Source organism: Cryobacterium sp. Y11, from assembly GCF_002929535.1.
Classification (GTDB): domain Bacteria; phylum Actinomycetota; class Actinomycetes; order Actinomycetales; family Microbacteriaceae; genus Cryobacterium.
The window spans coordinates 285,321-342,991 of sequence record NZ_PJJO01000060.1; the positions used below are offsets into that span (position 1 = coordinate 285,321).

The 57,671-nt window shown below is 64.3% G+C and carries 50 protein-coding genes and 1 pseudogene (1 of these 51 only partly in view); 16 read left to right on the forward strand and 35 right to left on the reverse strand.

The window, feature by feature from the left end; all coding sequences use genetic code 11:
* The 9 genes from CXY75_RS16190 to CXY75_RS16230 all read right to left on the reverse strand — a co-directional run.
* Nucleotides 1-4,733, reverse strand: the 5' portion of a protein-coding gene (locus CXY75_RS16190) for an Ig-like domain-containing protein (protein WP_146069508.1). 1,327 nt of this gene lie to the left of the window's left edge; only the first 4,733 of its 6,060 coding nucleotides appear in the window; the start codon lies at nt 4,731-4,733; its stop codon lies off the left edge, out of view.
* The gene (locus tag CXY75_RS16195) at nt 4,733-5,863 is read right to left on the reverse strand and encodes a serine/threonine-protein kinase (protein WP_104083815.1); all 1,131 of its coding nucleotides are present in this window, start codon (nt 5,861-5,863) and stop codon (nt 4,733-4,735) included. Before CXY75_RS16195 ends, CXY75_RS16190 begins: the two co-directional genes overlap by 1 nt.
* Nucleotides 5,864-5,992: 129 nt before the next feature.
* Nucleotides 5,993-6,574, reverse strand: a complete 582-nt coding sequence (locus tag CXY75_RS16200; protein ID WP_104083816.1) for a hypothetical protein — start codon at nt 6,572-6,574, stop codon at nt 5,993-5,995.
* Nucleotides 6,571-7,197, reverse strand: a complete 627-nt coding sequence (locus tag CXY75_RS16205; RefSeq protein ID WP_104083817.1) for a hypothetical protein — start codon at nt 7,195-7,197, stop codon at nt 6,571-6,573. The genes CXY75_RS16200 and CXY75_RS16205 overlap by 4 nt, the downstream gene beginning before the upstream one ends.
* Nucleotides 7,190-7,744, reverse strand: a complete 555-nt coding sequence (locus CXY75_RS16210) for a hypothetical protein (RefSeq protein WP_146069509.1) — start codon at nt 7,742-7,744, stop codon at nt 7,190-7,192. Before CXY75_RS16210 ends, CXY75_RS16205 begins: the two co-directional genes overlap by 8 nt.
* A complete protein-coding gene (locus CXY75_RS16215; protein WP_104083819.1) occupies nt 7,741-9,021 on the reverse strand; it encodes a hypothetical protein in 1,281 nt (426 codons plus the stop codon). Before CXY75_RS16215 ends, CXY75_RS16210 begins: the two co-directional genes overlap by 4 nt.
* Complete coding sequence (locus CXY75_RS16220) at nt 9,018-9,332, reverse strand: hypothetical protein (protein ID WP_104083820.1); 315 nt, start codon at nt 9,330-9,332, stop codon at nt 9,018-9,020. The genes CXY75_RS16215 and CXY75_RS16220 overlap by 4 nt, the downstream gene beginning before the upstream one ends.
* Nucleotides 9,333-9,365: 33 nt before the next feature.
* Nucleotides 9,366-9,662 carry a WXG100 family type VII secretion target gene (locus CXY75_RS16225; protein ID WP_104083821.1) on the reverse strand — a complete coding sequence of 99 codons (297 nt, stop codon included), beginning with the start codon at nt 9,660-9,662 and terminating at the stop codon, nt 9,366-9,368.
* 22 nt (nt 9,663-9,684) lie between these two features.
* Nucleotides 9,685-10,032, reverse strand: a complete 348-nt coding sequence (locus CXY75_RS16230) for a hypothetical protein (RefSeq protein WP_104083822.1) — start codon at nt 10,030-10,032, stop codon at nt 9,685-9,687.
* A gap of 119 nt (nt 10,033-10,151) precedes the next feature.
* Here CXY75_RS16230 and CXY75_RS16235 point away from each other — a divergent pair, with 119 nt between their 5' ends.
* Nucleotides 10,152-11,921 (forward strand): HNH endonuclease signature motif containing protein, encoded by a 1,770-nt coding sequence (locus CXY75_RS16235; RefSeq protein ID WP_104083823.1) that lies wholly within the window; start codon nt 10,152-10,154, stop codon nt 11,919-11,921.
* Between the two features lie 146 nt (nt 11,922-12,067).
* Here the strand turns inward: CXY75_RS16235 and CXY75_RS20600 are convergent, their stop codons facing one another.
* From CXY75_RS20600 to rpoB, 14 genes are all read right to left on the reverse strand, one after another.
* Nucleotides 12,068-14,110, reverse strand: a complete 2,043-nt coding sequence (locus tag CXY75_RS20600) for an FtsK/SpoIIIE domain-containing protein (protein WP_233201960.1) — start codon at nt 14,108-14,110, stop codon at nt 12,068-12,070.
* On the reverse strand, nt 14,077-15,255 hold the full coding sequence (locus tag CXY75_RS20605) for an FtsK/SpoIIIE domain-containing protein (protein ID WP_233201961.1): 1,179 nt from the start codon (nt 15,253-15,255) through the stop codon (nt 14,077-14,079). The genes CXY75_RS20600 and CXY75_RS20605 overlap by 34 nt, the downstream gene beginning before the upstream one ends.
* Nucleotides 15,256-15,632: 377 nt before the next feature.
* A complete protein-coding gene (locus CXY75_RS16245; RefSeq protein ID WP_146069510.1) occupies nt 15,633-16,364 on the reverse strand; it encodes a hypothetical protein in 732 nt (243 codons plus the stop codon).
* Nucleotides 16,365-16,366: 2 nt separating this feature from the next.
* Entirely contained in the window at nt 16,367-17,032 is a 666-nt protein-coding gene (locus CXY75_RS16250) for a hypothetical protein (RefSeq protein WP_104083825.1), read from the reverse strand.
* Nucleotides 17,029-18,075: a type IV pilus assembly protein PilM gene (gene pilM, locus CXY75_RS16255; RefSeq protein WP_104083826.1), complete on the reverse strand. Its 1,047-nt coding sequence runs from the start codon at nt 18,073-18,075 to the stop codon at nt 17,029-17,031. The genes CXY75_RS16250 and pilM overlap by 4 nt, the downstream gene beginning before the upstream one ends.
* Nucleotides 18,076-18,109: 34 nt before the next feature.
* A complete protein-coding gene (locus CXY75_RS16260) occupies nt 18,110-19,513 on the reverse strand; it encodes a hypothetical protein (protein ID WP_146069511.1) in 1,404 nt (467 codons plus the stop codon).
* Nucleotides 19,504-20,073: a prepilin-type N-terminal cleavage/methylation domain-containing protein gene (locus CXY75_RS16265; RefSeq protein WP_104083828.1), complete on the reverse strand. Its 570-nt coding sequence runs from the start codon at nt 20,071-20,073 to the stop codon at nt 19,504-19,506. Before CXY75_RS16265 ends, CXY75_RS16260 begins: the two co-directional genes overlap by 10 nt.
* Nucleotide 20,074: 1 nt before the next feature.
* Nucleotides 20,075-20,491 carry a hypothetical protein gene (locus tag CXY75_RS16270; RefSeq protein WP_104083829.1) on the reverse strand — a complete coding sequence of 139 codons (417 nt, stop codon included), beginning with the start codon at nt 20,489-20,491 and terminating at the stop codon, nt 20,075-20,077.
* 122 nt (nt 20,492-20,613) lie between these two features.
* Nucleotides 20,614-21,021 carry a type IV pilin protein gene (locus CXY75_RS16275; protein WP_104083830.1) on the reverse strand — a complete coding sequence of 136 codons (408 nt, stop codon included), beginning with the start codon at nt 21,019-21,021 and terminating at the stop codon, nt 20,614-20,616.
* A gap of 121 nt (nt 21,022-21,142) precedes the next feature.
* The gene (locus CXY75_RS16280) at nt 21,143-22,372 is read right to left on the reverse strand and encodes a type II secretion system F family protein (RefSeq protein WP_104083831.1); all 1,230 of its coding nucleotides are present in this window, start codon (nt 22,370-22,372) and stop codon (nt 21,143-21,145) included.
* A gap of 4 nt (nt 22,373-22,376) precedes the next feature.
* The gene (locus CXY75_RS16285) at nt 22,377-23,714 is read right to left on the reverse strand and encodes a type IV pilus twitching motility protein PilT (RefSeq protein WP_233201962.1); all 1,338 of its coding nucleotides are present in this window, start codon (nt 23,712-23,714) and stop codon (nt 22,377-22,379) included.
* Between the two features lie 19 nt (nt 23,715-23,733).
* Nucleotides 23,734-25,404 carry a GspE/PulE family protein gene (locus CXY75_RS16290; RefSeq protein ID WP_104083832.1) on the reverse strand — a complete coding sequence of 557 codons (1,671 nt, stop codon included), beginning with the start codon at nt 25,402-25,404 and terminating at the stop codon, nt 23,734-23,736.
* A 601-nt stretch (nt 25,405-26,005) separates the two neighbouring features.
* Nucleotides 26,006-29,929, reverse strand: coding sequence for a DNA-directed RNA polymerase subunit beta' (locus tag CXY75_RS16295; protein WP_104083833.1), 3,924 nt, complete (start codon nt 29,927-29,929; stop codon nt 26,006-26,008).
* A 42-nt stretch (nt 29,930-29,971) separates the two neighbouring features.
* On the reverse strand, nt 29,972-33,463 hold the full coding sequence (gene rpoB, locus CXY75_RS16300; protein WP_104083834.1) for a DNA-directed RNA polymerase subunit beta: 3,492 nt from the start codon (nt 33,461-33,463) through the stop codon (nt 29,972-29,974).
* A 341-nt stretch (nt 33,464-33,804) separates the two neighbouring features.
* On the opposite strand from rpoB, the gene CXY75_RS16305 reads away from it, so the two are divergent.
* The 4 genes from CXY75_RS16305 (at nt 33,805) to CXY75_RS16320 (ending at nt 37,168) form a co-directional block, all read left to right on the forward strand.
* The gene (locus CXY75_RS16305) at nt 33,805-34,689 is read left to right on the forward strand and encodes a spermidine synthase (RefSeq protein WP_104083835.1); all 885 of its coding nucleotides are present in this window, start codon (nt 33,805-33,807) and stop codon (nt 34,687-34,689) included.
* A gap of 322 nt (nt 34,690-35,011) precedes the next feature.
* Nucleotides 35,012-35,431 carry a hypothetical protein gene (locus CXY75_RS16310; protein WP_233201963.1) on the forward strand — a complete coding sequence of 140 codons (420 nt, stop codon included), beginning with the start codon at nt 35,012-35,014 and terminating at the stop codon, nt 35,429-35,431.
* A gap of 106 nt (nt 35,432-35,537) precedes the next feature.
* On the forward strand, nt 35,538-36,656 hold the full coding sequence (locus CXY75_RS16315; RefSeq protein WP_104083837.1) for a sorbosone dehydrogenase family protein: 1,119 nt from the start codon (nt 35,538-35,540) through the stop codon (nt 36,654-36,656).
* The gene (locus CXY75_RS16320) at nt 36,656-37,168 is read left to right on the forward strand and encodes a SprT-like domain-containing protein (protein WP_104083838.1); all 513 of its coding nucleotides are present in this window, start codon (nt 36,656-36,658) and stop codon (nt 37,166-37,168) included. Before CXY75_RS16315 ends, CXY75_RS16320 begins: the two co-directional genes overlap by 1 nt.
* Before the next feature lie 46 nt (nt 37,169-37,214).
* Here CXY75_RS16320 and CXY75_RS16325 read toward each other — a convergent pair whose 3' ends face one another.
* Together CXY75_RS16325 and CXY75_RS16330 are read right to left on the reverse strand one after the other, a co-directional pair.
* Entirely contained in the window at nt 37,215-38,486 is a 1,272-nt protein-coding gene (locus tag CXY75_RS16325) for a hypothetical protein (protein ID WP_104083839.1), read from the reverse strand.
* A 30-nt stretch (nt 38,487-38,516) separates the two neighbouring features.
* The gene (locus tag CXY75_RS16330; protein ID WP_233201964.1) at nt 38,517-38,957 is read right to left on the reverse strand and encodes an EVE domain-containing protein; all 441 of its coding nucleotides are present in this window, start codon (nt 38,955-38,957) and stop codon (nt 38,517-38,519) included.
* A gap of 43 nt (nt 38,958-39,000) precedes the next feature.
* On the opposite strand from CXY75_RS16330, the gene CXY75_RS16335 reads away from it, so the two are divergent.
* The 5 genes from CXY75_RS16335 to CXY75_RS16355 all read left to right on the forward strand — a co-directional run bounded on the left by CXY75_RS16335 (nt 39,001) and on the right by CXY75_RS16355 (nt 43,892).
* A complete protein-coding gene (locus tag CXY75_RS16335; RefSeq protein ID WP_104083840.1) occupies nt 39,001-39,534 on the forward strand; it encodes a hypothetical protein in 534 nt (177 codons plus the stop codon).
* Nucleotides 39,535-39,616: 82 nt separating this feature from the next.
* On the forward strand, nt 39,617-40,255 hold the full coding sequence (locus CXY75_RS16340) for a DUF1684 domain-containing protein (protein ID WP_104083841.1): 639 nt from the start codon (nt 39,617-39,619) through the stop codon (nt 40,253-40,255).
* A 378-nt stretch (nt 40,256-40,633) separates the two neighbouring features.
* Nucleotides 40,634-42,220 carry a DEAD/DEAH box helicase gene (locus CXY75_RS16345; protein WP_233201965.1) on the forward strand — a complete coding sequence of 529 codons (1,587 nt, stop codon included), beginning with the start codon at nt 40,634-40,636 and terminating at the stop codon, nt 42,218-42,220.
* 104 nt (nt 42,221-42,324) lie between these two features.
* Nucleotides 42,325-42,816, forward strand: a complete 492-nt coding sequence (locus tag CXY75_RS16350) for a GNAT family N-acetyltransferase (protein ID WP_104083843.1) — start codon at nt 42,325-42,327, stop codon at nt 42,814-42,816.
* Between the two features lie 86 nt (nt 42,817-42,902).
* Nucleotides 42,903-43,892 carry a nucleoside hydrolase gene (locus tag CXY75_RS16355; protein WP_104083844.1) on the forward strand — a complete coding sequence of 330 codons (990 nt, stop codon included), beginning with the start codon at nt 42,903-42,905 and terminating at the stop codon, nt 43,890-43,892.
* Nucleotides 43,893-44,027: 135 nt separating this feature from the next.
* On the opposite strand, the gene CXY75_RS16360 is transcribed toward CXY75_RS16355, so the two are convergent.
* Complete coding sequence (locus CXY75_RS16360; protein ID WP_104083845.1) at nt 44,028-44,612, reverse strand: NUDIX hydrolase family protein; 585 nt, start codon at nt 44,610-44,612, stop codon at nt 44,028-44,030.
* 425 nt (nt 44,613-45,037) lie between these two features.
* Between CXY75_RS16360 and CXY75_RS16365 the strand changes: the two genes are divergently transcribed.
* Nucleotides 45,038-45,691: an alpha/beta hydrolase gene (locus CXY75_RS16365; RefSeq protein ID WP_104083846.1), complete on the forward strand. Its 654-nt coding sequence runs from the start codon at nt 45,038-45,040 to the stop codon at nt 45,689-45,691.
* 495 nt (nt 45,692-46,186) lie between these two features.
* Here CXY75_RS16365 and CXY75_RS16370 read toward each other — a convergent pair whose 3' ends face one another.
* Nucleotides 46,187-46,627: a DUF5997 family protein gene (locus tag CXY75_RS16370; RefSeq protein WP_104083847.1), complete on the reverse strand. Its 441-nt coding sequence runs from the start codon at nt 46,625-46,627 to the stop codon at nt 46,187-46,189.
* Between the two features lie 75 nt (nt 46,628-46,702).
* Here CXY75_RS16370 and CXY75_RS16375 point away from each other — a divergent pair, with 75 nt between their 5' ends.
* A complete protein-coding gene (locus CXY75_RS16375; protein ID WP_369826741.1) occupies nt 46,703-47,563 on the forward strand; it encodes a LysR substrate-binding domain-containing protein in 861 nt (286 codons plus the stop codon).
* 104 nt (nt 47,564-47,667) lie between these two features.
* Here the strand turns inward: CXY75_RS16375 and CXY75_RS16380 are convergent, their stop codons facing one another.
* The 6 genes from CXY75_RS16380 to CXY75_RS16405 form a co-directional block, all read right to left on the reverse strand.
* Nucleotides 47,668-48,060: a VOC family protein gene (locus tag CXY75_RS16380; RefSeq protein ID WP_104083848.1), complete on the reverse strand. Its 393-nt coding sequence runs from the start codon at nt 48,058-48,060 to the stop codon at nt 47,668-47,670.
* Between the two features lie 37 nt (nt 48,061-48,097).
* The gene (locus CXY75_RS16385; protein ID WP_233201966.1) at nt 48,098-49,096 is read right to left on the reverse strand and encodes an ABC transporter permease; all 999 of its coding nucleotides are present in this window, start codon (nt 49,094-49,096) and stop codon (nt 48,098-48,100) included.
* Nucleotides 49,093-50,151 (reverse strand): ATP-binding cassette domain-containing protein, encoded by a 1,059-nt coding sequence (locus CXY75_RS16390; RefSeq protein ID WP_233201967.1) that lies wholly within the window; start codon nt 50,149-50,151, stop codon nt 49,093-49,095. Before CXY75_RS16390 ends, CXY75_RS16385 begins: the two co-directional genes overlap by 4 nt.
* Before the next feature lie 161 nt (nt 50,152-50,312).
* Nucleotides 50,313-50,798 (reverse strand): hypothetical protein, encoded by a 486-nt coding sequence (locus CXY75_RS16395; protein ID WP_104083849.1) that lies wholly within the window; start codon nt 50,796-50,798, stop codon nt 50,313-50,315.
* The gene (locus CXY75_RS16400; protein ID WP_104083850.1) at nt 50,795-51,106 is read right to left on the reverse strand and encodes a hypothetical protein; all 312 of its coding nucleotides are present in this window, start codon (nt 51,104-51,106) and stop codon (nt 50,795-50,797) included. Before CXY75_RS16400 ends, CXY75_RS16395 begins: the two co-directional genes overlap by 4 nt.
* A complete protein-coding gene (locus CXY75_RS16405; protein WP_104083851.1) occupies nt 51,103-51,789 on the reverse strand; it encodes a hypothetical protein in 687 nt (228 codons plus the stop codon). The genes CXY75_RS16400 and CXY75_RS16405 overlap by 4 nt, the downstream gene beginning before the upstream one ends.
* A gap of 366 nt (nt 51,790-52,155) precedes the next feature.
* Here CXY75_RS16405 and CXY75_RS16410 point away from each other — a divergent pair, with 366 nt between their 5' ends.
* The 3 genes from CXY75_RS16410 (at nt 52,156) to CXY75_RS16420 (ending at nt 55,011) form a co-directional block, all read left to right on the forward strand.
* Complete coding sequence (locus CXY75_RS16410) at nt 52,156-53,727, forward strand: hypothetical protein (RefSeq protein ID WP_104083852.1); 1,572 nt, start codon at nt 52,156-52,158, stop codon at nt 53,725-53,727.
* A 9-nt stretch (nt 53,728-53,736) separates the two neighbouring features.
* Entirely contained in the window at nt 53,737-53,952 is a 216-nt protein-coding gene (locus CXY75_RS16415) for a hypothetical protein (protein ID WP_104083853.1), read from the forward strand.
* Nucleotides 53,953-54,198: 246 nt separating this feature from the next.
* On the forward strand, nt 54,199-55,011 hold the full coding sequence (locus CXY75_RS16420) for a helix-turn-helix transcriptional regulator (protein WP_158251235.1): 813 nt from the start codon (nt 54,199-54,201) through the stop codon (nt 55,009-55,011).
* Here CXY75_RS16420 and CXY75_RS16425 read toward each other — a convergent pair.
* Nucleotides 55,008-56,294, reverse strand: coding sequence for an ATP-binding protein (locus CXY75_RS16425; RefSeq protein WP_104083855.1), 1,287 nt, complete (start codon nt 56,292-56,294; stop codon nt 55,008-55,010). The two genes, CXY75_RS16420 and CXY75_RS16425, sit on opposite strands and share 4 nt — an antisense overlap.
* A gap of 394 nt (nt 56,295-56,688) precedes the next feature.
* On the opposite strand from CXY75_RS16425, the gene CXY75_RS16435 reads away from it, so the two are divergent.
* Nucleotides 56,689-57,129: a MarR family winged helix-turn-helix transcriptional regulator gene (locus CXY75_RS16435; protein WP_104083857.1), complete on the forward strand. Its 441-nt coding sequence runs from the start codon at nt 56,689-56,691 to the stop codon at nt 57,127-57,129.
* A gap of 52 nt (nt 57,130-57,181) precedes the next feature.
* Here the strand turns inward: CXY75_RS16435 and CXY75_RS16440 are convergent.
* Nucleotides 57,182-57,532: pseudogene (locus tag CXY75_RS16440) on the reverse strand (alanine dehydrogenase); the annotation flags it as partial.
* Nucleotides 57,533-57,671: the final 139 nt, after the last annotated feature.

Genomic DNA, 57,671 nt, shown 5'->3' on the forward strand with positions numbered 1-57,671 from the left:
AAGGTGAAGCCCGACAGGGCCGGGTAGGCCGCGTTCGCGCCGCCCGGACTGACCGACAACGTGATCGAACCGTTGCCGTAGCCGATCTGCTGCACGGCGTTGGGTGCTCGCGGGTAGCCCTGCAGATCGAGGGTGACCGAGCCGTTGCGGCTGCCGGCGCTGAGCTTGCCCTGGGCATCCCGCACCACAAAGCTCGCCTGGCAGACACCGCCGGCGGTGTCGCCAGACCAAGAGGCACGCACGCTTTTGGAATTCTCCACCGCGAACGACACCCCCGGGCAGTTGCTCGGCGCATTGACCGCCGCCAGCACGAGCGGGGTGTTGCGATACAGGTTGACCTCGCCGGCAGCGCCGACGACGGTAATCGAGCAGCTTGACCCGGAGGACTGCGAGCAGGTCATCGCGACCGCGCCGCCCTTGGGTAGTTCGCTCGGCGCCGGGCCCACCTTGAGCGCCAGCACGGCCGGCTCCGTGGCGCGGTGGCTCGCGAGGCTCACCGTCACGGCCGCTTCCCGCCCGGAAACGGCGTTGTCGGCGACCGTGATCATGAGAATCGCGCCATCCTGGGTCACCGTGAACTGGTCAGAGGCGACATCGATCGCAAACGTGAGGGCCGGAACGGCGCCCGTGCCCTGCCACTTCACCATGTGGCTCAGGTCGTAGCGCATCGGGTCGCTCCCCGGGCTGCCGGTGAGCGACGCCGGGCGCAGTTCCGGCTGCGGGTCGAGCGGCTCAATCACGATCGGAACCAGAAGCTGGGTGTACTCGTCCTGACCGTCGATGCGCACCGGTACCGTGCAGGAATCGGTCCAGGGTGCGTCAGACCCTGCCGTATATGTCACGGTAGTACCCGAGTCGAACGTGCAGCTGGCTGTGCTGCGTTCCCCCGATGAGCGGATGCCCTCGCGCGCCAATTGCAACGTCGATCCGGCAGGAATCGACACCAAACCCGCGAGGTCGAAGCTCACCCGGCCGTCTTCCAGCACGTTCTGGGTGACGTTTCCCGCGTTCAACGCGAGGATGATGGCATCCGCTGATGGAATGCGCAGAAACCCGTACGTGGTGACCGTGACGCCCTGAAAATTGGGCCCGGTCAAGGAAAATGGGGCGAGCAGGCCGTCGTCGGGTACCTCGCCGCTGATCTTCCACCCGGAAACCGCGAGTCCCGGGTGGCTGCCCCACAGGGTGAGGGTGAGACCAGCGACGCTGCCGGAGTTCCAGGAGACCCTGTCGGTGACGACGTCGACACCGCGCGCAAACGAGTCCCGTTCGTCGACGGCGACGGTCGTGTCGATCACGATCGGAAAGTCTGGAACCGACGCGCGCACGACCTTGACCACGATCAGGCCCTGGCCAACGTCGTCGTTGGCGTTGATGACCGAGTAAACGAAGGTGAGCAAGCCGGGCTCGGTTCCGGCCGTGAAGACCACCTGTTCGTCGGTGACGGATTCAATGCGCTGCTGCAGGGCGTCGTACTCGAGGGTTCCCGCGGCAGCATCCGGCGTGACTGCGGTCAGGGTGAGGCGGCCGCCGCCGGGTTCGATATCGTTGGCGGCAGGAACCACGACCACCTGGTTGTCTGCTCCGGCTTGCACCTCGACGTAGTCGCTAAAGGTGATTGGGCTGGGGTTGGACCGCGCATCAAGCACGCCGATGCGCACCAGGGCGATTCCAGTTGCGCCAGAGCTGTCGCGCACCCGGTATTCAAATTCGATAGCGCCACGGTAGTCGAGCGGGCTCGAATACACGATGGCGTCGCCGGTGGCATTAATTGACGCTGTTCCGCGCGCTGGCTGGGTCAGCACGCGGTCGAGCATCGCGGTATCGCCGTCTGGATCGATTCCAAAGCTGTCGAACGGAACCTCGATGCTCTCCCCCGACAGCACCCGGCCGTAGAGGGTGCGTGGTTGGGGCGCCGTGTTGTCACCGTCGGCGAGCACCGTGACCGATACCACCGCGGAGTCGATCAATTCGGGCGCGCCGGCGACGTACACGCTGTACGCAATCTCGTAACTGCCCGGCTCGCTCGGTGCGAGGTAGCGCAGCTCGGCGCCAGCGGCGAAGGCGAGGCCCCGCCCCTGACGGTTCTGCACCGATTCGGCGTTGAGTATCACGATGTTGCCGTCGGGCGCAACATCGTTGTCGAGCACCGGAATGTCGATCTGAGCGCCAACTCGCACGGTTACGCTGTCGTTCCCTGCGATCGGCACCTGGGGAACGGATGCCGCAAGCAGGTAGACGGTGGCCTCGCCGCGCACGGTGTACAGCGGGTTTTCGGTGCCGTCCGACACCGTGTAGCGCACGGTTCCGAGCTTGCCCGGCCGTTCGTCTGCGGTCGATCCGCGCACCCGCAGCACGTTCTGTCCGACCACGTCGACGCTGAGCGATGCCCCGAAAACGGTGTCGGGGATGGCTTCGCCGAGGAGCAACACCCGGCCGGCCGGGTTGGAGACGGCGCTGAAAACGTCGACGCTGGTGTCGGCCTGTGGTCGCACGAAGACCGTCACCGGGGAGGTCGTGAGGGCCTGGGCATCCGCGCTCAGCACCGAAATGCGCACCAGAGAGACCACCTCGCTGGCGTCGTCGGCGATGGTGAGGCTGACCGTGTAGTTGCCGGGCAGGGTGGCGACAAAGTCGACGGCGCTTTCGTTAGCTGTGATGCTAACCGTTGACCCTTCGGAGCCGGGCGGGGTGGTGGCCGACTCGATGCGGTACCGGCCGGCCGCGCCAGAGACATACTCGGCGGGGCTCACCGTGAGGCGTTCGTTCACCGAGGCGACCAGTGCGAACGGTTCAACGGCGAGGCGCGGGGTCGGAGTGACCGTGATCGTCAGCATCTTCTCGGTCGTTGCACCGTGAATATCGGAGACCCGCAGCAGAATCGCCACCGACGCGGCCTGGTCGGTGTTGTGCGGGTGTTTGTAGACCAGCACACCGGCCGGCGTGACACTGACGGCGCCACTGGCACTCGTGTTCAGAGCGGATGCGACGAAAATCGGGTCGCCGTCTGGGTCGACCCAGCCGGGCAGCACCGGCACCGTGACCGTGCCGCCCGGCTGCACCTCGGGGCTCGGCCACTCCTCGAGGCAGCCCTCGGCGCCGCACCAGACCGGAGCGGCGTTTGCGTCTGCCCCGTGCACGGTCAGGCTAATCGTGGTGGCGGGCGAATCGAGACCGTCGACGCGGGAGCCGTCGGTGATGGCGTAGCTGAAGGTGGCCGAGCCACGGGCGCCCGGCGCGACCTGCACGGCGAGCGACTGGTTCGAATCGGTGGTGCTGACCGTGCCGAAAGCTGGATCGAGCCCGGTGACCGAGGCGGGCAGCACGGTGAGGGCGTCGTCGTTGGCGTCGTAGTCGTTGAGCAGCACCGGCAGCAGCACGAGCTGGTTGACCCGCACGCCGAAGGCGTCGGCGACAGCCACGGGAGCCTTGGGCTCGACAACCTCTGAGGCGTCTTCGACATCATCCTGGCGTTGTGGTTCCTGGGCTTCGGCCAGGGTCCAGTCCTGGGAACTGGGCACGAGGGCGCCGCCGGGAACGGTCCACACCCATCCGCTCTGGGTGTCATTGAGGATCATCAACGACCCGTTGGAACGAAAAGCGGGGGAAGCTTCGCCGCCCGGCGTGCGGGCGCCGTAGCTCAGGGCCGATTCGCCCGCGCTCTCGCTGAACAGGGTTCCGCCGGTACCGGAGGCGGGGAGCCAGGCGGCGTAGCGCTCTCCTTTAAAAGGAATGGGCGCGGCGGGGGCGCCGAGCACCGCCACCGAGTCGCCGACCAGTTCGGTGCGGGCGCCGTCGGTCAGCGAAAAGGAGACCAGGCCGGTCTGATCGGCAATGAGCAGGTCATCGGCACCGCGCAGGTCGTCGGCACCGCGCAGGTCGTCGGGACCGCGCAGGTCGTCGGCACCGCCACTCGGGCGTTGCAGCACGGCGAGTTCGCTCATGTTGGTCGGCACCGGGTCGTTCTGGCCGGCCAGCCAGAGTTCGTCGCCGGCCACGCCGAGCAATGCCCAGCGCTCCCCGACGACGCTCAGCTGGGTGCCGGGCTCGGTCGGACCGTCGGTGACGGCGTCACTCCCGAGAATCTCGTCGTTCGCCATGGAATAACGCAGCACGCTCTCGCCCGCGCTGGAGTAGCTGTAGAGCACGCCGTCTGGGGTGATGGCGATGGCATCGGCGACATACTCGCGGGCCGTTTCGCCCGCGGCGACCTCATCATCGGCAGAAGGATTGACCGCACGCGGAGCCACGGCCCCGCCGACCGACCCGGCAAAGACCTCCCCCGTGCTGGTGAGATAGCCGACCCAGTCGCCCGAGGAGACGATCGTGCGAGTGCCGGCCGGGGTCGGGTCGTAGTCGGCGGTGTCGTCGCCGAGGTCGATCGGCGCCGCGAGGCTCACCGTGGCGACCTTTTCGTTGTTCTGGGCGTAGAGCAGCACGGTGGAATCGGTCTGCACCAGTCCGCTCGGCGCCGGCACGGTTTTCACCGTGTCGAGTTCGCCGAGGTCGGTGTTGATGCGGGCGTAGCGATTGCCCTCGCCGCTTTGCAGAGCCCAGATCGAACTCGTGTGTACCGGCGTGTCCTTCACGTCGAAGCCGTCGACGACGATGGCCACGGTGGCCAGCAGCGCGCCGATCGCGGCCACCGCGGCAATGCGAATGACGCTAAGTCGTGCCACCTGGATGACGGGGCGGCGCCGCCTGGCCCTGGTGCTCTTCCTCAGATCAGCCATTAGATCAGCCCGGCGAGCACCAGCACGCCGGCGGTTGCCGCGCCGCCAACGACGACCGCTGCGGCCAGAAGCAGCCACAACGCGCCGGGTCTACTCACGAATTGCCGGGCCCGTCCGTTGTCGGCCTGGGTGCGCTCACGGGTGTGCGCTATCGGTCGCCGGGCGGGCCGCCGGGTCGGCAGCACGACGTCGGAGATGACGGTGCCCCGCGCCTGATGATTGTTGAAATCAACCGGCACGCCAGCGGATGCCCACGCCGGCTCGGCCACGTCCAGCGCGGTTACCGGCAGACCCAGGTCGCGCTGCACGCGTTGTAGATCGTGGGCGCAGGCGAGCAGGCTCTCCTGGCGCGCGGCGGGGTCGCGACTCATCATGCGAGCGAGGGCGCTTTCGAGGGAGGCGGGAACATCCGCTCGCCCGATGCTGGTGTATTTCGCCCGGCTGATGCGCTGTTTTAGCTGCGCGCGCGAGAGCGGCGCGCCCTCGGCCGGTTCGAAGGGGGCACGGTCGGCCAGCAGCGAGTACAAGGTGGCGCCGAACGACCAGACCTCGGTGGCGACAGAACCGGTCGTGCGTTCGTCGATGACTTCGGGGGCGCTCCACGGCAACGACATGGCGAACAGTTCGCCCGTGCCGCCGCCGGCCAGGGAGGCTGCGATGCCGAAGTCACCAAGCACCGGGCCGCCGAATGTGGTGGTGAGAATGTTCGAGGGCTTGATATCGCGGTGCAGCACCTGGGAGCGGTGCGCGGTCTCGAGGGCGCAGGCGATTTTGATCGCGACGTTGAGCACGGTGGCCACCGGCAGCGTCTCCGCGCGCTCCCGCGAGGAATAGGAGCCGAGGCAGTATTCCATCACAAGGTAGGGGCGGCCATCGGCCGAGATGCTCGCGGTGTACACGGTGAGAATGGCTGGATGCGAGCTGAGCCGAGCCATGACATCCGCTTCGGCGTTGAACGAGCGCAGCACGTCGTCGTCGACGATGTCGTGCAGCAGTACCTTCACCGCCACGGAGCGGCGTGGCATATTTTGCTCGAACAGAAACACGTCGGCGAATCCGCCAGTGCCGAGCGGCCGCACATAGGTGTAACCCGACAAAACGGGCGGAGCAGAAGGAAGCCGCCTGCTCATTGCTCCCCCGACCTGCGTTGTTTCTGTGGTGCGTCCTTGTGCTGGTCTCGGTTTCAAGCCTAACGAAGGCGCCCGACCCCATCACCCACTGGGGGATATAGTACACCCCCATAATGGGGTGTCGAGGAGTCACGTGGAGTAGACGGTTGTGGCTAGCGCATCCACGTAGGGCAGCGTCTGCTCGAATTCGATCAAGTCGTAGCTTGCCGTGCGCAATCGTACGAGTGTTTCGTCGACTTCCCAGGCATATTCCACGGTCGCGATAATGCCCGGAACCGCGGGGTCGGGAACCACATGCCTCGTGCACCGCACACCGACCAATCCGCTGTCGGTCACAAAGGGCTCAACGAGGGGCGGGTCGATGGCGTCGGGGTCCGAGGCGCCCGCATAGTCCTCGATCGAAATTGTTCCCGCCGAGTGCCGTGACTCGACCCGCAGATCCACCAAAATCAGCGGGCCGTACCAGTCCGATAACCGAAGGTACGAACTGGACGCCTCGCGTTCCTCGACAGATTTGGCAAGCATGACAAAGATGTTCTCCACGATGCCGCGCTGTTCCTGAGAAACGCGGTTTCGTCGCGGCAAATTCTGGCCGACAACAATCTCTTCGATCAGCTCCCGCGCCCAGTCCTCGGGCCGTTCCCAACGGTCACCCTTATCGAAATACGGGATTCCGATCCAGTCAGTCGGATGCTCTACAAAGATACTCATGCCACTCCCCCAGTCGCGCTGGCTGCTGCTGCGGGCGCAAACCTGACGCTCAGCGCCATGGCATCAAACACCTGCTCGAGTGCGTCCAAGACTCGGTCAGCGTTCGCAGTCGGGATGCGAAGCATGCTCCCGGTCACGATGAGTAAGCGATCACCGGTCGGTGGCACGATCGCATAGCTGATGCGCCGCGATTCGGGGACTTTCAGTTGACCGTCGCCACCGACCACTGCGGGTGCTTCGCCGACCTGCCGCACGGCGAGTCGACCGCCGACCTCCACGGCTGTCGCGCCGCCGCGAGCAGCAAATGCGAGCAGCGCGTCTGCCGCCGAATTCTCGGATTCCGGAAGTTGGGGAGCCGACACGGCGATCGACAGCGCCAGCGGTGCGCCAGCGACGAGTTCGACCGGAAGGTACAGGTCGACTCCAGAAACCGATCGCGCGCCCTGAACGACCTCGCGCAGCTGGTTGCTCACGAATCGGCGCACCTGCGACCGAGACCCGATTGGGGAATTCTGCACCGCACGATTCACAATCGCACTGCTCGCGGCCGGTGCGCGTTCGTCCAGGGGAATCCTGGCCCAACCCGGCGGCAGCACGAGACGATGGTCAATCCGTTCAGACATTGCGCGACTTGCCTTTACTCACCCGACGCTTCTTCTTGCGCGGAATCCGCGCACCATGCCGAAACGCCACCACCGCAACAGCAGCATAAGCCACGACGTTGACCCACCACCACGAAAACGACCCGTCCAGGGGCTGATAAAAGGCCGCGCAGGTCGCCGACGCGAACGCGCCGATGATCGACAGGAGGGCGATGAACAGCGGCGATATCTGCAGCCGAACTTTGGCACCGGGAGCTGAAACGACCTGGTGCCGACTGGGACGCCAGCAAATCACCAGCAGTCCACCGAACGACAACGCGCAGAGCAGGCCAGCCCATGCTGGCACCGGATACGGCAATATTCCGGCGAGGCGATCGATGTTGGTCACACCGATACCGGGTTCTACCCTGCCGGGAATCTTGAGGATCAAGACCATGATCAGGTTGAAGGCAAACCCGAGCGGAACAAGCACAAGCATTGCGAAAGTGGTGATCATGAGGGCGAAAGCGCTGCGATAGGCGATCACGGCGTCACGAGCCTTCTCGCCGGTCGGCTTGGAAGTGTTCACCACTCCTCGTTCCGCTCGGTTCGCCGGTCGGGAAAGAATGGCGCAGTGGCTTCTTTTGTGGCAAACTCTCCGAGCGGTGAGCCTTCTTCATTGGCTGACCACGCGCCGCCAAAGGTCCACATACGACCAGGCTGCGACGCGGTGACGATCAGGTCGGAGACGCCGCCGCTCTGCAACTTCAGGCCAGACATCGCTTGCCACTCGGCGATCATGCGCGGCGTTGAACGCAATCCCACAACCGGGTTCGACACCAGCCACGGTGCGGCATCCGCCGCGACCTGGTTGATCTCGGCGCGTGCGACGGACCGCGTGTAGCCCGAGATGCCTTGGCCAGCCTTGCTCTTCATGATGGATTCTGCTGCGGCCTCCGAGGTTGCGCGATGAATAGCCGCGACCTGCTCGCCAACCAGTTTGCCGGCGACCTTGCCTAATCCGAACGGAAGCAGCGCAAAGGCGATTTCGATGACCCCCTCGGCAGCGGATTTGCGCCCCGTCATGGTCTGACCGACGGCATTCAAGACGCTGGCGGCCGTTACGGAGATGGCGACCGCTGCGACCACCCATCCCGCGATGGGGATGAAGAGGGCGACGACGACCAGTACGGCAGCCAACACGCCGTCGAACAAAATGATGGTGTCAATCAGTTGGGCATGTTCATCGAAGAACTGGTCGACGTTGTCCCAGAAGGTGTCGTTGAGGTCGCCGGAGTTTTCGACGTCAGAGATGGCCTCGGCGGCGACGTTCGCGGCAACGTCACGCTGGTCGATGGCAGTCTGCAGCAGCGCGATGGCGGCAACGAGCAGGCCGGCCGCGTCTGCGCAGTCATTCTCAGCGTTGTCCTGCTGTTTTTCGCAGTCGCGGCGGTCTTCCGCGCTGAGACTGGGATTAAAGAGCTGATTCTGATATTCAGCCCGAGCGGCATAGACCTCCGCTTGGGCCTGACCGGCCGTGTTCGCATTGCTCAGCGCCTGCACCGAGGTTGCCTGCGCTTCGCTGAGCGGAGTGACGTAACCAGTCAATGCCAGGCCGACGCCGGCGTAGCGTTCCTGGGCGCGCTCAATGCGTTCGGCGACGTCGTCGGCCTGCTCGGAGAGCGCCGATACGGCCTCGCTGACCATTCCCTCACAGCCCGAAAACCCGCGCAGGTTCGCCGCGGCACGCGTTATGGCCTCAGCGACGCTCGTGTACTCCACAGCCGCGGTCTGCACGGCACTCGGATCGCCCGGAATCGGGTCGCGGTAGACGCCGAGGGCCGACCAGTCGGTGGGGCGGCTCATCCGTTCGCCCCAGTGCTCGCGGGCTGGGCGGCCTCGGTGATGCACGCACCCAGCTCGGTATCGGTGTTCTCCAGGCCATCGGCCGCGGTGAGCAGATCTTCGCCCAGGGTCGCAAGTTGCTCGACTAATTCACTGCGACGGTGGTCCCAGTTGCTGGCGAAGGTGGTCCCGCGATCGGCGAGACCGGCGTGACCGACGGCATCCGCTAAATTCTGGCTCGTCGTCTTGGCCGAATCGAACTCGGTTCGAATCAGCGAGACGTCACTCGCCATATCTCGGAGCAGGGTTGTATCAACCAATAAATCAGACATCGTTCTCTTTCAACCCTGTGCTACCACGGATGCTTAGCCGCGGATTGCGTTACCGAGCTCGGTGTCCGCGTTGCCGAGGGCGTCGGCAGCAGCGGTGAGAAACTGGCTCATACCGTCGATGCCGTTCACCGCGAGGTTCGTGCCCTGCGTGAAGGAGTCATAGGCCGTCTGAAAGGCTCCCGAAGCGGAATCGGTCACGAAGCCGGAATCGACCAGGTTGTTCACGAGCGTCTGCAGCTCGGTCAGCTTGGTAATGAGATCTTCCTTGCCGGAGCTCAGACGACCGGCAGCATCCGTCATGTCGGAATAGGTCACGTTGAGATTAGTCATGGTGTCCCGTTAAATGTGAGCCCTAGCGGGCTGCATATGATTCCAACTTAGTAGCAATGCCCCAATTGGGGGTAATGGGGGTGAACTCTCGGTCTAGGCGCAGCGCCGGTTTGCTGGCGCCCTGGTCGAGGTCGCCGACACCCTGCCCGTTCCGCCAGTCGAGACCGCCGACACCCTGCCCGTTCCGCCAGTCGAGACCGCCGACACCCCGCCCGTTCCGCTGGTTGAGGCGCGATTGATCGAGACCGCCTGCCTCGATCTCGATCGCTCGCGAGCTCGCGCCTCGATCAACGAGCTCCGCTGGTCGAGGCGCGACGAAGGAGCGATCGACCTGCCCCTTGTCGTTGGTCGAGCTTGCCGAGACCGCCATCGACCCACGCGACCAGGTCTCGGAAATGTACCTGGCTGACCGAATATCTCTACGCACAAAAATTCAAATATAGGTGAGATTCGCTCGACTGTTTTGCCCAGGTTTGGTACAATAAAACCATGAGCCAGAGCGGCGACACCCCACGGCCGGGCCTCGCCGATCCCTTCTTCGACGGCATCCATGACGGGGAATTTCTGGAGTGGTCTTTCTCCGCTGAAGATCGAGCCTTCTTCGACGATTTCCGAGTACGGTGCAACTCCGACTGGCAGGCCGAAGCAGAAGCCGCGGCCGCCGCTCCAGCTTTTCCCTTCGCCGACGGCCCGACCATCCCGGCCGGCCTGAACCTGACCGAGGCGTTCACGGCGGTGCCACCAGAGCACGTGTTCGACGAGAACCTTCGTGAGGAATTCCTGTACGCCGAGTACCTCCGCGCCGAGGGCAGCACCGACGACAGCAGCCCGATCGACGACAGCCCGGTCGATGACAGCCCGGCGAACGGCAGTCCGGCCGACGGCAGTCCAGTCGACGGCGACCAGACGGAACCGTTGAGTCCGTTTCAACGGCAGCAGTCAAAGCTCGTCGACCGCGTCCTCTACCTCGAGAACGTCATCGGCTGGGCGCACGCCAGCATGGCCGAGGTCCTCACCGAGGCGTGGGATTACACCACCAACACCGCTGAAACCGGCCGCCCGCAGGCCGGTCCTGAGCACGAGCACGACTGGGACGCCACCTTCGCCGCCCAACAAGGACTGATCGCAGAGATGGCCTGCGCACTGCGCATCCCCTACGGCACCGCCTCCGGCCTGCTGCACGACAGCCGGGTACTGGTCGAGACCCGCCCCGACACCCTCAATGCGCTCCGCACCGGAAAGATCTCCCTGCGGCACGTGCGCCGGCTCCTCGACCAACTCGACTCCGTACCCCAACCCGCCCGCACCGAACTCGAAGCGGTACTACTGCCACACGCGCGCAAGCTCACCGCGGCCCAGTTCGACGGCAAGGCCCGCAAACTCCGCGAACACTTCCACCCCGACAGCATCACCACCCGGCGTGCCAAATGCCTCGCCGACCGCAGCGTCAAGTTCTTCTCCGACAAAGACGGCATGGCCACACTCTGGCTGCGAGCCGCCGGGGAAGACCTCACCGGCATCTACAACCGCGTAACCGAAACCGCTCTCAGCCTGCAGGGCCCGGGCGAACCACGCACCCTGGGCCAGCTGCGCGCGGACGTCGCCATCGACCTCCTCGCCCAAGGCGTCACCGAGACCGGCCTCGGCGCTGGCATCAGCGCCACCGTCAACATCACCGTCCCCGTCCTCACCCTGATGGGACGAGCTGCCGGCACGCGCGACGAGCCCGCCGAACTGGAAGGCTACGGACCCATCGCCCCGGAAGTCGCCCGCAAACTCGCCGGCACCGCCACAAGCTTCCTGCGCATCCTCACCCACCCACACACCGGCATCGTCCTCGACGTCAGCTCCACCCCCTTCCGGGTACCCGCCGCCTTGAAGAAATACCTGCAACTACGCGATGGAACCTGCCGGTTCCCCGGCTGCAACCGCGCCGCACAGCACAGCGACCTCGACCACACCCAAGACAAACAATTCGGCGGTGCCACCAACGCCACCAACCTGCACTTCCTCTCCCCCGCCCACCACAACCTGAAACACTTCAGCGACTGGAAAGTCACCGCCGACCCCGACGGCACCCTCCACTGGACCAGCCCCGCCGGCAAACACTACGCCACCGACCCCGCAACCCGAATCACCCCACCGCGTCAACACACCGCCACACCACCGGCGCCACCACCACCAACGGCGGATGCAACAGTGAACGACCCGTGGACATCCGTCTGGAACATCGACGACCCCAACCCCCAACCGTTCTAGGGTCCCCGGGCGACGTGATTAACCGCTCCAGAGCAACGCGGTGCTAGCCGTCCAATTCACGTCGCCAGAACATCAGTGCGGGCCAGTTCTGGCACGAGCTGATAGTCAATACCAAGGCCAGGAAAACGCCACGGTGCAAGTTGCAATTACTCCACGAGCGGAAGCTGCACCCGCACCACCTTGCCGCCGGACACCATCATGCCCCGTCCTGGCGGAAACTCGGCGCGGTTCAGCCGCGGCAGCGGGGTCTTCAGCAGAATGTCGCCCTCGATGGTGTCGGGCTGCAACAGCAAGCCGCGGCGAGTGTTCTTCATCTCCGCAAACCGCGGCCAGGACGAGTTCCACGACGCGGTCTCACCGTCGGCGACCAGAAAGTGGTCGCTGCGCTTGACCTGTTTGATGAGCTCGACCAGCACAGCATCGGCCGGGGTCTGCAGAAAGTTCGCGAGGTTTTCGATGACGATCGCGATGCGCGGGGTGGCCACGTCGGCGCTCACCGCCTCAGTCAGTTCCTTGGCCAGTTCGACGGCGCCAACGATAGTCGTCGCGCTGCCTACCCAGCCGGGCAGCCCGGCCAGGCCGGACCGCGCATTGCCGATGTAGTACCGCTTGACCGTGGGATCGAACCGCTCGAAAGCATGCATGAGCGCACGCAGTGCATTGCTGCGCCCACTGGCCGGCGGGCCCGACAACAGCAGCGTGCCGCGCGGCACGAAACCGACCGAGTCGAGCGTTTCATCGCTCAGGCCGAGCGCCGGCTGGGCCATGACCCGGTCGGGCAGCTCGGTGGCCGGATAGTCGCGGGACAGGCTGCCAATCGGCATAGCGGCCTGGATTCCCCGAGCTTGCAACGATTCGGCCAGCACGCGCACGGCGGCCGCCTGCTCTGCGGCCACGGCGGAACCGCCACAGACCGCGATCTGGGTTTCCAGGCCGTCAAAAATTGCCCGGCCGGGCGCCGACTTCGCATTCAGGATGTCGCCGGGCACGTCGAGCAGGGTGTAGCCGGTATCGTCGGCGAGCCGCAGCACCAGGCGGCGTTGCACGCTGGAGCGCACCGAACTCGGCACCGAGCCGGAGCGGTCGGCGGTGAACGCCACGTGAATGCCGAGCTGACGACCATCAGAGAGGACACTGCGGAACACGTCGTACCAGTTCGACCGGCCGCTCGCCACTTCCCACTCCTCGCGGAACGCGGCGAACCCGTCGATCAGCAGCAGGATGCGCGGCTCATTCGAGTGGTTCGCCAGCGTGCGGTATCCGGCGATGGTCGAGGCGTTGGCCTCGGCAAATCGGTTGCCCCGGGATTCGAGCTCGGCCTTGAGCAACCGGAATAGCCGAATGATGCGTTCGGTGTCGTCGCCGCCGATGACGCTACCCACGTGCGGCAGGGGCTCCAGCATGCGCAGGCTACCGGCGGCGAAATCGAGACCGTAGACCGCGACGGGCCCGCCGTCGCTCGTGCTGCCCGCCGCGATTGCGAGGGTGCGCAGCGCGACGCTCTTTCCGGATCCACCGGTGCCGTAGATGCCGATGTGCCCATCGACGTCGGGCAGAAAGCACACCGCGCGCTGCTGCTCGGTCGGCGCGTCGGCCAGACCGAGCGCGAGGGCGGCATCCGTTCGTTTCAGAATGGGCGCCAGGTCGCACAAAAACGGTAATTCGTCGAGCCAGGGCCGCTGCGGCGCCGGAATCTGCGCCGAACCGGCGGCACCGACCAGAGCGGCGACGAGCCGCTGCTGGTCGGTCGGGCCGAGCTCGCGCTCCTGCCCGGCGAGCGGGTCGCTCGGCGGCTCCCAGGCGCTTTCCCCGCCGAAGCGCAGCTCCGCGATGCCGATTTCAGCATTTTCAGGTTCGCGCGAGGTCCAGCCGCCGGCATAGCCGGATTGAAACTGCTGCAGCCGCCCCGGACCGGTCTTGGCGATGCCACGGCCGGGCAGGCCAGGGTCGAAATGTGCGGCATCCTTCACCCCGACGACGTCGTTGCTGTCGGATTCGTCAGCCATGCGCAGCGCGACACGCAGATTGGTGTTGGCCCGCAAGTTGTCTTTGATGACACCGGCTGGCCGCTGGGTGGCCATAATCAAATGGATCCCGAGCGAACGACCGCGCTGGGCGATGTCCACGACGCCGTCGACAAACTCCGGCACCTCGCTCACCAGCGCCGCAAACTCGTCGATAACGAGCACGAGGGCCGGGGGCTGTCCGGGTCGCCGCGCTTCTCCAGCTCGATCAGATCCTTCGCTTTCTTGGAATTGAGCAGGTGCTCCCGATAACGCAGTTCGGCGCGCAGGCTGGTGAGTGCCCGCCGCACCAGGTGCGGGCTCAGGTCGGTGACCAGGCCGACACAGTGCGGCAGCGAGACGCAGTCCGCAAAGGCCGACCCGCCCTTGTAGTCGACGAACAGAAAAGTCACCCGGTCCGGGCTGTACTCGGCGGCCATGCCCAGCACCCAAGCCTGCAAAAATTCGCTCTTGCCAGCGCCGGTGGTACCGCCGACCAGGGCGTGCGGGCCCTGCGTTCGCAGGTCAAGGTGCATGGCCTGCACGCCGGTTGAACCGACAATGGCCCGCAGGGTTCCGGCCCGTTTGGAATGCCGCACCGCACCAGGAGTGCGATCGTGCATGGAGGCGTTCTGCCGCCACCGGTCGATGACGGCCTCGTGTGCCTCCACCAGGTCGTGGCCGAGCAGGGTGACCATCGAGACCGAGCGCGGCAGGTCGCTCGAGTCGGCGATGAGGGCACCGGCATCAATGACCGGCGCCAGGCGGCGCGCGAAGTGCAGGGCGGTGGGCGAGTCGACCGACTCGACCGCGACATCCGTTATGGTCTCACCGAGCCGCACGAACGAGACCGTGCCGAGCCCGGTGTTCTCGTCGATGTCGACGGCGGTGCGGCAGACGGCGGGCAGGGCTGCCACGGTGCGAGCGATCCAGACTGGGTTGACGCCGGCGTCTGCACCGTTCTCGGCAAGCTGAACGAGCCTGGAGCGGTCAGCGGCCACATCGTCGGAGATGACCACGATGATCGCCGGAATGGGCGATTTTGTGCCCTCGCCGGTGTAGCTCGAGCCGACTTCTTCGCCGCGTTCGAGAGCTGCGCGCTCGTGTTCCATGGCGCCGCGTCGCGCCGCTCTCTTCGATTGCTGCCGCTGGGCAATGACCTCTTCCAGGGCAGCGAGAACGGATGCGGCCAGCGCCACGCTCGCGCCGGAGCCGACCCAGTCCTCACCGATCAGGGCGTCGGGCGGGAGCAGCAACCAGTCGGTGCCGCCGGGAGCGACGGTGCGCAGGGTGAGCGGCGGCGCCGGGGGTGAGCGGCGAGCGCGGATCAACGCGGGCGATGGTGCCGGCCACGTCGGAAATCGTCGCCGCGGCATCCGTTGTGACGACAATGTCGTCGTTTAGACCGTTGGACCGAGCCAACGTAAGTTTTAACCGCACGCGCGCGCCCCCAAAATCGAGTGCAGCCGCATCGGCGACAAACCCGTTGTTCGGGCGTACCCCGCCTCGCCTCCGCGCTGTCCGCGCTGGCCTTCCCCGCTGTCCCTCCCCCCTCCGCCTTGTCCACTCCCAGCCCGGGCCCGGACGGCGGGCCCACGATAGACCATGGGCCCGCGATCCGAAGGTGGGCTCGGCTACGGCGGATCAGCTTCAGCTTCAGCTTCCGCTCCGGGCAGGGCCACTTCTTCGCCCGACCGGTGCCGCCCGGTCACTGCAGTGGCGGTGCCGCCGTGTTCGAGTCGAGGACGTAGGCAAAGGCGGTGATCGTGCCGGTCACTGTGCCAGCGGCTGCGCCGTCGGCGGTCGACACCGTGGAGAGGGCGTTGATCAGTAGGAGCCGCCGGCCGTGCTGAATGCCCGAGACGAAATCAAGCACACGGTCGTATGGACCGGTGGCGGTGATACTGAGCGGGATGGCAATGAAATTCGCCGAAGTGAGGCGGGGGTCCGCCCCCGCGACTGGAACAACGCCGGCAGTCGCAGCCTCGGTGGCGGCATTGGCAGCGTTGCTCGGCGCCGGACTTGGCGTTGCCCCCGAGGTGGGCGCCGGGGTCGGCGCCCCGGCTGCGGGCGCGGTTACAACGAGCAGCGCCGGGTCGTATGCCTGCGCGTCATTTTGTGTGAACCCAGTGATCACGACCTGGCTGCTCGCTGCGATCGAATTGAGTTCGTCAATCAGCGCTGGAATCTCGCCGGAGCTGGGAACGGCCAGCTGGATTGCGGCCAGTTCGTCAGTGAGCTCGTCGATTTTCTCGAACTGCTTCTTCAAGGCAATCACCTGTAGCTCATAAGCGGAATTTTGCGCCAGCGTGGTGTCGCGATCGGCCTGAGCGAGCCGAACCTCGCTCAGCTTGGGCGAAATCCCCAAGAGCCACCCGAGCCCAACCACCGCGCCAATCACCAGCAAGATACCGATCACCCAAAGCCTGTTCTTGTCCACGATCACTCCCCCTCCGCAGCGGCGAAACGCCCCGAAAACGCGCCCTGATTGACGTGCAACACGAAGTCAACGGTGTACACCCCGGCTTCCGTTCGGGTGATCGCGACCGGCTGGGAATCCGCATAGCCCGGCAGTGTCGACATGCGCTCCAGCCACGCCGGCACGCTCGTGGCATCGGGGCTCGTGAACAGTATCCTGATCGTGGCCACCCGGGGGTTCAGCAGAGGAGACGTCGCCTGCTCGTACGGAACGAGGGGCGATGCTGAGTCGAGCGAGAGCGTGTCAACGGTCACTGTGCTCGGCACGAGTGCTAAAACCTGGGCCAGGTAGGCCTTCCAATCAATTTCAGTGGATGCGCCAAATTGCCGCGCAACCAGAGTGGTGTCCAGAGCGGCCTGCACCTTTTTGACCTCGGAATACTGGGATTGGCTAGTGAGCAGTTCCGTGGTGCGTTCCTGCGCAGCAGCCAGTTCGGCTTGGCTCTGCATGGCGTACCAGGTGGACGTACCGACCCCCGCCCCGACGAGTACCAGCACTGCCACCAGCATGCCGCCGAGGCGTCGCCGGGTGGCCTTCACCTTCTTGAGCGTACGAACTTCGGGCGGAAGGAGGTCCATGCGAGGTTCCGCCCCGAGAACGAGTTCATCCGTCGACTTCTTGCCGGTCATGCTGTGCTCCCCAGTGCGAGGCCGAGTGCCACGGTGTAAGCACCGTTCGTGAGCTGCAGGGCCGCTGCATCTATGCCTCTGGCGACGGAAACCGACGCGAAGGGATCCGCCACAAGGATCGGCAGTCGAGTCAGAGCACCGAGCGCCTCCGCGAATCCATCCAGCTGAGAGCCACCTCCCGAGAGCACGATTCCGGTCACCGGGATGTGCGGCCTCGTGTTCGAAAAATAGCTGACGGTATTGCGGAGACTGCCCAGCAGTTCGCTCGTGGCTTCGCTGATGATGGTCGCCTCGACGGCGTGGTTCGTCGTGGATAACGCTGCAAGTCCGTGCTCGCGTTTCACCGACTCCGCCGTAGGCGTATCGACGGACAAGCCCAGCACCAGTGCCTGGGTGAGGTCTCCCCCGCCCGCGGGGATGAGTCGCACAAACTGCGGAACTCCGGCGAGCGTGATCACAATGCTCGTGGTTGCTTGGCCGACATCGATGAGGGCAACCGCACCGTCGAATGTTGTGCCTCGACACACGGCTCGGCTGACCGCGAATGGAATGAGGTCGACCTCGACTGCGGTCAGGCCAGCAAGTTGCACGGCGGCGATATTGCCCTGCACCGCTTCCTTCACCGCAACGATCAATAGGCCGTTGATCTCGGATCCATTCTCACCCTCAACCTCGTTGATCGGGTAGAAATCGAGCAGGGCCTCTGCCGCGGGTACGGGCAGCATGTCTGCTACGAGAAAGGGCAGGGTTTCGCGGATGCGTTTCATGTTCATTTTGGGTACAGCGAGGTCCCGCGCGAGTGCGCGATGGTTACCGATTCCGAGCACCACCTTCTTGCTCGTGAAACCGCCAGCCGACCACAGGGTCTTCAGCGCGGCCGCTACGGTATTTGGCTCGGCCACCTCCCCGCGATTCACCGCTCCCGCTGGCAGCGCAATCTGGTGATAACGCATGAGCTCGGGACGGGGGGAGCCGGCGTCGCGCAGCTCCACCCCGCGCAGGCTGGACGTGCCGATGTCGATCCCGACGACGCGGTTAGTCATAGCTGCGCTCCTGTGTATTCAACTGCCGTGTTCATTAGTCGGTCACTTCCCGGTTCGACACGACCGATCCCGGTTGCGGACTCGTGATCCTGGGTGTCACGCTGCCGGTGTCGAGGTCCACACCCGGCAGGCCGATCGGCACGAAGGTGAAGATGGGGTTGTTCTTGGCCGAGCTGTAGTTTCCCGCGATCATCTGCCCGCGCCAAGTGAAGCCGTTGACCCCCGCGAAGGCGCACGGCGTGTAGACCAGCGCCTCGATCGGGCTGTTGATCGTGAAACCGTTCTTCACGGAGAAGTCGCCCTGGGTCGGTGCCGAACAGGTGGGTTGGGCGTCGGACAGCTGGTCGGGTGTGATGAACCAGAGCTTGTGCACGGCACCCGTCGACGACGAGAACTGCAGCGAGTTGACCCCGGAGAAATTGAACGTGTTCGCGAAAATCACCACATCACTCGTGAGCTTGACGGTGGTGTTGTTGGCCGCCGTCGGTCCCAGCGCACAGTCGAGCGCGTTGATGATGACCGGCTTGCCCGCACTGGTTCCGCCGAGGGTGCCGTTGGGCAGCGCACAGGCGCCCAGGGTTCTTACCTCGTAGGGTGCGCCGGTGGGATCCTGCCAGGCGGTGGGGGTGTACGCCACCTCTGTCCACGGCGGCACGGCGGGAATGATCGCCGAGTGAGTGTACGTGCCACCAACGCGAGTGCCGGGCGGGTTTGGGCTTACCGAACCGGCCGTCAGGTTGTCGCGGATCTTTCCCGAGCCGAGAGTCGCCGTGCCCGACACCCAGGCACTCCCGTTAACCGTGCAGGTTCCCGTGAACGTCAGGTTGCCCGTCACGAGAACACTCCCATTAATTACGGCGTTGTTCTTCGCGCAATCGAAATTGCCGTTTTTCACCATGAGACCGGCCCCCGGTGATTCCGTCAAATCGAAGCTCGAGTTGGACTCCACGGTGCCACCGCGATACAGGTAGAGCGCAATGCCACTCGGTTCGACTCCGGGCACGAGGTACTTGAGGATCGCTTCCACCTTCGTCGCGTTGCCTGCCGTGGCACCGTTGACGCCCGGAGTCTCGGCCGTTCCGAGCGAAGTAATCCGCACCTCGGTTGCCGTCACGGGCGGACACCCGGCATTCCAGGTGCTGCCCGCGAAGTATTCGACTTTCGCGCTGTACTTTGGAGCCACTGCAGACGCGTAGGTGCCCGGAACGGCTTGTGCTGCGCAGTTGCCGGCGACGTAAAGACCCTGTCGCGCCGCCGCAACGCCGGCATCCGCTGCAGCACCAGATTGGACCCCGGATCGAGTAGACGAACTGACTCCAAAGGCGCCCACAACGGCGGCTGTGATGAGCGAGGCGAAGAGCAAACCAACCGCCATTACACCGAGCACGGAGGCCAATGCTGCCCCGCGCTCCGTGCTGACGCCGCGATTTAAAAACATGTCAGGCTCCCCGATGCTCCGGCCCTACTGGTTGCGGAGCTGGAGATCACCACGGGCGGGTGGTCACCGGCGAGGCTCGTGAAATTCACGGTGAGCTGCTGTCCGCTGGCAGAAAAAATGTTTGTCCCCGACACCGGAGCAATCCCCTCCTGCACGAGCGTCCAACCCTGGAGTTCACTCACAGTGGGGGCGAGAATGGCAACATTTGATTGAGTGAAGTGGATGCTGCCCGTTCCGGCCGCCGAGTAGTACCAGGCAACGCACTGCCACGACAGGGTCGAATCTCGGTTCACGGTGCGGGCGACGAGGAATTGATCGGTGCCCGCCGGGGTACTCAGCGTGAAATCAGTGGAATTGCGCACGTTTGTCTCGATTGAATCCGCCACCACCTGGGCCGATGTGGTCGCCTCCGTCACTGATTGCACGCGCTCGGTTGCTGTTAGGCCGCTGATGAATAGTCCAGCGACAACAGCGACGACGACCATCAGCAGACTGCTGTAAACGATCAGTTCGATGAGCGTGTAGCCCCGCTCCGAATCGCCGTCCTGGCTGAGGGACATGTTATTTCACCGCCACAAATATTAGGGTCTTGGCTGACGACAGCATGGCCCCGGTATCGGCGCGCACGACCGTGACAGCGATTGGAACCGTTATCGGGTAAGACGACGCGGGCGTCGGACAGGCACCATCGACCGTTCTAGCCACCCGAAGAGTCACCCCACGCGGATCGGCCACGGAGAATGTGGCCGCGGTGAGGCCGGTGCAGGTGGTTTGGGCGCGTGCGTTCTCCATCTCCTTGTTCACAAGTTGCGTCGCCGTCGCGAGCATCCCGTTGGCCGCTGACTGAGTGACTCCCTGCACGAGGAAGGGCAACAGTGCCACGGCCAGCAAGCCGAGCAGAAACATGGAGACGGCAATCTCGATGAGGCCGAAACCCGCTTCCGTTGCCCGGGGAATCTCTCGCCGGCGGTCGTTCATGGGCCCCTCCTTTGGAACGGCGTGTCAGAGATCGGAGAATGAAACGGTGGGGCGTCGCGTTCGCGACGCCCCACCGTTTTCGACGTCGGCCGGGCGAGAGCTCGGCTACGCTCCGGTGGATCCTAGGGGGCGCAGGGACCCGTCGCTACGCCACCGGCATTGGTGATGCTGAAGGTGTTGCTGGCCGCGCTGACCGCCTGGATGCAAAAGTTCGTCGTACCTCTCACAATGGTGACAGTGTCACCGGCGGTCGGCACGAAGCCGTAGGGGCTCAAGGCACCGATCGTTGTCGTTCCGCCCGGAATATCGATCAGCAAGCTCACATAGGCGACCTTGGCGTTGCCCAGATCAGATTTGGCGGCGGAATCCTTGGCCTGGTTCTGCTGGCTCAAAAAGATCGGAATGGCGATTGCGGCCAGGATTCCGATGATGATGACGACCACGAGGAGCTCGATGAGGGTGAACCCGTTGTCGTCTTTATTCAGGGCTGCTCGCTTGCGGGCGAGTGGTCCGGTAACGCTGTGGATCATGAGGGGGTCCTTCTCTGGATGCGGGCAATGACGGCCTTCGCAGGCTTGATTTGAGCTTACGTTCTTAGCACAGAGAAAGGAACGGAATCCATATCCTCAACCCCCACTTCAGGGGATATTCCTATTTGATGTATTCGAAGATCGAAAACATGGGCATGTATAGGGCCACGATCATGCCGCCGATAACAATTCCGATGAACGCGATCATCAGCGGCTCAATCAGGGCCGTCAGCTGTTCGGCGGTTGACTGCACTTCCTGGTCGTAGAAGTCCGCAATCTTGCCGAGCATGGTCTGTAAGGCTCCGGCGTCTTCGCCGACCGCGATCATCTGCACGACCATCGGGGGAAACACCGGTTCTAGAGACAGCGGCCCCGCGATTGACATGCCGTGCCGAACGGACTCCTGCACCTTGCGCAGCGCCGATTCCACCACCCAGTTGCCGGAGGTCTCCCCCACGATGCTCAAGGACTGCAAGATCGGCACGCCGGCGCCGATCATGGTCGAGAAGTTGCGGCTGAAGCGTGCGATCGCGAGCTTGGTCATCAGCGGCCCGAAAACGGGTAACTTGAGCTTGATCGGATCGAGGGCTTTCCGCACGACCTCGGTGTTCTTGTTCTTGCGCCACCACACCGAAAAAACGATTCCCCCCAGGACGAGAAGCGGCAGCAGCCACACCATGACCTGGGAGAGCACGACGAGAATCTGGGTCGGTAAGGGAAGCTGGCCACCAAACCCGGCGAACATCTTCTCAAACACCGGAACGATGAAGGTGAGCATGCCGATAACGGCCACGACCGCCATAATGAGCACGATCGTGGGGTAGGCCATCGCCGACTTGATGGTGTCGCGCAGTTTGCCCTCCGACTCGAAGTTTTCTGCTACCGAGTTGAGGGAGTTCTCCAAAAATCCACCGGTCTCTCCCGCCCTGATCAGGTTGATCATGATGGGCGGGAACACGTTGGCGTGTTTGACCATGGCCCCCGATAGGGAGACGCCGGTTTCTACATCATTACGAACGCTCGTGAGAATCTTCGCGAGCTCTTTGTTCTCGGTCTGCATCGACAAGATGTTCAGCGTGCGCAGCAAAGAGAGCCCGGCGGAGGTCATGGTGGCCAGCTGTCGGCTCATCACGGCAAGGTCCTTCAGCCCCGGGTGCTTAGCGAACCCGGGAATGCTAATCTCTCGACTCAGTCCGGTGCCGAGCGTTACCTCGTCGACGGAGATCGGGGCGAGTCCCATGGTGCGCAGGCGAGTCATGGCCACGCTCTCCGAGGCGGCATCGAGACGCCCCTTCACCACTTTTCCGGCAGCGTTGCGTCCCTTGTAGGCGTAAACGATGGTGGCGGGCATGGTCCTACTGCTTTCTGGGTGAGAACGAGTCGCCGAAATCGATACCTCCGGCTGACATGGTCGTATCTCGAGAACGCATGCCGCCGCCCGAGTGAGCGATCAGCTGCGCGAGACCCTCGATGTCTTGGGCTTTTTCTTCGGCGGACTGGCGGGTGATGCTCCCGGCATGGACCAGGTCGGCCAGGTGCTGGTCCATCGTGTGCATGCCGAGCGCACGTCCCGCCTGCATGGCCGAGGAAATTTGGTAGGTCTTGCCCTCCCGAATGAGGTTGGCGATGGCTGAGGTCGCCACGAGCACCTCCGTGGCCACCACGCGGCCACCACCGACTTTTTTCACGAGGGTCTGGCACACGACGCCCTGCAGGGTGGCGGCGAGCTGGGCCCGCACCTGTCCCTGCTGATAGGGCGGGAAGACGTCGATCACCCGGTCGATGGTCTGCGCGGCATCTTGAGTGTGCAACGTTGCAAACACCAGGTGCCCCGTCTCCGCTGCTGTCAGGGCGACCGACACGGTTTCGAGGTCGCGCAGTTCTCCGATCAAAATCACGTCGGGGTCCTGCCTCAGCACATGCTTCAGTGCCGCGGCGAAGCTGTGCGTGTCATGACCGACTTCGCGCTGGTTCACCAAGGATTTTTGGTGCCGGTGCAGAAACTCGATCGGGTCTTCGACCGTCACGATGTGGTCGGCACGCGTGCGATTGACGAGGTCGATAAGGGCCGCGAGCGTCGTGGACTTGCCAGAACCGGTCGGTCCGGTCACGAGCACGAGTCCGCGCGGCAGCTGAGCGAACTTCGCGACGGACTCTGGCACCCCGAGCTCGGCCAACTGCTTGATCTCCCGCGGAATCAGGCGAAAGGCTCCGCCCACCGAATTGCGCTGCTGGTAGTAGTTCACCCGAAATCTCGCGCCGCTCGCGGTATAGGCGAAGTCGAGTTCAAGCTCCCGTTCGAACTCGTCGCGCTGCGGGGTCGTCAGCAGACTGAAGAGCGCGGAAGTGACCTTGTCCCGTAACCACTTCGTGGAGCCTTCGACCGGGCGCAACCCGCCGTCGACGCGAATGCTCGGCTGCGCCCCCACCGTGATGTGAAGGTCGGATGCGCCCAAATCGAGAACGACCTGCAGTGCGTTCAGGAGATCCGGATCGGGTTGCTGCAATGCTGCGTCGACGGCTGGCGCGGCGGAATCACCGTCGTCAACGAAGACCCCCTCGGTGGACACGATCGGGGCGATCAGGTAGTCCGGTTCAGCCTGGCCAGCGGAGCCAGCGACATCCGTTTGGCCCATGGCAACTGCACCAACGCCTAGAGCCGACACCGGAATTTCATAGATCGGTTTGTTCATGCTGCCTGTCCTTAACGTTCTAAGCCACTACTCGGAGAATCTCTTCAATCGACGTCAGACCCAGCAAAACCTTGGCCCAGCCGTCTTCTCGCAGGGTGATCATGCCCTGGTCTTTCGCCGCCCTCAATATCTCGGCGCTCGATGCGCGGCCCACCGTGAGTCGTTCGATCTCTTCAGACACCGTCATGACCTCGTGAACGGCAATGCGTCCGCGATAGCCGGTGTTCGAGCAACTCGCGCAGCCGACCGGTCGGTAGAGCAGTGGCGCCGGCAGGTCGGGGTCAACCGCGAAGTGCAACAGCACCAGCTCTTGCACCTCGCGGGTGTCTGGCAGCTTGCAGCGGTCACACAACCTGCGCGCGAGCCGCTGGGCGACAACACAATCCAGCGCTGAGCCGACCAGGAACGGTTCGATGCCCATCTCGGTGAGCCGGGTAATGGCGCTCGGCGCGTTGTTCGTGTGCAGCGTCGACAACACGAGGTGGCCGGTGAGCGCCGCCTCGATCGCGATGAGCGCGGTCTCGTGGTCGCGGATCTCACCGATCAAAACGACGTCGGGGTCAGCCCGCAAAATGGAACGCAACGCACTGGCAAAGGTGAGCCCGGCCTTGGGGTTCACCTGCACCTGGTTGATGCCCTCCATCCGGTATTCCACCGGGTCTTCGACGGTGATCACGTTGATCTCGGGTCTGGCGACAGAATTCAAAGTGGTATAGAGCGTGGTGGACTTGCCCGAACCGGTCGGTCCGGTCACCAGGATCATGCCGTAGGGCTTGGAATATGCCGTCTTATAGGCGTTGAAGTTTCCCTCGAGCAAATTGAGGTCGCGCAGGCTCAGCTTGGTGTTGGAGTTGTCGAGAATTCGCATGACGATCTTCTCGCCCCAGACCGTTGGCAGCGTGGCGACCCGCAAATCGATCGTGCGGCCGCCGTGGCTTACGGACATGCGCCCATCCTGCGGTTTGCGGCGCTCCGAGATATCAATATCGCTCATGATCTTGAGCCGGGAGATGACACCGTTCTGGATGCTTTTTGGTGCACGTTGCATCGCGTGCAGCACTCCGTCAATGCGGTACCGCACGCCGAGGCTGTGCTCTGCGGGTTCAATGTGGATGTCCGATGCTCGGTCCTGGATGGCCTGGCTGACGATCAGGTTGACGAAGCGAACAATTGGGGCGTCAGAATCGCGGGAATCCGAGCCACCGATCGCGGCGGATTCCGCTGCCCCCTGCTCTTCTTCAAGAGTGGTCGTTAGATTGGTGAGTTCGTCGTCGGCCCGGTGGTGGCGCGCGATCGCCGCAAGCAGGTCCGCGCGTTCCGCGACGATCTGCTTGACCGGCATCCGTGATGCGTCACGCACATCGTCGAGGGCAAAGACGTTGCCGGGGTCGACCATCGCCAGTAGGAGCCGGCCCTCGGTAATCGCGATTGGCAGCACCTCATGGCGCCGGCACATGGCCGGAGTAACCAGCGCAACCGCCACGCGATCGACAGGGTAGTCGAGAAGCTCAACAAATGGCAGGTTAGCCTGCTGGGCCCTCGCCTTGGCGAACTGGAGTTCGGTGATGACGCCACGCTCGACCAACGCCCGCACCGCGCTCTCATCGGCCGGGTCACCAGCCATAAGCGTGTCGAGTACCTCGATGGGGAGCAGCCCGTGGAGGATCAGAATTTCTGTCAAGGTTGCCACGCGAGCCTCCCCCGAACTGGGCACAATATATCTAGACCCCGAGTATACGTCCCCGCCCCAGTATTTCCCGCTTAACCTCCCGTTCCCCCGCGTCGCATCAATCGACAAATCCGGCGAGTCCGGCGAGTCCGGCGAGTCCGGCGAGTCCGGCGACCCATAATCGTCGAGGGCAATCATCAGTCCGCCCGCGCATAAACGGTCGATCTCCTGGCGTAACCCGATCAATCCGAGCGTTCTCAGTGGTGGCACCAGTGTCGCCCGCAGGGACAGCACAAATATGGGAGGCTGACCCCCGGGCTTCGGTGCGCAACGCCGCCCACCCGAAACACGCAGCCTCCAGGGACGCTGCGCTAATCATTCTGATCACCGCAACCGGCCAATTCTCGGTGGCGCCGAGGACGACGATAACGACCGAGTTAACGATCTCCACGATGGCGACGCCCGCGAATACGACTAATCCAAACCGCCGCACTGTTCGTCGTGCACTCATGCTCATGCTTGCGTCCGCGACGACTCGCTAACACGTTATCTGCCCCGCGCATGCCTTAACGACGGATGGCCCCTGCCGAAGCAGGAGCCATCCGTTCCGAGCTGACGGGTACTAGTTGTACGTGCCCGGAGCCAGGTCGTCCGACGAGAAGCTGTCGAAGTCGACGAAGCTCAGGTCACCCTCTTGGAACGTTGCGTCTTCGGTGAAGATGCGGTTCGGGTAACGCTCAGCCTTGGCCTCCTCCGTTGCCTCGACGGTGACGTCGCGGTAACGAGGAAGGCCGGTGCCGGCCGGGATCAGCTTTCCGATGATGACGTTCTCCTTGAGGCCCATCAGCGGGTCGCTCTTGCCTTCCATGGCCGCCTGGGTCAGAACCCGGGTGGTTTCCTGGAAGGAAGCGGCGCTCAGCCAGGACTCGGTCGCCAGGGATGCCTTGGTGATACCCATGACCTCCTGACGAGCGGATGCCGTCTTCTTACCCTCGGTCAGCGCGGTGCGGTTGAGGTCGTTGTACTTCAACCGGTCAACGAGCTCACCCGGAAGCAAGCCGGTGTCGCCGTGCTCAACAACAGTCACCTTGCGAAGCATCTGACGAACGATGACCTCGATGTGCTTGTCGTGAATCGGAACACCCTGCGAACGGTAGACCTCCTGCACACCGGAGACGAGGTGCTTCTGCACCGCGCGAACACCCTTGACGCGAAGAACTTCCTTCGGGTCGACGGCGCCGATGATGATCTGCTGTCCAAGTTCAACGTGCTGGCCGTCTTCGACGAGCAGGGTTGAACGCTTCAGCACCGGGTAAGCAATTGCTTCGTCACCATTGTCGGGAATCAGGATGACCTTACGGCCCTTATCCGAATCTTCAATGGTGATGCGTCCGGCGGAGTCAACGATGGGCGATGCACCCTTGGGGGTACGTGCTTCGAAGAGCTCCTGAACACGCGGCAGACCCTGGGTGATGTCGTCAGCGGATGCCGACCCACCCGTGTGGAAGGTACGCATGGTCAGCTGGGTGCCGGGCTCACCGATGGACTGTGCGGCGATGATACCGACGGCCTCACCGATGTCGACGAGCTGGCCGGTAGCGAGCGAACGGCCGTAGCAGACCGCACACACACCGACAGCAGACTCGCAGGTCAGCACCGAGCGCACCTTGATGGTTTCGACACCAGCGGCGATGAGCTTGGCGATGAGCACGTCTCCGACGTCGTCTCCGGCGTCGGCGATAACCTCACCGGCCGCGTTGACCGCGGCTGCGGCCAGGCTGCGAGCGTAAACCGCGTTCTCGACGTTGAAGTCGACCAGGAGGCCGCCATCTTCGTCACGCAGAAGCGCACCGGTCGTGGCGTCGGTACCGGCGATAGGCAGTTCAAGACCCTTCGTCGTTCCACAGTCGTCTTCACGAATGATGACATCCTGCGAAACGTCCACCAGACGACGGGTGAGGTACCCGGAGTCAGCGGTACGCAGGGCGGTGTCGGCCAATCCCTTACGAGCACCGTGAGTAGCAATGAAGTACTCAGCGACGGACAGGCCTTCGCGGTAGCTCGAGATGATCGGGCGAGGGATGATCTCACCCTTCGGGTTGTTCACGAGGCCTCGCATGCCGGCGATGTTACGCACCTGCAGCCAGTTACCACGAGCACCAGAGGTGACCATGCGGTTGATGGTGTTGTCGGTCGGGAAGTTATCCTGCATGGCCTGGGCGACGTCTTCCGTCGCACGCGTCCAGATCTGAATGAGCTCCTGGCGACGCTCGAGGTCGGTCGTGAGACCCTTCTCGAACTGCGCCTGAACCTTCGCGGCCTGCTTCTCGTAGCCTGCGACGATCTCCTTCTTGTTCGGAGGCGTCAGGATGTCGCTGAGCGCGACGGTCACACCGGAACGGGTTGCCCAGTAGAAACCGGCATCCTTGATCCGGTCGAGGGTTGCAGCAACCTCCACCTTGACGTACCGCTCCGCGAGGTCGTTGACAATGGTCGACATGGTGACCTTGTTGGCAACGTCTTCGAAGTACGGGTAGTCGGCCGGAAGCGCCTCGTTGAAGATGGCGCGACCGAGGCTCGTGGTGACGAGAACGGTTCCGACGGCCTGACCGTTGACCAGTTCGACACCGTCGGGCTGCGTGCCCTCGGTGAAGTACTTGTCGGTCAAACGGATGCGCACCTTGGCATTCAGATCGAGCGACTTCTGGTCGAACGCGAGAATGGCCTCAGACACGGTCGAGAATGCGCGGCCTTCTCCGACCACACCTTCCTTCATCGTGGTGAGGTGGTGCAGACCGATGATCATGTCCTGGGTGGGCAGGGTCACCGGGCGGCCGTCAGAGGGCTTGAGGATGTTGTTCGAGGCGAGCATCAGGATGCGTGCCTCGGCCTGGGCCTCAACCGAGAGCGGAAGGTGCACAGCCATCTGGTCACCGTCGAAGTCGGCGTTGAACGCCGCGCAGACGAGCGGGTGCAGCTGGATTGCCTTACCTTCAACGAGCTGAGGCTCGAAGGCCTGGATGCCCAGGCGGTGCAGGGTGGGTGCACGGTTGAGCATGACGGGGCGCTCGCGAATGATCTCCTCGAGCACGTCCCAGACCTGCGGACGGCTCCTCTCGACCATCCGCTTGGCGGCCTTGATGTTCTGAGCGTGGCTCAGGTCGATCAGGCGCTTAATTACGAACGGCTTGAACAGCTCGAGTGCCATCTGCTTGGGCAGACCACACTGGTGCAGCTTGAGCTGCGGGCCAACCACGATGACCGAACGGCCGGAGTAGTCAACGCGCTTGCCGAGCAGGTTCTGACGGAAACGACCCTGCTTTCCCTTGAGCATGTCGCTCAGGGACTTGAGCGCACGGTTACCGGTACCGGTGACCGGGCGACCACGGCGACCGTTGTCGAACAGTGCGTCGACGGCCTCCTGCAGCATCCGCTTCTCGTTGTTCACGATGATCTCGGGAGCACCGAGGTCAAGCAGACGACGCAGGCGATTGTTGCGGTTGATCACACGACGGTAGAGGTCGTTCAGGTCGCTGGTCGCAAAGCGGCCACCGTCGAGCTGCACCATGGGGCGCAGTTCCGGCGGAAGCACAGGAACGACGTCGAGCACCATTCCGGCCGGCGAGTTGCCGGTCATGATGAACGCGTTGACCACGCGCAGACGCTTGATGGCGCGGATCTTCTTCTGACCCTTACCTTCGGCAATCTGCAAGTGCAGGTTTTCGCTCTCGGTGACGAGGTCGAAGGCTTCCAGGCGCTTCTTGATGGCTTCGGCGCCCATGAAGGCCTCGAAGTACATGCCGAAACGGTCCTGCAGCTCGTGGAAGACGGAATCTTCCGGCTTCAGGTCGCCGACCTTGAGGGTGCGGAAGTCTTCCCACACGCGCTCGAGGTGAGCAACCTGCTCGTCCAGAGACTTGCGAATCTGGCCCATTTCCTTTTCGGCTGCGTCTTTTGTGCGCTTCTTCTGGTCGCTCTTGGCGCCCTCGGCCTCTAGTGCTGCGAGGTCGGTTTCGAGGCGCTGCAGGCGATCGGCGATGCGCGAGTCGCGGCTTCCCTCAATCGTCTTTAGTTCGAGACGCAGCTCGTTCTCGAGGCCGGGCATGTCCTGGTGGCGACCGTCTTCGTCAACCGTGATGACCATGTATGCGGCGAAGTAGATGACCTTTTCGAGGTCCTTCGGAGCCATGTCCAGCAGGTAGCCGAGACGCGAGGGCACACCCTTGAAGTACCAGATGTGGGTGACCGGGGCAGCGAGCTCGATGTGGCCCATGCGCTCACGGCGCACCGACGACTTCGTGACCTCTACACCACAACGCTCACAGACGATGCCTTTGAAGCGAACACGCTTGTACTTTCCGCATGAGCATTCCCAGTCCCGCGAGGGTCCGAAAATCTGCTCGCCGAACAGGCCGTCTTTTTCCGGCTTGAGCGTGCGGTAGTTGATGGTTTCGGGCTTCTTGACCTCACCGTGCGACCAACGACGAATGTCGTCTGCGGTAGCCAGGCCAATACGAAGCTCGTCAAATGTTGTTACGTCGAGCAATTTCTCTCCTTGGAAAGTTTTCGAAGTTTCTTTGGACCGGGCTTAGATATCGTCGATTGTCGACGTTTCAAACCGGGTGGAAATGTTGATGCCGAGTTCTTCCGCAGCACGGAACACCTCGTCATCCGTGTCGCGCAGGCTGACTGCTGTGCCATCGGCCGAGAGCACCTCGACGTTCAAGCAGAGCGACTGCATTTCCTTGATCAGAACCTTGAAGCTCTCTGGGATGCCGGGTTCCTGAATGTTCTCGCCCTTGACGATGGCTTCGTACACCTTGACGCGGCCGAGGATGTCGTCAGACTTGATGGTCAGGAGTTCCTGCAAGGCGTAAGCGGCTCCATATGCTTCGAGCGCCCACACCTCCATCTCACCGAAACGCTGTCCACCGAACTGCGCCTTACCACCCAGCGGCTGCTGCGTGATCATGGAGTACGGGCCCGTCGAACGAGCGTGAATCTTGTCGTCGACGAGGTGGTGGAGCTTCAGGATGTACATATACCCAACGGACACCGGCATCGGGAACGGCTCGCCGGAGCGACCGTCGAAGAGCTGGGTCTTGCCCGAGGAACCGATGAGGCGTTCGCCATCACGGGTCAGGGTCGTGGAGTCCAGAAGACCCTCGATCTCGATCTCGAGCGCGCCGTCGAATACCGGGGTGGCGACCTTCGTGCCAGGGGCGGCACTGAAAGCGTGCTCCGGAAGGCGAGCGGCCCATTTCGGCTTGCCCTCGACGTTCCAGCCCTGCTTCGCAATCCAACCGAGGTGCGTTTCCAGCACCTGACCGAAGTTCATGCGACCGGGGATACCGAGCGGGTTGAGGATGATGTCAACCGGGGTTCCGTCGGCGAGGAACGGCATGTCCTCGATCGGCAGGATGCGGGAGATAACACCCTTGTTGCCGTGACGGCCAGCGAGCTTGTCGCCCTCGGTGATCTTGCGCTTCTGGGCGATGAACACGACAACGCGCTGGTTGACGCCGCTTCCGAGTTCGTCGTCTCCGTCTTGCGAGTCGAACACCTTGACACCGATAATGGTGCCGCGCTCACCGTGGGGAACCTTCAAGCTCGTGTCGCGAACTTCGCGACTCTTCTCGTTGAAGATGGCGCGCAGCAGACGCTCCTCGGCGGAAAGCTCGGTCTCGCCCTTCGGCGTGACCTTGCCCACGAGGATGTCGCCGGGGCGAACCTCGGCTCCGATGCGAATGATGCCACGCTCGTCGAGGTCGGCGAGGAAGTCCGGAGACACGTTGGGAAGGTCGCGTGTGATCTCTTCCTTACCCAGCTTGGTGTCGCGGGCATCCACTTCATACTCTTCGATGTGAATCGAGGAGAGGGTGTCATCTTTTACCAGGTTCTGGCTCAGGATGATCGCGTCCTCGAAGTTGTAGCCTTCCCACGGCATGAATGCCACGAGCAGGTTCTTTCCGAGGGCGAGTTCTCCCTGGTCGGTGGCGGGTCCGTCGGCGATAACTTCGCCGGCTTCGATGCGCTCACCGGCGTTGACGATCACGCGGTGGTTGAAGCTCGTGCCCTGGTTGGAGCGGCTGAACTTGCGCAGGTAGTAGTCCTGCGTGCCGCCCTCGTCGAGCTGGATGGTGACGACGTCAGCCGAGACCTCGGAGACCACACCGGGCTTGGACGCGGTGAGCACGTCACCGGCGTCGATGGCCGTGTAGACCTCCATGCCGGTTCCAACCAGCGGGCTGTCGCTGAGGAGCAGCGGCACCGCCTGACGCTGCATGTTGGCGCCCATGAGCGCGCGGTTTGCATCGTCGTGCTCAAGGAACGGGATGAGGCTGGTCGCGACCGACACCATCTGGCGCGGTGAGACATCCATGTAGCCGATGTCTTCAGCGGGAACGAGGTCAACCTCGCCACCCTTCTTACGAGCGAGCACGCGGGCCTCGGCAAAGTGCGAGTCCTTGGTGAGCGGCGCGTTGGCCTGGGCGACGATGAAGTCGTCTTCCTCGCTGGCGGTGAGGTAATCGATCGTCTCGGTGACCTTGTTGCCCTGCACACGACGGTACGGCGTCTCGATGAAACCAAACGCATTGATCTGCGCGAACGAGGCGAGCGAACCGATCAGGCCAATGTTCGGGCCTTCCGGGGTCTCAATGGGGCACATGCGGCCGTAGTGCGAGGGGTGAACGTCTCGCACCTCGACGCCGGCGCGGTCACGAGACAGACCACCCGGGCCCAGCGCGCTGAGGCGACGCTTGTGCGTCAATCCGGCGAGCGGGTTGTTCTGGTCCATGAACTGCGACAGCTGGCTGGTTCCGAAGAACTCCTTGATCGCGGCGACCACGGGGCGCACGTTGATCAGGGTCTGCGGGGTGATCGCTTCAATGTCCTGCGTGGTCATGCGCTCGCGAACAACGCGTTCCATCCGGGACAGGCCGGTGCGCACCTGGTTCTGGATGAGCTCGCCAACGGCACGGATACGACGGTTACCGAAGTGATCAATGTCGTCGATGTCGATGTTGATATCGGTCATCTTGCCGTCGCGCAGACCTGGAAGGGTGGTCTGGTTGTCGTGCAGGGCGACGAGGTACTTGATGGTGGCCAGAATGTCCGCCAGCGTCAGTACAGAGTCACTCAGCGGGGCTTCGAGGCCGAGCTTGCGGTTGATCTTGTAACGACCAACCTTGGCCAGGTCGTAGCGCTTGGAGTTGAAGAAGAAGTTGTCGAGCAGCGCACGCGCAGCCTCGGCGGCAACCTGCTCGCCGGGACGAAGCTTGCGGTAGATGTCCTTGAGGGCTTCTTCTTTGGTAAGGATGTTGTCCTTCTCGAGGGTGAGCTCGATAGACGCGTAGCCCTTGAACTCCTCGAGAATTTCCTCGGAAGTGAGGCCGAGGGCCTTCAGGAATACGGTCACGGACTGCTTGCGCTTGCGGTCGATGCGCACGCCAACCTGGTCGCGCTTGTCGATCTCAAATTCAAGCCAGGCACCACGGCTCGGAATGACACGGGCGGAGTAGATGTCCTTGTCAGACGTCTTCTCCTGCTCGCGGTTGAAGTACACACCAGGGGAGCGCACCAGCTGCGACACGACGACACGCTCGGTGCCGTTGATCACGAAGGTGCCCTTGGGGGTCATCAACGGGAAGTCACCCATGAACACGGTCTGAGTCTTGATCTCACCGGTGAGGTGGTTCATGAACTCAGCGTTCACGTAGAGCGGTGCGGAATAGGTCTTACCCTTTTCCTTGCACTCGTCAATGGTGTACTTCTCCGGCTCGAGCTCCGGGTTGGTGAAGGACAGCTGCATCGTTTCGCCGAGGTCTTCGATGGGAGAGATCTCCTCGAAGATCTCATCGAGCCCGGTGCGATTTGGCAGGTCCTGGCGTCCGGCAGCCTGGGCTTCGGCGACGCGAGCCTTCCAGATGTCGTTGCCGACGAGCCAGTCGAAGCTCTCGGTCTGCAAAGCAAGCAGATCCGGAACGTTCAAGTGGTCGCTGATCTTTGCGAACGACAGACGCTCGTGCGAGCGGCCGTTCTTGGGTGAGTTGGTGGTTGCGTTGCGCGCAGCAGCCAAGGAAATAACCTCCGTGGACCCCGTCAGGTCTAGTTACTGTTATTGGTGATGACTCCGCAGACCCTCATACGAGGTGTGCCTCAAGGTGGCTTGAACACGCAAAGCCGACCGCAATATGAAGGCATAGTTTGTCTGGGAGCGCAAGGATCAACTATATGCCGCTTCTATCACTATGTCCACCCATTTCTTGCCATTATGCAAATTCTCAGGTATAACCCGCTCTGTTCCTAGCCGCGAGAGCGGGAAATTCGTTGCTTCAGGGGTGCCGAAGCAACGAATTTCCCGCTCTCGCGAAACGGATGGCGCGGCGTCGGCACAGAGACAGGGCGCAGACTAGAACGATGAGTACTGGGCGTAAGGGTGAGGTGACGGAGGGGCATCCGTCTGTTGTGTTGAAGTTGAGTGGACATACGGCGGTGATTGAACCTGATCGGTTTACCCCGGGGAGTTTTCAACTTGTGGTTGATGGCACGCCGCAGTCGCACGTGAATATTGACCACCCCGATGAACTGTTCTTCGAGTACGTGCAGCGCATTGGGCATGTGATCGACCTGCTCGGCGACCCGCACGAGCCGATCACCGCCGTGCACCTCGGGGCCGGCGCACTCACCCTGCCGCGCTACGTCGAGGCGACCCGGCCGGGATCTCGCCAGCAGGTGGTTGAGATCGAGAGCGATTTGATCGACCTGGTGCGGGAGGTTTTGCCCTGGGACAAGCGCGCCCAGCTGCGCGTGCGCCACGGCGATGCCCGCGAGGTGCTCGGCAAGCTTCCGGCGGGGCTGCACGTTGCGGTCGACCTCGTCGTTGTCGACATTTTCTCGGGCGCGCGCACTCCCAAGCACGTGACGAGCCGCGAATTCTTCGCGCTCGCTGCCCCGCTACTGTCGCCGCGCGGAGTACTCGCGGTCAATGTAGCGGATGGCCCGGGCCTCGCGTTTGCGCGCGGCCAGGCCGCTACGCTCTCGGCGGTGTTTGAGCACGTGATTGGATTCGCCGAGACCCAGGTGCTCAAGGGGCGGCGCTTTGGCAACATCGTGTTTATCGCAGCGCACACCCCGATCGACCTCAACTGGATCCCGCGGCTGCTCGCCAACGGCCCGCACCCGGCGAAGGTCATCGAGGGCACCGAACTCAAGCAGTTCATGGCCGGTTCGCTCGTGGCGACCGACGAAACGTCAACCCAGTCGCCGCTGCCCGGCCGCACGGTCTTTCAAATCGGGCACTAGTTCTTCCGCCGCGGTGGCTCATCCAGGCGATGTGCGCGGAGCGGGGGGCGGGGCCGGCTGATCTGGCGATGGCACGACCGGCCCGGCGGATTTTCTGAATAAGCCACCGGGCGGGGCCGGCTGGCGACCGGATGCCCGCAGGCGGCGGTACTCTGGGGACACTCGTTACTTCCCCGCGCGGCTGCGTCCGCCCTCTTCATTACAGGAACACACCCTGAGTTTCATCATCGGTTACGACCCCATCACCCTGCGCGAAAAAGTCGACCTTGTCGCCGCCGGTGAGCGGCTTGAGGAACTCGGCACCCTGCGCAGCCTGGCCGCATTGAACGAGAAGGTCGCGCTGTTGCGTCTGGTCGGTCGGCTCGACGAGGCCTGGGAGGTGGCGAACGAAGCCGTGCGCCAGTCGCGCTTTACCGGCAACCGCGAACAGGCGGTGGCCAGCCGCATCCGTCGTGCGCAGGTGTTGCAGTTTCAGGGCAAGCTCGTCGAGGCCGCGAGCGAGTTGACCCATTGCATCCTCGACTCTGAGGTGCATGAGTGGACCCGCCTCGCTGCCTACGCACGGCAGCACCGGGGCAAGGTGTACTTCGATCAGGGCAACCTCGAGGGGGCACTGGCGGACTTCACCGCGGCGGTTTTTCTGCGCGAGAAAGACGGCGCCGACGCCGACGAGCTCGACAGCTCCCTGCTCGCCGTTGCCGTCGTGGAGTCGCACATCGCGGCCCGCAGCACCCAAGCCTGACTCGGTGCTGGCCGTCTGGCGAGTTGTGCGGCATGCTGTGTTCACCACGAAGGCGAGGTGAGCGGTGACCGATCGGAGTCTGCGGCGCAGGAGCGCGGTCGCCACCATGACGCTGGTGATTCTGGCGCTGACCGCGTGCAGCGCCGAGCCGCCCCGCGCCACTCCGGCCACCTCGACGCCGGCACCGGCGACGCCGAGCGCGACGAACGCCGGCGCTGACCCGCTCGCACCGGTGCATCCGGTCGGAGAACCCGTCGTGATCGCCTCGGGGCTGGAGGCGCCGTGGTCAATTCTGCGGCTGCCAGACGGCGCCACCCTGATCAGCGAACGCGACACCACCCGGGTGCGCGAGCTGCTGCCCACTGGCAGCCTGCGCGACGCCGGCACGGTATCGGCGGCGCAGCCGAGCGGCGAGGGCGGGCTGCTCGGCCTCGCCTTTCTGGCCGACTCGGCTGCCCCCGGCGGTGCGGGCTGGGTCTACGCCTATTTCTCCACCGCCACCGACAATCGCATCGAGCGGATGCCGCTGGCCGGCTCCCCCGGCAGCCACAGTCTCGGAGCGCCCACCCTAGTGCTGGCTGGCATCCCCCGCGCCGGCAACCACAACGGTGGCCGTATCGCGTTCGGTCCGGACGGAGCGCTCTATGCCACCGCCGGTGACGCCGGCAACACCGCGAACGCGCAGAACCTCGAGACGCTCGGTGGAAAGATTTTGCGAATGACATCGACCGGAGAAGTGCCAGAGGACAACCCGTTCGGCACGCTGGTGTACTCGTTCGGGCACCGGAATCCACAGGGTTTGGCCTGGGATTCGCACGAACAGCTGTGGGCGAGCGAGTTCGGCCAGAACACCTGGGACGAGCTCAACCGCATCGTTCCCGGCGGCAATTACGGCTGGCCGTTGGTCGAGGGGCAGGCGGGCGCCCCCGGCTCTATCGATCCGGAACGGCAATGGTCGACCGACCAAGCCAGTCCGAGCGGCATCGCGATTGTGAACGACACCATCTTCATGGCGAGCCTGCGCGGCCAACGGTTGTGGAGCATCCCGATCACCGGTTCCTCCACAGCACCACCGACCGAGTGGTTTGTGCACAGTTATGGCAGGTTGCGAGACGTGGTATCTGGCCCTGCTGGCACACTGTGGTTTGTGAGTAATAACACGGATGGCCGGGGTGCGCCGGCGGCTGACGACGACCGCCTGCTGCAGGTTGCGGTGGCGCGCTGATGGCCGATCTTACCCAGGTGCGACGCTGGGCCGACGCCCTCATCGCGCTGCACCTCGACTCCAGCTGGACCTTTGGCTTCGACAACGCGAAGAAGCGGGCGGGCCTGTGCAATTTCAGCAAAAAGCACATCACCGTGTCGCGCTACCTTGCGTCGCGGTATGCCGACGACGACGTGCACCAAATTCTGTTGCACGAGTTCGCGCACGCCCTCGTCGGGCCGCGCGCCGGGCATGGCCCGCGCTGGAAGAAAATGGCCACCGACCTGGGCTACGACGGCAAGCGCACCCACGACGGCGAGATCGCCAACGAGCTAGCGCCCTGGGTGGGTACCTGCCCGGCCGGGCACACGCACTTTCGCTACCGCCAGCCCACCCGTGTCCTGGCCTGCGGACTGTGCGCCCGCCGCTTCGATCAGGCTCACGCGATCACCTGGCTGCGCCGGGAGATCACGCCCGCGATCCGGCGCAGGGCTGCGGCCTCCGCGGCGCCGCGGCTGCCGCCGACCAGCTAACCCGGGTATATTTAGCGTTGGCCAGTTTCATACCCGGCCAGATCAATCAGTGCACGTCGTAACGGGCGAGCGCGTCGGCATCCGTTGCGTGGGTCATCGCGCGGCGGGCGGTGTCGAGAGCCGTGACCGGGTCGGCCTCGGCCACGGCCACGGCGAGCGCCAGCTGACGCTCGGCTTCGGCCAAGCGGGTGCGCGCGGCGGCCTGCACGCGACCCCGGTGCGCGTCGATGAAGTCACGCGTCACGGTGATCTGGCTTCGCGCGGTCAGCAGCGCACCGGCCAGGGCCGTGCGCGCGTTGTCGAGGCGCAGCTGCCGGTTGCGCGCCTCAGAACGGATGCCGTCCAGCCCGTTCATTGCCTCCTCCAGCCGCAGCAGATCCCCCGCGGGGTCGCTGAGCCGCCCGGGCTCGCGCAGCGACGCCTGCACGGATGCGGCCGTCGTGATGACCAAGTTGAGGGCGGCGCTGGTATCGGATTCTTCGTGACCATCGCGCAGGGCGCGAGCTTCGGTGAGTTCTGAGCCGGCAGCATCCAGTGCCGTCTGCAAGTTGGCGAAGCCGCGGTGCAGCTGGTCCTCGCCGGTTTCGATCGCATCGAGCAATTGCGTGGCCTGAAACAGTGCGTGTTCGGCGACCTGCAGTTGTTCGCCGACCGGATCGGACGACGCGGCTTCGAGGCGTGCGGCGGCAGCATCGGCGCTGGCCAGGGCTGCCTTGAGCGCTGTGCCCGCCCGCAGCACGTTGCCGCTGATCGGGGCGAGCGCCGGCGCGGAGTAGCTCACACCCAGTCGGTCAAGCGTGGTCGCTCCGCCAGCCACCCGGTCGGACACCCGACCGAGGCGGCGACGCAGCTCATCGAGTTGCTGCGGGGCATTGCGCTCCACGCCGCGCTTCGCCGTGAAATCGCGGGCCTGACCGGTCAACCGGCCGGTCGCTTCGTCGGCGAGCTGAATGATTTGATGGTTCCACCTGGTGCGCTCCGCGTCGCTGTCTGGCACGGCATCGTCGAGCTTTTGCTGCAGGGCGAAGGCATCGCTGAGCTGGCGCTTGGACGTGGTGAGCGCCGCATGGAACTCGCGCGTCGACGATTCCCCGAATTGCGCGATCGCAAATCCGAGCTCGTCGGTCGTATCCTGCACGAGATCGTCGGCGCGCACCAGGCTGATCGCCGCGCTGCGGGCCAGTTCGGCGGCTTCGGCACTGACCTGCCCGAGCCGAGCCCTGGTGCGCCGCCGCGACGCCGCCACCAGCGCCCAGATTCCGACCAGAACGAGGCCGATAACGATGACCGAGGGCACCCACCAGAGATCACCATTCATAGCCGTGAGTCTAATAAGGGTTGCTGGGCGCTACCGGTCGTCGGCGGAAGGCCGACGCATCTGCTGCCGAATCATCTCGAAGTCGTGCCGCGAGATCTCGAGCACCCCGCGGCGCAGCTGAAAGCCCCAGTCCGGGTTGCCCCGGGTGAGTTGCAGCACCGGCAACAGCGGGCGGATGCTGGTGGGCCAGGCATCCAAATCGTAGTCGGCTCGGCGACGCCACGGCCGATACTCGTTCGCGGGATCGCCGACCTGGTAGGCGTGGGCATCCGCTATTCGGCCGATTGCGGTGAATTCCTTGAGCGGATCGCCCTCGATCGCGGTTTTCGGGGAGTAATAAACGATGCCGTCGAATTCGCCCATGTGCGAGATCAGGTCGCCGGCGCCGCGATTGGCCCGAGCAATGCCCAAATCGACACCGCGCAGCACGTGCTCGCGGTGCACAACGCCGAGCCAGAACCGAATTGCCACAGTTCATTTGTACTGCATGGCGTCTTCGGGCCAAACTGGGCTCATGCGCGTACTGCTGAAAGAGATCCTCAATTGCACACCGGATGCTGCCTGGCACGCCATCCACAGTCCCGCCGTTTTTCGCGAGGTGAGTAGCCCATTCATGGCCGTGGAATCCCTCGAAGCCGACGGTTTTCCCACCCGCTGGGAGCCGGGTGAGCACCCTGCAGTGTTCACCGCGCTCGGCTTGGTGCCGATGGGAACCCAGATCATTCGGCTCGCAAACTCCACGCACCGGCCAGACGGGGTGCGCATTCTGCGCGACACCGGACGCGGAGTGTCCGGCGCGCTTTCCGCGGTCACCCTGTGGGATCACCGCATGGCCATCGCGCCTGACCCGGCCGGCACCGGCAAGACGCTCTACCGCGACCAGCTCATTTTTCGCGGCCGTCCGGCCACGCTCGCGCTCTGGCCCACGTTTTGGGCGTTCTGGCAGTGGCGGATGCTGCGGCTCAAGCGTCTCGCGCCGACCTGGCAGCACGACGTGGGCATCGACGACCCCACCTTTGTGCCGTTGTCAGAGCGCGACGGCAACTAACGGATGCTTCGCCGCCCGACCTTTCGCGGATTCCGCGCGCAACCCCCGACGCACCGCGTCCGGCGGCGGTAGCGTAGCCATCATGAGTTCTTCCCTGGGAGCCTTGCAGATCGCGGACTGGCGGCGTCGCGTGACCGGACTGTATGCCGGCGTGCGCCAACTCAGCGTGAGCAGTCCGAAAAGCGGCCACGAATTGTGGCGATCCGGGCGGGATGAACTGTTCGCCGGGCATCCGTCGTCGCCGTTGTTGCCCGATGATCGTTCGGCTTTCACCGGGCTTCCCATCGCCGCCTACGACCCAGACTGGCGATTCGAGGTGGAGGTGCACCGAGCCGAGGAGTCGTATCGCATGAACGTGGATACGGGCACCGACGGCACCGTGCCGTTCGACCTGGTGGGAACGGTGCGCCTGCCCTACCTCGGGTCGCTCGATGTGTGGCGGCTCGCCAGCTATGGCGGCGGCCTCTTTCTGCCGCTCAAAGACGCCCTGGCCGGCAAAAACGCTGGCACCTACGGCGGCGGGCGCTACCTGCTCGACACCATCAAGGGCGCCGATCTCGGCCCGGGCACGGGCGATGACACCCTCATTCTCGACTTCAACTTCGCCTACAACCCCTCCTGCGCGTACGACCCCATGTGGGCCTGCCCGCTGCCGCAGAGCGGCAATATCATCGACGTCGAGGTACCCGTCGGTGAGCTATACCACGGCGACCACTCGTAGCGCCGCGCCCGCGCATACCGAGCCGCTGCGTACGTAAAACCGGTAAATCTGCAACACGCCGTGCAGATGCGCTTGAATTTATGGCGTGCCCTGATTTTTACCGGTTTTACGTACGCGACGAGGGTGCAGTGAGGCCGATTTGACAGCATCCGCTAGACTGGTAGAACTTGCGAGCGCGTAGTTGCGCTTGCTGCGTCGTAGAACGCCCTCTTCTCTATCCGGCGGCCCACCAGGGCTGACCTGATTTTTCGAATGAAACATTCTTACGGCGAACGGATGTGCCCTTCGGCACCTTCGCCATGTGAATCCTCCTGGTTTGATTGCCGCTGCGCGGTAAACCAAACGGGCGAGGAGACTGATGCCCTGAAAGGCACCACTTTGTCTACAACCTTCAATACGCTCGGCGTGCCAGCTCCCCTGGTCAAGGTTCTCTCATCCCAGGGAATCGACACCGCCTTCCCCATTCAGGTGGACACCCTTCCTGACACCCTGAACGGCCGCGACGTGCTCGGCCGCGGCAAGACTGGCTCGGGCAAGACCCTGGCCTTCTCCATTCCGATGGTGTCGCGCCTCGGCGGCAACCTCGCGGGCGGCAAGCGTCGCCCGGGCCGCCCGCTCGGCCTGATCCTCGCGCCGACCCGCGAACTCGCCACCCAGATCACCAACGCCATCACCCCGCTCGCTGAGGCATACGGCCTCAACACCACGACCATCTTCGGTGGCGTCTCGCAGAGCCGTCAGGTCGCCGCGCTCAAGGCCGGCGTCGACATTGTCGTGGCCTGCCCCGGCCGTCTCGAAGACCTCATGAAGCAGGGCTTTGTCAACCTCGACACGATCGAGATCACCGTGCTCGACGAGGCCGACCACATGGCCGACCTCGGCTTTCTGCCCGTCGTCACCCGCATTCTCGACAAGACTCCCGGCACCGGCCAGCGCATGCTGTTCTCCGCCACCCTTGACAACGGCGTAGACAAGATCGTCAAGCGTTTTCTGCACGACCCGGTGATGCACTCCGTCGACGAGGCCAACAGCTTTGTTTCGGCGATGACCCACCACGTGTTTGAGGTTTCCGGCGTTGACGCCAAGAAGGATCTCGTGCAGAAGCTAGCTTCAGGCAGCGGCCGTCGCATCCTCTTCATGCGCACCAAGCACCAGGCCAAGAAGCTCGCCAAGAGCCTCACCGACGCGGGCATTCCTTCCGTCGACCTGCACGGAAACCTCTCGCAGGTGGCCCGTGACCGCAACCTTGCCGCCTTCAGCGCCGGCACGGTCAAGGTTCTTGTCGCAACGGATGTCGCCGCTCGCGGCGTGCACGTCGACGACATCGAACTCGTTATTCACGTTGACCCGCCCGCCGAGCACAAGGCGTACCTGCACCGCTCGGGCCGTACCGCTCGGGCCGGTCACGCCGGAGATGTCGTCACCGTCGTGCTTCCCGAGCAGAAGCGCGACACCGACGCACTGCTCCGCAAGGCCGCCATCAAGGTAACCCCGCAGCGCGTGGACGCCTCCTCCCCCGCCGTCGACGCCCTCGTCGGCGACGTCGCCGCCTACGTCAAGCCGCTTCCCCGCGTCGAAGCCCCGCAGCAGCAGCGCCAGTCGCAGGGTGGTCGTTCGCAGGGCGGACGCTCACAGGGCGGTCGTGCCCAGGGTGAGCGCAGTGGTCGACCGAGCCGTGACGGCGATTCGAGCCGTGGCGGCCGTTCTGCAGATGGTGGCGCGAGCCGCTCCACCGGCAGCCAGGGCGGTGCCCGTACCGCTAGCCGCGACTCGGCTCCAGCCGGCGGCGCCCGTCGTGAGCGCACCGGTCGTCCGGCCGGCGCTGCCACCAGCGCCCCCCGCTCCGGTTCGGCCGCTGGCCGTTCCGGCGGACCCCGCGTCGGCAGCCTTCAGGTCGGCGGACTCGTTCGCGGACCCGGCTCGGGTGGAGCTGGCCGTTCAGCTCCCCGCCGCTCGCAGGGCTAACCTGCCGGCAGCATCCGCTTGCCCTACGCGAATGGGCCGGTCTTTCACGAGGCCGGCTCATTCGTGTGTGCGGGCGCGGGTGCAAAGACGGATAGTGTCGAATCATGAACACCATAGTTGTCGTTCGACCAGTCACAGAAGCGGATGCCGAGAGTCTGGGCCGCGTACATGCCGCCTGCTGGCATGAAACCTACGATCACCTGCTCAGCGAGGCCGCGTTGTCACAGCTTCGGCCGCAGCGCCTGGCCGCCCTCTGGGGGCGATTTACCAGCCAAGGCGGGGAATACCACCAGAACGTTGTGCTCGTCGATGGCGAGATCGTGGGCTTCGCCGGCAGCGGACCGACGCGCGACGGTGACCGCCCGACCCCGCACGAGTTGTATTTCATGTATCTTCTCGAGGTGAACCACGGGTCGGGAGTCGGCCAGAAACTATTCGATTCCGTCGTCGATCCCGGCCCGTCCTCGCTGTGGGTAGCCGCCGACAACCCTCGAGCACACGCCTTCTATGCCCGCAACGGCTACGTCGCGGACGGCCTCGAGCGCAACGAAGAGGTGCTCGGCGAGAGGCTGCACGAGGTGCGGCTGGTTCGATAGCGACCGGGATCGCACCACAGTCCCTGTCCGTCGGTACGTTTTGCTCCACGGCCCCCGATGGGGTTGTGGGGCAATAGGGTGAACGAATGACTAATTCCGCGGCGGCGATCCCCGTTATTCTTGACGTCGACACCGGCGTCGACGACGCGCTGGCCATCCTGTTCGCGGTGAAGCACCCCGGCATCGACGTGATCGGCATCAGTTGTGTCGCCGGTAACGCCGCACTGGACCGCGTCGTCGAGAACACCCTGCGCGTGCTCGACGTCGTCGACGCGCCGCTCATTCCGGTTGCCGCCGGCGCCAGCCGCCCCCTGCTGGAACCGGCCAGGTCGGCAGCACACGTGCATGGCGAGAGCGGCCTCGGCACGCTGCAGCTGCCGCCGACCGACCGCTGGGCCGAGTCGGTCAGCTCGATCGAACTCATGCGCCGGCTCATCCTAGACAGCCAGCGTCCAGTCACCCTGGTCGGGCTCGCCCCCCAAACCAACCTTGCGCTGCTGCTGCGCCAGTACCCCGACCTGGTCAAGAACATTGAGCGCATCGTCTTCATGGGCGGATCCACCACGGTCGGCAACGCCACAGCCGTCGCCGAGTTCAACGTCTGGCACGACCCGGAAGCGGCGGCCATCGTGCTCGATTCCGGTGTGCCCACCTTCATGTACGGTCTGGACGTGTTCAACCAGGTCACCATTGGCGAGCAGGTCGCGCTTGCCCTTGAGCGCGGCGATTCGAATCTCGCTCACGTCGTCGGGCGACTGCTGAACAACCGGATCGCCCTCGACTCTGGTCTGGGCGCCGAATACACCGGCCTGATCGGTGACGCCGGCGCACTTTGCGCCCTGGTCGACCCGCGCGGGTTGACCACCCAGATGCTGCCGTTACGCGTGCAGCTTGCCGGCTACGGTCGCGGGCAGACGCTGGTCGACAAGCGCACGCATCCGGGCGAGGATATCGTGCACGGGCTGGCGAGCTCGTGGGCGGTCGCTGAGGTCGCCCTCGACGTCGACGTTGACCGCTACGCGCGCCTGTTCCTCGACACGCTCGGCTTGGGTTCGGCGCTGCCCCAGCCCGCATAGCGCGCACGGTTCGGTGAGCGGATGCCGCTGGCCGACTCCTCGCTCTCGCGGCACGCGTTTGGGAAGCCGGCACGTGTTCAAACCAGTGCCGACTTCTCCAAAGAGTGCCGCGACGAGGCGAGCGCCGCCGCCGGCTCAGTACAGCAGGCCGACGGATGCCATGGCAGCGCGCAGCAGGGCGCCGCGGCCACCTTCCATCTCGGCAGACACTCCCGGTGACACAGCCTCTGCCGGCGTCATCCAGGTGATCTCGAGGGCGTCCTGGCGCGGGTCGCAGGTGCCGGTGACGGGAACGACGTAGGCCAACGAGACGGCGTGCTGGCGGTCATCCGTGTATGCGGAAATGCCCGGAAGCGGAAAGTACTCGGCAACGGTGAACGGTACGGGGCTGACCGGCAGCTGCGGGAACGCCATTGGGCCGAGGTCTTTCTCGAGGTGACGAAAGAGCGCGTCGCGCAGGGTTTCGCCGTAGAGGACTCGACCGGAGACGAGGGTGCGCGTCATCTCGCCGGTCGAACGGGCACGCAACAGCACGCCGACCTCGACGACCTGACCGAGACCGTCGACCCGAACGGGCACGGCCTCGATGTAGAGAATCGGCAGGCGACGGCGGATCTCGGCGAGTTCGACGTCTTTGAGCCAGCCCGGATTCGTGTTCGGGGCTCCCTCGGGGGGCTTCGGCGTCCAGTCCGGGTCTGGGTCAGGGGTTCGCACGCTCATGATGCCATTCTGTCTTACGCGAGCCCCGCCCGCGCACCGGCGAGCGGCCCCACCCGCTTCCGTACTGCACGCTCTGTACACAACTGCGGGAGATTGAGGCGATTCGGGACGAATATGCCCCGGTTAGGCACCGGACGGCAGGAATCTCCGCAGTACTGTAGGGCACCCCCACAAGCGGCGGCCGCTCGCGCGCCAGACAGCGAGGTCACGCGTGCGATTCCGCGCCAACAAGCGACGCCACGGGTGGCGAATTCAGGCAGTCCGCCCCGCCGCGTGGTGGCGGCCTTCACGAATCCGCGGCTTCCCGTCGGCCGGCGCACGAATTTCCTGGATTGGCCACGGCCAGCGGGTACGAGAAACGGGCTCGGCAATGAAAGTATGGGAGCACACGGTGCTCGAGCTCCGCCCACGATCAGGAGGAACCCATGACACTCATCGACCCCGCTGCCGTGCTCTGGTCTGCTTCCGGCGCCGACCGGGTTGACCGTCCGCTCCTGCTCGTGTTGCACGGCTATGGCTCGCATGAGGGCGACTTGTTCTCGCTCGCGCCGCACCTGCCGCTCGAGCCGGTCATCGCGGCACTGCGCGCGCCTCTGCCGGTCGGCGATGGCTGGGCCTGGTTTCCGATTAGCGATCCCGGAAACCCAGACAAGGCCTCGGTCGACGCGGGTGTTGCCGCGGTTTTGGCCTGGCTCGACGCCCTGCCGCAGCAGCCTCCAACGGTTGGTCTGCTCGGATTTTCGCAGGGAGGAGCCATGGCGTTGCAGCTTCTGCGTGCTGCGCCCGACCGGTTTAGCTTCGCCGTGAACCTCTCCGGGTTCGTCGCGAGCGGCTCACAAGCCGGTGACACAGCCCTGGCCGAGCAAGCGGTTCCAGTGTTCTGGGGTCGCGGTACCGCCGATACCGTGATTCCGACCAGCGCGATCGAATGCACCCAGGCCTGGTTGCCCGACCACAGCACGCTCACCGAGCGCATCTACGAGGGTCTGACGCACTCCATCTCGCAGGCCGAGCTCGGCGACGTCGTCAACTTTTTACGCGCGCAGTACCCCGACGCCGCGCCTCAGCCGGCCGCCTAGAAACGCTCAGCCGAGCGGATGCTGCAGCGCGGCATCCACTCGCCCGCCCGAGATGCTCAACGAGCCAGCGGGCCTGATCGTACGGGTCGCCGCCAAACCAGCGGCCGGGTCTGCTCACCCGCGAACGGCTACCAGCTTGGTCGGCTATTCTCTGCCGCGCCGCAGTGGTGCGTGGCGCGGGAGCCGCGCCAGTACGCGGGATTTTGACGCAGCCCCGACCACGCTGCCGGGTCGGGTTGAGCGGGAGCCGCGCCAGTACGCGGGGGTTCCGGCTGCGGGGCTGCCTCGAGGACGCGCGTTTGGCGGGACCTACGCCAGTGCGCGGGAGTTACGGATTGGCCGGAACACCCGCGCCACGTGCTGCGCGGGAGCTGCGCCAGCGCGCAGGAGTTTCGCCTCCCGCGCAGCGGCGCACCTCCCGCGCAGCGTGAAACGCGTGCGTAGCGGAGCTATCGAAAACTCAGGACAAAAGCCAACTTCTCGCCCCAGCGAACGCTAAGAGCGGTCGCGCTTGGCCTGCTCCTGCGACGCCTGGCGCTCAACGTGCGCCTTCTTGGCCGCGCGGTGGGCATCACGGTCTTTCACCGCGATCTGGTCGGCGCGCACGCCGGCCTGGGTAGAACGCTCCAGCACGAGCCAAGCCGGCGGCTGCTGCAGCAGGGCACTAATCTCGGCCGTGGTCAGCGGGTCGGTGATCTCGCTGCGGGCGAGGCCCGAGATGGAGACTCCGAGCTTGGCGGCAACAACCTGGCGCGGGTGCGGGCCGTTGGTGCGCAGCAACGTGAGCCACTCCGGCGGGTTCGCCATGAGCTCGGCGAGCTCGGTGCGGCTAACAAATTCGGTCTGGAACTCGGCCGGCGCCGCGTCGAGCAGAATCCCGAGTTTCTGGGCCGCCGTGGCGGGCTTCATGGTCTGGGGCTTCTTCTCGGAACTCATTGTTCCAGCGTATAGCCTGAGGGGGCCCCTGTTTGGGCAAAACGACCTGTGCTGCCCTCAACTACCCGAGAAAGGATGCCGGTGAGCTTTTCCATCGCCTTCGTCGCCGGTGTCACCCCCACCAAATGGACTCGCATCTGGGGCGACCGCCGCCCCGACGTGCCGCTGACCGTGTTTCGCACCGAAATGGTGGAGCAAATTGCGGTGCTCCACGACGGCCTTGCCGAGGTCAGTCTGGTGCGCCTGCCCATCGACGAGACCAATCTCAGCGTGATCAACCTGTATAACGAGATTCCGGTCGTGGTCGCGTCGAAAGATCACGCCATCGACCAGGCCGAAACCGTGCTGCTGGCCGATCTGGCCGGCGAACACCTGCTGCAAAACCCCGACGACGTGCCGGAGTGGCGCGACATCGCCGACGAGGTGCGCGACGGAAACCGCCGGCCCCTGCCGCCGATGCGTGACCTCGACGAGACCATGGAGCAGGTCGCCGCCGGCGTCGGCATCCTCATCGTGCCGCACTCCATCGCCCGGCTGTACGGCCGCAAGGACGTCGTCTCCCGCCCGGTCTCCGGCGTGGCCGACACCCAGATCGCCCTGGCTTGGATCACTCGCGAGACCACGGAGGACATCGAGGAATTCATCGGCATCGTTCGCGGGCGTTCCAGGGCCAGTTCGCGAACGGATGCCGGTGCCTCCGTGGCTGCCGACGCCGCAGCATCCGCAGACGGGGAGCAGCTCGAGGTTCGTAGCGACGGCCGGCCGCCGAAGCCGCCGCGCAAGCCGAAGAAGACCGACAAGGCCAAGGCCGCCGCGAAAGCCATTCGGGTCGCCGCCGCGAAAGCAAAACCCGCCGTACGAAAGCGAACCGAGAGCGCCCCCGGCCGCACCCGTCCGACCAAAAACCCTAACAAAAGCAAGGGCCGCGGCCACTAGACCGGATGCCGAAGCTCGACTCGGCAGAGACGGCACCCGAGACCGGATCGCGTTGGACTACGGCGATCTCGGCATGCTCGGTCAACGCGCAGGGTCGGCCCGCGCTACTGGTTCTTCAGGACCGAGAGGATATTGCCGGACGGGTCGGTGAACCAGGCAATGTCCGGTCCCTGCCCGCCGCCGGCGGCGATGCCCTTGTTGTTCTGATCGAATCCGTCGTAGCGCAGAAATTCCACGCCACGCTCGGTCAGCTCATCGACGGTGGCATCGAGGTCGCTGACGGAGAAGTTCAAAATCGTATAGGTGGCCGGCACGAAGTCGGGCTTGGGATAGACCATGACAATCGCTCCGTCCGGTAGGGCAATGCTCAACATCCCCATCACACCCACCGTGACCTCAAGCCCGAGCGTCTCGGCATAGAACGTGCGCGCGGCGTCGAGATCAACGACCGCGAATCCGCTGAATCCGGCGACAATGCCAACGTCGTGTTCGGTCATGAGTGACTCCCTCTGAGATGGTGCTGGTTTCGCCGGGTCAGCGAGAGCTGATCGACGCGAACTTGCGAATGCACAGCGGCACGAACACGAGCAGCATCACCGTGATGCCGATCAAGACGGTCAGCACCGGGTTCTGCATGGTCCAGATATCGGGGACCGGCGCGGTGCCGAGGTTGCCAAACAGCTGCCGCACGGCCTGCACGAGCGAAGAAACAGGGTTCCACTCGGCGAAGACGCGCAGCACCGTCGGCAGGGTTTCGCTCGGCACGAAGGCGTTGGACACGAAGGTCAGCGGAAACAAAATCAAAAACGACGCATTGTTGATGACCTCTGGACTCTTCACGCTCATGCCGAGCAGCGCCATCACCCAGCTGAACGCATAGCCAAACAGCAACAGCAGCCCGACTCCGGCCAGAAACTCGCCCGGCGAGGAGCTGACCCGCCAGCCGACCGCGAGCCCGGTGGACATCATGATGATCATCGAGATGGTGTTCAGCACAAGGTCACCGTTGGTGCGTCCGATCAATACAGCGGATGCGTTCATCGGCAGGCTCCGAAAGCGGTCAATGATGCCCTCTTTCAGGTCCAGCGCCATGGCTGAGCCGGAGAAGGTCGCGCCGAACACGACAGTCTGCGCGAAAATACCGGCCATCAGAAACTGCGTATAGTCGCTGCCCGCGACCGCAATCGCACCGCCGTACACCTGACTGAATAGCAACACGAACATGATCGGCTGGATCACGGCGAACACGAGCATGTCCGGCGAACGCTTGATCTTGATCAGGTTGCGCTTGGTGACGGTCCAGCCGTCGGAATACCAGAGGGAGAACGGGTTCCAGGTGGGCAGCGGGGGTATTGTGCCGATTCGGGCCCCGGCCAGCTTGCTGCTCGCGGCCGCCTCGCTGCCGATAATCCTCGTCTCGGAGATCGCAGTTCCGGAGGTCGCGGTTCCGGAGATCGCAGTTACGGAGGTCGCGGTTTCGTTCGTGCCGGCCGACACGGGCTCGGTGGGATCACTGGCGTGGCGAGCGCTCATTTCGCGCGCTCCAGATCTGGCCGGACGGCATCCGCAACACTCAATGCGCGAGCCTGCGCCCGTTTCGAGAGCTTCGGCCCGCTGGAATCGTCATCGTCGGGCTGAGCCAGATCCGCCTTGTGGCCGGTGAGCTTGAGAAACACGTCGTCGAGGGTGGGGCGACGCATGCCGGCATCGTGCAGATTGATCTGCGCGGCACGCAGGTCGGCAAGCATGTTCTGCAGCGCGGTCGGTCCGTCGGTGACAGCGACTTCGACTCCCCGACCATCGGTGAAGATGGAGGCGACACCCGATCCATGCCGCGCGAGAATATCGCGGGCGGCCGCGCCGTCTGCGGCGTCGACCAACGCGACCACGACGCGATGCCCGCCGATCTGCGCCTTGAGCTGATCGGACGTGCCCTCGGCGATGACCCTTCCGTCGTCAATCACAACGATGTCGTCGGCGAGCTGGTCGGCCTCCTCGAGATATTGCGTGGTCAGCAACACGGTCGTGCCATCGGCGACCAAGCGCTTGATCACGCCCCACAAGGCGATTCGGCTGCGCGGGTCAAGCCCGGTAGTCGGTTCGTCGAGAAAGAGCACCTTCGGGTTGATGACGAGCGCACCGGCGAGGTCGATACGGCGGCGCATGCCGCCAGAAAACCCCTTGACCGGCCTATTGCCAGCAGCGGTGAGCTCGAACAGGTCGATCAACTCCTGCGCCCGTTTGCGGGCAGTCGGGCCGCCCAGATGGTACAGCCGGCCAACCATTTCGAGGTTCTCGAATCCGGTGAGGTTCTCGTCGACTGCGGCGTACTGGCCGGAGACACCAATGATGCGGCGCACCAACTTGGGTTGCCGCACGACGTCGATTCCATCGATGATCGCGGTGCCGGCATCCGGTCGAATCAATGTCGTGAGCATTTTGACGACGGTGGTCTTACCGGCGCCATTCGGGCCGAGCAGCGCCTTGACCGTACCGCGCGGCACCGCCAGGTCAAGCCCGGCGAGCGCGTGCACCGGCCCGCTCTTGGACTGGTACGTCTTGGTCAAACCGTGAGCCTCAATGATCACGTAACGGGTTCCTTGCCTGGTATCGGTATTGTGCAGATCTCCAACCTCCTACCTGCGATGTTAACCGGGCCAGAATGCTTTGACAACCATTATTCTGGGCCGCCGTGGGTGCCCCTTCGCAACCGGGACCGCACCATCCACGCCGGCTGGAAATCACGCCGTCACGCGCAGAACCAGACGATGTTGGCGCCCAATAACCCGAAGGTGGTGCTGATCGCGCGCGACTCGGTCGACACGACCGAAGACCATCCGTTGGCGTTGACGTTGACATTGACATTGACGACGTTCGAGGTCGTCGCCACCGACAGTTGGGTCGACAACGGCACGCTCGCGGAGCGCGACCTGGCGACCTTCTGCCCGCCGCCCGGGGAGCCCGACCAGACAACGGTGTATCTGGTCGGCACAATCGCGTTGCCGGTGACCACGGGTTGGGGCCAGTAAAACGCTACCTCGGACGTCAGCACACCGAATGATTCCGTGCAGGTGAGCGACGTCACCGGGTTGACGATCCCCGTTGTCAGTTGCGCGCCGTGAATCGCCTCACTGGTCCAGGCCGCCTCGGTCTGTTGCACGCTCTGCCCGACGCCACAGAATGCCAACAGCGTCATGGGTCCAGTGATGGCAATGCGATCACGACGCGTCGTCATCGATCGGCTCCAGACAGCAGGGCAGGCTGCACAGCAGCAGACGTCTCGGCAACCGGCCGCTCGGAAGTTGCGGGTGCAAAGCGATCGGGACTGCGCGATTCGCGTTCGCGCGGCCGGAACGCCCACCTCACCACCGCGCTAGCAGCGACAGTTGCGCCGCCGAGCACGATCGGATTGGACAGCTGCACCACGAACTGCGCGAGGTGCGGTATTGAGAACAACACGATGCGCACGTCCTGCTCGCGATACGGCGCCGGATCATTGACGGGGTTCGCGTCGCCGCGAAGCGTCAGGCTGCGTTGGTTCACGGTGTCCCCCGCATCGACCAAGATGGCCCGGCGGGTGATGGGAAGAAGTCCGGTGCGAGCCACGGTAACCACATCATCGACGCGCACAGAAGCGGCAGGGTCACCTCGAAGCAGAACGCCGTGGTGGAGCCGGGCGCGGCAGCCGGGGCAGCCGTCAGAGCACTGACAACTCCTGTTTCCTGGTCGACGGCGAGTGCACGCGCGGTGGCCGACGTGGCCGGATCGGAGCCGAACGGAGTTGCCACAGGAACGAGCACCGTGCCGACGGTGCTCGCGTCACAGCCGAAAGTGGTCAACTGCACGACCGAATAGCTCAGGCCCGTGGTGGTTCCAGTGCTGGCCGCGGGCCCGACGGTCACGGCGGCGGCGTTGGTAGTCGCGGCGTCGAGCCGCACGGCGAACGGTGTGTAGACAGCATCTCCGGGCGTCAGCAGCGCGGCGTTGACCGAGAAAGCGAGGTCGCCCAGCGTGCCACCGGCGACATGGTCCGTGAATTCCTGGCCGTCGGCGCTGCCAACGCGGGTGAAGGCGCCAGCCGCAAAGTCCGCGTTGTTCCAGGCAGCCAGGGTGATGGTTGCTCCGAGTCCGAGTCCGAGAACGAGTCCGCCGGCCAGAATGGCGCGAATTTGGCGGTTACGCGGCCTGCGACTGCTCCCGAGCTGCTCCGGTGTCTGCTGTCCCATGATGGATCTCCTCGTTGCATTACGCATCCGTACGGTCACGAGGACTTCTTCGACATCGCGCATTCTTGACGTGGATGCCTGATAAAAGGCGAGGCGCGGGGCTGCACTGCACTGCCGTTTACGCACAAATACCGGTGTAATTCTCGTTGACACCAGTGATCGGTGTCCCGGCTTAAGTACACGGCCCCTGGTGTCCCAGTGCCGCGCTGGTGGATGTCCAGTGCGGGCCAAACATTTCGGCTACCCGCGATACTTTCAGGCAATCTCCCTCTTCTACCCCCCTTTATGGGTAATGTTACGACTATCGTCTTTTTTGTGATCCGGCCCGGCTGTATGCAAGAAACCGAAAGGCGTTGACCGAGACCGATGTACGGCACCATAAAACCCATCGGCCTCCCTGCTAACGACATCGTCGATTCCCTCCACAACGGGAACAGTGTGGTGATCTTCGCCCCGCTCGGCCATGGCAAGAGCGTGCTGTTCGACTCCGTCGCGCGGGGCCTGCGTGCACTCGGCAGCGAACCGCTCCTCATCGCGACGAATCCCCTACTACATTCCGTTCCGTTCGGTTCCATCACGTCACAGCTCACATTTGCCGAATCATCGGCCGAGGGCGAGCTCACCACGGCGCTTCTTCTTCGCTACGCCCAGGATCGGAGCGGGCACGGTCGACCGGTCATCCTGGTCGACGACGCTCATTTTCTCGACGCCCCGGCCATGGACAGCCTCTCCCAGCTCGCGACCGCGCAGGCGGTCGTGCTGCTACTCACAAGCGACCTGGTGCCGCCGGTCGACACGACCGACACGACCGACACCAATGCATCCACCATTCATCTGCTCGACGAACTATGGATCAGGGGCGGCGCTCAGCGCATCGACCTCGAACCGCTCACTGCGCTGCAATCCGGCCAACTCCTGCGCGAATTCGCGCCCCACGCCCAGTTCGATCGGGTCGCCCTGGCGCTGCTGCACTCCCGCAGCGGCGGATCCCGCCTGTTGCTGCGTGAACTCACCAGTGAAACCGTGCGCCAACAGACACTGCCCAGAGACCACGACTGCACAGCATTCGCCCTGTACGCGCCGTCACAGCGTATTCTTGACCTTCTCTCGCACCAGCTGCGGAGCCTGCACCCCAGCCAACTGGTCTCGCTCGCCCTGATCGGGGGCCTGAACGGTATTTCTACCGGGCGCGCAGCCATGATCTGTGACGCCGCCGACCTGCGCGACCTGATTCGACGCGGGTATCTGTTTCCCAGCACCGCGCGCTCCGGAGTGTTGCAGACGGGTCCGCTGCTCTCCGAGGCCGCGCTGGCCATCTGCGATGCCGCGCAGTTGCACACGCAGCGGGCTCTGATCGTGTCGATTCTGCTGACCGATCGCACCCACGGCTTCACCACCACCCCGGCCGAGTGCACGATGATTGCCGACAGTTGGACGGCATCCGTTGGCCTGGCACCCGGCGTTATCGCCACGTGGGGCAGCAGCGCCGTGGCCGACGTGTTGCTCGTGGCTGCCCGGCGCAGTCGTCGATTGGGCCTGACCGAGAAGGCTCTGCAGTACTCCGCGCTCTCGCTGCGCATCGAACCCGGGCTGAAGACAACGATCGAGTACTCGCGTGCGCTGGCCGGCGACGAGCGCTATCTGGCAGCGCTACACGTGCTGCACCGCGCCGAAAAACTGCTTGAGAACCCGACCGACGGCGTCAAACTCGTGCGTTGGCAGGTCTCGCTGGCCACGTTCACGACCATGACAGCGGATGATTTCACCGCGTTGCGCAAACAGATCGCCGGCTGGTTTCCCGGCGATGTACTCATGAACGGCGAGGTTGATTTCATCCGCCTCACCCAATCGATGCAAAACCTGGACTGGGCCCGCGTTGCGATTGACGGCGAGGCCATCGCCCAGAACTCGGATTACGACCTGATCACCCGCATTTGAGCCGCCTGTATGAGCGGCATCGGCCATGCCCATGACGGTCGCACCATGCAGGGTCTCGCCCTGTTCGACCTCGCGACCACCCTCAATCGGCGCTACCTGGCCCTGCGTGACGCCGATATCTATTCCGGTGAGGGCCTCGCCCTGGAGATCTTCTACAGCAGCGCCGCCGTGCGCTGCATGAGTGGGATCGGGGTGCAGATCGTCGCCGACGAACTCGACGAGTGAATCAGCCGATCCATCAACAACCACGACCGCGGCAACCTCGGCTTTCTCGGCTTCGTCGCGGCCCAACTGTCGCAATTTCGGGGTGACGAGACCGGCACCGAAGCAGACCTTCGCACCGCAGATGCATATTTCGCGCGCTCGGACCCTCGGGCCTGGCGTCCCTATATTCAGGGCCTGCACGCCAGTTCACTTGCCCGCCTCGGTCTGATAGATGAAGCGCGCGCCGAGATGGCCAAGGTAGGCATCGTGAACACCGGTGCTGCCGCCTTTTACCGTTTCGAAATTCACCGAACCAACCTTGAGATTTTGATCACCTCTGGCAGCACGGATGACGCCCGTCTCCTGGCGACGAGGTTGTCCGCATCGGCCGACATTCCCACTCCCGTGATGCGCGCCTGGCTGCTGGATATTCTGGTGCGGCTCGGCGACCCAGCGGTCGACATTGTGCGCATTCTCGATCGCGCGGTCGCAACCACCGACGCGCCCATCATCGAGGCCCTCGCCCGGCGCACCCGAGCGGCCACCGCCCACGATGCTGCCGCACTCGACGACGCTGCTAAACACCTGGCCAACCTCGGCGCCTACGGCAGTGCTATGATCGCGAGCACAGAGGCTGCGGCCCTACACGAGTTGCAGGGCGCGATCGGCGCCGCCGATCTCAGCAGATTGCGGGCCGATGGTTTCTCGCTGGCCAGTCGCCAGCTGCCGATAACCGTGCCGGCGGCGCTCCTGATCGAGCCGATCGTGCTGACCGAGCGGGAGAAGGAGGTCACCGCGCTCGCCACGCAGGGCCTGAGTAACCGGGACATCGCCAAGAGCCTTTTTCTCTCGGTGCGCACGGTTGAGTCCCATCTCTATCAGGCGCGGGTCAAGACCGGGCAGAACCCGCGAGGACCTCGCAATCGAATAAGCGGGAGCGCACAATCAACATTTACAAGCCCTGGTGCATTTCCCGCTCAGGCGGTGGGTATCAAGGTCGGCACCGAGCCGGCCGAAGCCCGAACGCGGCGGGTGAGTGGATGCCGGCGGCATCCACTCACGGTCAGATCACGCGCCTAGAGCCGGGCGAGACTTTCGATGTCTTCGAGGAACTCGGCGGCAACCTCGGCGGAGACGGTCATGCGGGTTTCGGAGATGGCGGTGACATAGTCATCGGTGCTCGGACCGTTGATCGCCGGCCCGTCACTCGCTGAGTACAGCGCCTTTTCGAGTGCGTGCTGGGAGGCTCGATGCGCGGCGTACTCGACGTCGGCTGGCGAGAATCCGTCGCTCTTTTCGACGAGAACGGCCAGGTCGACCGCATCGGACACAGCCTCGGGAATATAGCGCTCCCAGATGGCCTGGCGAGCGGCGACATCGGGCAGCCCGATCGGTACAACGTAATCGAAGCGGCCGTGACGGAGAAACGCGGAGTCAAGCGCGCGAATGAAGTTGGTCGCACAAACTAGCAGACGCCCCGGTTGTTCCCGGAAAGCCGGAATGATCTTGAGCAGCTCGTTAGTCACGCCCTGCATGGCCGACGGCGGTTCCCCCTGGCGCTGCGCGGCGATCTCCTCGACCTCGTCAATGAAGACGACCGCGTGTTCGAGCTCGGAGATCTTCAAAAAGGTCTCGCGCAGGGCACCGGCGAGGCCCTGCGGGTCGGCCGCGAGACGCGACGGGAAGACCTCGATGAATGACCATTCCAGGCGCGAGGCAATTGCCTTGGCGAAGGTGGTCTTTCCGGTGCCGGGAGGGCCGAACAGCACGACCGCCTTGGGTGGTGACACGCCGTACTGTTCGGCGAGGTCTGGCTTGGCCAGGGGCATGACCAGCCGGCGTTCGAGTAATTCCTTCTCGCGCACCATGCCGCCGACCTTCTGCCACAGGTCGCGGGGCAGCACGCGCCCGCCCAGCTCGCTCAGGAGCTTGAGTTCCTCCCGTTGCACGGGAATGTGTCGCTCGAAGTAGCGCAGGTTCTTCTTCATCTCGAAGCCGCGGTTGAGAAACGCGTCAACCTTGGTCTCGGATTCAGGCATGAGCGCCGACAACTTGGTCATGCCGTGTGGGGCCATGCGCGCTTCGAGCGCCGCGAGCAACGCCGTGCCGATGCCCTGACTTTGCCAGCTTTCAGCGGTGGCGAGAAAGACAATCCAGCCTTGCGCGTGCGCGGCCCGGCCGACGGCGGCACCGACTACTTCCTCACCGTGCACGGCAACGACGGCGTGATCCTTCTGGCAGGAAGCCAGCACCTCTGAGAGGCCGTAGACCGGCTCCGTGTCGGACGCTTTGATCTCTTCCCACAAGCGCAAAATGCCATCCAGGTCATCGGAGTGAAAATCGCGCAGTCGCCAGCCAGTCATCGTGAACCTCGTATCTGTGGGGGTGTGCTGCCACACTATTGCACCCGCTCTCCCGTGCCTGCCCAGGCGAGGTACCCGCCACCGCTGCCCACGGAGCTACTGCGTTGCGACCGGGCAGTTTATTTGCGTGCGTGCGCCACTGCGGTCGACGTCGTGCTGGTCCATCGGCTGCGCACAGACGGGGCAGTTTCGAGCTGGCGCAGGCACAGGGGGCAGCAGATCTGACCCGCTGAGTCCGACCGGAGGCGGCCCCAGAATGGGAAATAGTCGAGCATTCAGCCAAGCCGTCAGTCCACCAAGTCCCTTGATTCGCGGACGGGAGCCCTTACCGTGTGTCATAACTGTTAGTGTACTAATTAAAGGCTCGGAAAACAATCGGCCAGAACGGAAGGCCATGACACTGCCCACGCTTGAGAACCCCCTCCTCCTCGACAACCAGGTCTGCTTCGCCCTCGCGATCGCCTCGCGCAACGTGATCGCCCTCTACCGGCCCATTCTCGAGCCACTCGGCCTCACGCATCCGCAATATCTAGTCATGCTGGCACTCTGGGAAGAAAGCCCGCGCACACTGAAGGGCCTCGCTCAGACCCTCTGCCTCGAGCCAGCCACCCTCTCGCCCCTGCTCAAACGGCTGGAAACGACCGGTTACGTGCGCCGCCAGCGCCGACTGGCCGACGAACGCACTCTCGACATCACCCTGACCACACACGGCACAGCCCTGCGCACGGTGGCCGAAACCATTCCGTCCCGGGTCGTCGCAGCTCTCAATCTTCCGCTCGATGATCTGGCTGTGCTGCGCGATGCGCTGCATCGGGTGATCGCCGCGACCTCCTGACCCGCGCACGGGGGCCGGCATCTGTCGAGCGGATGCCGGCCCCGCTTATGGCTCAGGCGATCGCGTCGGCGACCGTGAGCAGCTTCGCGTTGAACGCGGACGCAACGTGCTCGTTGATAACAATGCTCCCGTCGTGAACATTTCGCCCCTTGGCGAGGGCGGCGTCTTCTGCGACAGCCTTCTTCCAGCCCGTCTGGACCAGCGCGATGACGTGGGGCAGGGTCGTGTTGGTCAGCGCACGGGTCGACGTGGCCGGCACCGCACCGGGCATATTGGCGACGCAGCAGTAGACACTGTCGTGCACGGCGAAGATGGGCGCGTCATGTGTCGTCGCGTGCGAACCCGCAACACAGCCGCCCTGGTCGATCGCGACGTCCACCAGTACGGAGCCCGGCTTCATTGACACCGGCCGGCGTAATCGCCACCCGGTTCTCGTTGTTCTAAATTTCAGCAGGAATGCCGACTAACACGTTCGCTCCGTTTCGGCCTGCCAGCGCCGAATGCATCGGCAGCAATGAAAGCAACACTGTTATTGATTCGTT

Bases quoted from the DNA above. Each gene is read 5' to 3' on its own strand.
- CXY75_RS16395 (WP_104083849.1), bottom strand. From the start codon at position 50,798: ATGACGACGCGTCGTGATCGCATTGCCATCACTGGACCCATGACGCTG.
- CXY75_RS16285 (WP_233201962.1), bottom strand. From the start codon at position 23,714: ATGAACAAACCGATCTATGAAATTCCGGTGTCGGCTCTAGGCGTTGGT.
- CXY75_RS16265 (WP_104083828.1), bottom strand. From the start codon at position 20,073: ATGTCCCTCAGCCAGGACGGCGATTCGGAGCGGGGCTACACGCTCATC.
- CXY75_RS16350 (WP_104083843.1), top strand. From the start codon at position 42,325: ATGAACACCATAGTTGTCGTTCGACCAGTCACAGAAGCGGATGCCGAG.
- CXY75_RS16250 (WP_104083825.1), bottom strand. From the start codon at position 17,032: ATGACCGGCAAGAAGTCGACGGATGAACTCGTTCTCGGGGCGGAACCT.
- CXY75_RS16205 (WP_104083817.1), bottom strand. From the start codon at position 7,197: ATGTCTGAACGGATTGACCATCGTCTCGTGCTGCCGCCGGGTTGGGCC.
- CXY75_RS16410 (WP_104083852.1), top strand. From the start codon at position 52,156: ATGTACGGCACCATAAAACCCATCGGCCTCCCTGCTAACGACATCGTC.
- CXY75_RS16225 (WP_104083821.1), bottom strand. From the start codon at position 9,662: ATGACTAATCTCAACGTGACCTATTCCGACATGACGGATGCTGCCGGT.
- CXY75_RS16435 (WP_104083857.1), top strand. From the start codon at position 56,689: ATGACACTGCCCACGCTTGAGAACCCCCTCCTCCTCGACAACCAGGTC.
- CXY75_RS16425 (WP_104083855.1), bottom strand. From the start codon at position 56,294: ATGACTGGCTGGCGACTGCGCGATTTTCACTCCGATGACCTGGATGGC.
- CXY75_RS16305 (WP_104083835.1), top strand. From the start codon at position 33,805: ATGAGTACTGGGCGTAAGGGTGAGGTGACGGAGGGGCATCCGTCTGTT.
- CXY75_RS16385 (WP_233201966.1), bottom strand. From the start codon at position 49,096: ATGAGCGCTCGCCACGCCAGTGATCCCACCGAGCCCGTGTCGGCCGGC.
- CXY75_RS16315 (WP_104083837.1), top strand. From the start codon at position 35,538: ATGACGCTGGTGATTCTGGCGCTGACCGCGTGCAGCGCCGAGCCGCCC.
- CXY75_RS16275 (WP_104083830.1), bottom strand. From the start codon at position 21,021: ATGATCCACAGCGTTACCGGACCACTCGCCCGCAAGCGAGCAGCCCTG.
- pilM (WP_104083826.1), bottom strand. From the start codon at position 18,075: ATGACTAACCGCGTCGTCGGGATCGACATCGGCACGTCCAGCCTGCGC.
- CXY75_RS16215 (WP_104083819.1), bottom strand. From the start codon at position 9,021: ATGAGCCGCCCCACCGACTGGTCGGCCCTCGGCGTCTACCGCGACCCG.
- CXY75_RS16260 (WP_146069511.1), bottom strand. From the start codon at position 19,513: ATGTTTTTAAATCGCGGCGTCAGCACGGAGCGCGGGGCAGCATTGGCC.
- CXY75_RS16200 (WP_104083816.1), bottom strand. From the start codon at position 6,574: ATGAGTATCTTTGTAGAGCATCCGACTGACTGGATCGGAATCCCGTAT.
- CXY75_RS16405 (WP_104083851.1), bottom strand. From the start codon at position 51,789: ATGGGACAGCAGACACCGGAGCAGCTCGGGAGCAGTCGCAGGCCGCGT.
- CXY75_RS16365 (WP_104083846.1), top strand. From the start codon at position 45,038: ATGACACTCATCGACCCCGCTGCCGTGCTCTGGTCTGCTTCCGGCGCC.
- CXY75_RS16325 (WP_104083839.1), bottom strand. From the start codon at position 38,486: ATGAATGGTGATCTCTGGTGGGTGCCCTCGGTCATCGTTATCGGCCTC.
- CXY75_RS16340 (WP_104083841.1), top strand. From the start codon at position 39,617: ATGAGTTCTTCCCTGGGAGCCTTGCAGATCGCGGACTGGCGGCGTCGC.
- CXY75_RS16355 (WP_104083844.1), top strand. From the start codon at position 42,903: ATGACTAATTCCGCGGCGGCGATCCCCGTTATTCTTGACGTCGACACC.
- CXY75_RS16360 (WP_104083845.1), bottom strand. From the start codon at position 44,612: ATGAGCGTGCGAACCCCTGACCCAGACCCGGACTGGACGCCGAAGCCC.
- CXY75_RS16235 (WP_104083823.1), top strand. From the start codon at position 10,152: ATGAGCCAGAGCGGCGACACCCCACGGCCGGGCCTCGCCGATCCCTTC.
- CXY75_RS16195 (WP_104083815.1), bottom strand. From the start codon at position 5,863: ATGAGCAGGCGGCTTCCTTCTGCTCCGCCCGTTTTGTCGGGTTACACC.
- CXY75_RS16270 (WP_104083829.1), bottom strand. From the start codon at position 20,491: ATGAACGACCGCCGGCGAGAGATTCCCCGGGCAACGGAAGCGGGTTTC.
- CXY75_RS16335 (WP_104083840.1), top strand. From the start codon at position 39,001: ATGCGCGTACTGCTGAAAGAGATCCTCAATTGCACACCGGATGCTGCC.
- CXY75_RS16320 (WP_104083838.1), top strand. From the start codon at position 36,656: ATGGCCGATCTTACCCAGGTGCGACGCTGGGCCGACGCCCTCATCGCG.
- CXY75_RS16380 (WP_104083848.1), bottom strand. From the start codon at position 48,060: ATGACCGAACACGACGTTGGCATTGTCGCCGGATTCAGCGGATTCGCG.
- CXY75_RS16220 (WP_104083820.1), bottom strand. From the start codon at position 9,332: ATGTCTGATTTATTGGTTGATACAACCCTGCTCCGAGATATGGCGAGT.
- CXY75_RS16280 (WP_104083831.1), bottom strand. From the start codon at position 22,372: ATGCCCGCCACCATCGTTTACGCCTACAAGGGACGCAACGCTGCCGGA.
- CXY75_RS16370 (WP_104083847.1), bottom strand. From the start codon at position 46,627: ATGAGTTCCGAGAAGAAGCCCCAGACCATGAAGCCCGCCACGGCGGCC.
- CXY75_RS16415 (WP_104083853.1), top strand. From the start codon at position 53,737: ATGAGCGGCATCGGCCATGCCCATGACGGTCGCACCATGCAGGGTCTC.
- CXY75_RS16230 (WP_104083822.1), bottom strand. From the start codon at position 10,032: ATGGCGGTCTCGGCAAGCTCGACCAACGACAAGGGGCAGGTCGATCGC.
- CXY75_RS16375 (WP_369826741.1), top strand. From the start codon at position 46,703: ATGCCGGTGAGCTTTTCCATCGCCTTCGTCGCCGGTGTCACCCCCACC.